We start from the raw sequence: 49110 nt of genomic DNA, 5'->3' as shown, positions 1-49110 counted from the left end.
CATTTGACTAATTTAGTTTAATGTTCGATATTAATTGAACTACAAACTGATTAATAAAAACTGCTAGATTACTCTAAGTAAAGGCTATTTGATTAGGATTTAGTGTATACTTTTTTTGATGAAAAAGTTGATTGGAATGGAGGGGTGCTCGACTCCTATGGGATTAGCGGGAAGGCTAAAGACCCCGCAGGCTTGCCGAGGAGGCTAAAGAATCCCGCCCCATGGAAAGCGAGCATCCTGTAATGGAAATCAACATCACCTACTCCTTTTACGAAAATTTGGTAATTTAATTGACAAAGTTGTTTTTCAAAGCGTGAAAAAGACGACTTAATAACAGTCGTCTTTTCCATTAGAAAAATTAATTCAACCCTAGCTCTTTCTTAATATCCTCAAGTGATTTTGATTTATATTTTTCTAGAGGTTTTGGAGCGTTTTCCACCGTTGGATTTTGCATTAAGTAATTCTTTTCGATGAATGCAAAGTCTTTTGCGTCTACGATTTTATCAAAATTAATGTCTGCACTGCGACTGTCAGTTCCCCAATTAGTTTGGATTGCTAAGGCGTCCTTCAAATCAATGACATTATCTTTATTAACGTCTCCAGGAATTGCAGCATTAAAATTTATTTCAGGATTCCAATGAGCAGTTAGTACGCCTTCATCATCTAGGAAGCCCACATGGAAAGGTTCATATATTGTGAAATGGCCAGGAATATCGAGTGATACGACCATTTCATCGAGTGTTTTTGGTAATTTATCCACGGATACTTGGCCAAATTGATTAATAACTCCTGGGTAGATGTTACCGTTTTGATCCTTTACTGATAGAACTGCACCAATCTGCGAAGGGGCTACCCTCCATGAACTCTTACCTTCTTTTTGCAATGAGACTGGAATTCCAATACTTCCTGAAATTTTTGAATAAGTTGGTTTGAACCAAATTGGTGGTATTGTTGAATTCATTGCAATTGATTGGTTAGATTCATTTATATAAGATGCAGAAGATGATTTAAAAGGCGAATAAAAATTATAAGTATTATCTTTTACTTTTAACGTTACTTCTGCAAATGGTACATCACCTGTCACTTTTCCGTTAGTCATCTCTATATTGACATTTACATTTGTATTCAATCCTGATGGAGCTGAATTAGATGTGAGTTTCGCTGAACCAAATTTTTCAATTGCTGGATTAAGCTTTACATCTACAAATTCTAATTGATTATTTGAAAATGAAAGGCTACTAGCTATTTTTTTTGCATCAGTAACGTTATATGCTGTTAGGTTCACCTTTACATTTTCACCTGCATTTACAATTTTTTGATCAACACTTCCATAAACAAGTGGAGTGCCTTCTGGAATAAATGTAAAATATTTGTTTCTTGTACCAATCTTAGCTGAATTATATCCTGCAAGTTCAACATTTACGCTTTTAGCAGAAGGGTCAATCGGGATATTATATGCAAAATTTCCTTTTGCATCAACATTGAAACCATTTGAAAAGGTAGTATTATTATTTTTTATCATCACAAAATTACCCGATTGATCAATAGAAATACCTTGCGTACGATAATCATCTTGGGTTTTATCAAAAACTGTACCTTTAATTGGATAAGATGTTGTACCAGGTTTAACCTCGATAACGCCTTCTTCTAAATCTGTTGTAAAAGTAGGACCAGTAATATCAACCATTACATGGTCCGTCATCGAAAATGTTTTACCATCTCTATTAGTACCGATCATTTTTATCTTATAATGTGCTGGCCCATAAGGTACTTTTACACTTGTAGGTGATACTGGGTTTTTCGGGTCATTAGTGAAAGGATTATAGTATCCGGTAAAGACACCAGTGACATAGTAATCAGTATTTTCATCCAATTGCGATGCAGGGATTTGTCCTAAATAACCGATTTCTTCATCTGTTTCACTATCAAGTAAAACGAAATCGATTGTTTCCATACTAGAACTTAAATTAAAGGTTGCACCTGCGTTAAATTCAAGTAATGGGTAATAATTAGTATAATCTGATGTCATCATCTTATTGTATGTAGCCGCTGAATTAAATCCTTCTTTTACATAGTGAACACCGAATGGTATTTGATACTGTTCTGTTTGATCTGCATCATTCGTAAAGACGATATACCCTTCATAAATTCCTTTTTCGGCATTTGCAGGTATTTTCAAATGAAAGTTAATCGGTTTTTGACTACTTCCATCTAGAGTTACTGAGGAAGGACTAGTTAAGGTAACATCATTTAAGTTTGCATCTTTAGAACCTCTTAATCCAGTTTGATATTTAACATCAATACTAAATGTCTTCACTTGTTCACTACTATTTTTTAGTATAATTTGTCGGTTCGCCGCAATTTCTTCGTTTTTGAAACTAAATGACCCAAAACTCATCGCACCTGTTAATTCTTTGATTGATTTTTCTTTTCCATCAATAATTGTTGGCGTACTATCTACCACATTTAATTCTACGTTTGAGTGAATTGCTTCATATGCGTCTACTCTTCCGCTACCAACTTCAAATACACTATAATCCTTCTTTAAAGGATCAGCCGTATTCATCAATATAGATTTTATATCTGCTGGCTGTAGATTTTTATTTGATTGTAGTAATAGTGCTGACACTCCTGCAACATACGGAGTCGCCATTGATGTTCCAGATAGGCGTTCATATGCAATTTTATAATCTTCCGGTTTTGATCCATCTCCTGTTTTATTATTTACATAAAATGGAACAGTCGAAAGAATTGCTGCACCTGGCGCCGTTACTTCTGGCTTTATGTCATAATTTATGCGAGATGGTCCTCTTGAACTAAATGATGTTAGTTCATCCTCAGGTGTTTTAAATTTCGTATAATCACCAAAAGTAAAGTCAGAACTTCCTTGTTTAATCGCATTTGAGATTGCTAGGCCATCTTCATTTGACATCGAAAATGTAGGAATGGCTAATAGAGATTCACCGACATACCCTTGTATGATCCCTTCAGCTTTGTTGACGTCATTATTATAAATTATTACTGCAACAGCACCTTTAGCCTTCGCTAGTTTGATTTTATCAATAAAAGAAGTATCACCTCTTTGAATAAAAGCAATTTTTCCTTTTACATCTTTTCCGTTATAATCAACGCCTTTTCCTAAACCAACATCAACTAGATTAAACGTTTTTCCTTTTAATGCTGTTAGATCGTCTGTATAGTTTCTGGCTAATTCTCTAATAGTATATTTTTTACTATTTTGAAAACCTGAAAACTGGAAAAGATCTATTGCACTAGTTGATGCACCAACTGTTAATGCTAATGCTGATGATCCTGGAGAGCCAAGTGTATACATTCCATTTCCACTATTACCAGCGGCAACTACAGTCGTAACGCCACTTAGAACAGCATTGTTTACAGCTACCGAAGTCGCAAAAAGCGGGTCATTTATTGTTGCACCTAGTGACATATTAATGATATCCATCCCGTCACTTACTGCCTTATCTAGTGCTGCTATAATGTCAGCACCTTTTCCAGATCCATATGGTCCAAGAACCCTGTATGAATAAATATCTGCCTCTGGCGCTGCTCCAACAGTTTTATATTCAGTATCAGCAACACCTCGACTGCCGATTATTCCTGCAACATGTGTACCATGTTCTGTATAAAATGTATTTGATCCCGAGATTTCAGGTTTTCCTGATTTTTTCCAATCAGCATATGTAGCTTCCATCGGGTCATTATCATTATCAACGAAATCATAGCCACCTTTATAGGCATCTTTTAAATCTGGGTGGTTATAATCAATACCTGTATCAAGAATTCCTATCTTAATGCCTTTCCCTGTATAGCCTTCAGCATGTAAACGATCTAATCCATCATAAGGTGAATAGTTTTCGATGTTAAATTCGTCTGCTTTCAATTGTTCACTTTGTTCCTTTAGATTAGGTGGATTAATTGAAAACGTCTCATCACTCCATACATTTTTTACAGCCTTCGATTTTAATAGATTCTTAATTTGGTTTGCTGGTAAGCTAATCGAAACACCGTTAAAAGAATGTTCATAAATACGATTAATCTTATAGTTTACTTTTGAATTATTTTCATCTGTTAATATTTGGTCTACATCTTCTTGAAAGGTATTATGATCTTGATCAACTAATTGTGTAGCCTCAGTTGCAGATAATTGCTGCCCTTCTAAACTAGCTTCAATTTGAGCAACTTTTGCAGGCTTATGTACAAACTCAACTATGACATTAGCTTGCTCTGTAGTATTTAAATCCTTATCAGAAGAAATTTTAAGACCTGTAGATTCATTCGTTGAAAGTTGATTTAAAGCAGCCCTTTGTGTTGGTGTTAACTTAGCGAGCATGTCCTCAACGTTTGTAGAGCTAACAGCTTTTGATACATTCGTTACATTACCAAATGAAGCTAAAAGAAAACTAGACGATAAAGCTAAAACAGTCATGCTTTTTACAATCTTACTTCTTTGTACCGATTTCCCCATTTTCTTCCTCCTAGTAATTAATTATTGCCACTAAAATTAAATGATGGCTACGATCTGTTTAACGATCATTTAATTTCTTTCTATAATTATTCAGAAAATTCACTTTTCGGTCAAATGGGTTATTTTAACCCTTTATTATCGCAAGTACTATAAAAATATTACGATTTTCGACTATATTCCCTAAAAATATTGAGCAACATAGTAGTTTTAATCAAACCTACTAGCGGCCGTTAAAGCGAAAACAAAGACGTAGTTTGACTTATACTTAATTCCTAAAACTTGGCACCACTTGGAATTAAATTTTCTCTCTCCAATTTATACTTTCATAAACAAAAAAAACTATTGAAAGATATCATTCCAATAGGACATTACATTAATCAATTAAAAAATCGATTAATATTACATAAAAAAAAGAGAGCATCCATATAGATGATCTCTTAAAACGATTGTCTCCTCATAAATTAACTACAAATTTCCTATGCTTAAAATACAAAAAACATAGAACGATCCTTCCGATCTCAGAATGGACCATAATTGATAAGATGAGCAATTATAACCGCTATTAAACCGATTGTGTATTCAATTAAAATCAAAGGGAGAATCCACTTTGCCCACCTTGTCCAGGAAATTCCTGCAATTGCCAACCCAGCCATTAGCGTTCCACCTGTCGGAAATATAATATTTCCAATACCATCCGCAAATGAAAAGGATAATACTGTTGTTTGGCGTGTAATATGTAATAAATCTGCAAGCGGTGCCATAATAGGCATTGTCAACATCGCATGACCACTACCTGATGATAATATGAAATGGATAGCCGCTTGGAAGTTGTACATTCCGACAACACTTAAAAATGCAGGAATATGTTTCATTCCTTCCGATACTTGGTGAAGTAGGGGATCTATAATATGACCTTGATTCAATACGACCAGAATGGCGCGCGATACACCAATAATTAAAGCTCCGCTGACTAAAGATGCCGATCCCTGTGTAAAAGATTCTACAGTATCTTCAATAGATATCTTGCCAAGGATTGCAATTACTATCGTTAAGATAATAAATAAGGATGCAATTTCTGTTATATACCATTCATACTTAATAACACCGAAAACAAGAATAACATAATTAATAAAAAATGCTGTTAAAATCCACTTATGTCTTGTTGTTAGCTCTACATTCGCTGTTAATAGATTGTCTGATTTATTTGTATCGAATTTTCCAAAAACTCCAGTTGATGGATTTTTCTTTACTTTCATAGCATGACGATAGACAAATGTAACAGCAATAAGATACATGACTACGAATAATACGAGGCGGAAACCCATCCCAGAATACATAGGAAGACCTGCAATCCCTTGGGCCATCCCCACTGTAAACGGATTCATAATTGCGGTTGTAAATCCGACGGACGCCCCTACCAATACCATCGCAGTTCCTGTTATCGTATCAAAACCAAGTGCAAGAGCCAATGGAATAAACAGAGGTACATAAGCCAAACTTTCTTCAGCCATCCCCATTAAGGATCCTCCAAGTGCAAAGAAAAGCATTATAATAGGAATCATCAGCTTTTCACGGTTAGCGAGATTTTTTGCCATGGTTGAAACAAGAGCCTCAACCGTACCTGATGCCTTTAATACACCAAAAAACCCTCCAATAATAAGCACAAAAAAGATAATATTAGCTGCTTCTACCATCCCTGTAGGAATAGCTTTTACCATATCAAAAAATCCAAGCGGTGCTGATGCAATCCATCTGAATGAATCTGGATTTACCGTTGTATGCCCATTTTTTTCAATATGTGCATATTCTCCAGCTGGCATTATATGTGTAATTATGGTTGAAATGACTAAAAAGACAAGTAACAGTGCAAATACGTTTATTTTCCATTCTCTTTTTTCCTTTTTTTCTCCTGACTCAGCTAAAATTACTTTTCCTGACAGTTGACTCATATTCCGATCCCCTTTTCAATAAATTTTTGGCAACAGATAGTCTGGTTACCTCGTCTGCGAAAGCATACCAGACTCTCATATTACGAATAACTCTTTATATCTTTAAGAGGTAACTGAATGCCATCGATCCTATTTCTCATGGCACTCTAAGATTTAACCACCTTTTTACTAGTTACATTAACAAAGTGATTAAATAAACGCTGCTGTAGAATATCCCTTTCCGACATCATTTCTGGATGCCATTGGACAGCTGTTACATAATGATGAGCTTTGGATTCGATTGCCTCTATTACACCATCAAACGACCAAGCACTCACTTCAAAATCTCTTCCCAACGTTTTGACTGCTTGATGATGAAAAGAATTAACCATTAAGGATTTTTGGCCAATAGCCTCATAAATTTTTTTCCCTTCAAGAACATTAATAGAATGGGAGCCTTGCCATTTACGAAACTGTTCCCGAACATGGAAATATTCAGGGCCCATCTCATGTTCTAAGTCTTGATATAGAGTCCCACCAGATGCAACATTCAACACTTGTAATCCTCGACAGATTCCTAGAATAGGCATATCTTTTTCTAAAGCTTTTCTTGCCAGGTTTAATTCAAAGTTATCTCGTTCTTCCTCTACTGTGCCTAAATACGCTTTGGGTAAATCACCATAATAAAGTGGATTGATATCCGCCCCACCAGCCAATAATAACCCATCTAATTGGTTAAGTGTGGAATCGATTTGATCAGCTTCTTCAATTGGAAGTAGTACAACCGTAGCACCCGCCCGTTGAAGCGAACGGATATAGTCATAAGAAAAGATTGCCATATCTTGACCTGGTAATCCACGTAAGCCTTCCTTTCCTATCTCACTATGGTCAACATAATATCCGGTAACGCCAATTAGTGGTTTCATTTCCTCTCACCTCATCTATTTGTTGTTTTTCACTGAGTGATTTTATCTTCTTACCTTCCTCCTTTTTCTAACAAATGATAAAGAATTGAATAGGTGGATTACTACTCTACAAATTTCATTAATTCTTTACACGCTATTTATATAAGCAAGTGTCGTGCCAACATTAAAATGTAAATAATTATTTACATTTTTTTAAATATTTCGTTGTTTTCCCAGTGCTTGCCATGTTGATTTGGATTATAATTGGTTATTATTTGGTTATTTAATAACCAAATTATTCAACCAACTTTAGACCAATAAAATTCAACTAAAGAGGTGTTCTATGACCGAATTTGAAAACAATCACATTGTATTGATTACCGTTTTAAAAGAAACACGAAAAGCACTGCATCAACAACTAGCAGAGATGTTAAGTGACCTCATAGAGATTGAAAGTTTTTCTGTAGAAGAAAGTATTCCAAAAGTATTTCATTCTACATTAATCGTTTTACCTAATAAATTTACGATAGAAACGGTCAAAGACTATATTGGGAAGAATTGCGAGGTAATCATTGCAAAACGGACATTAAATTATGAAAACGTAGATCAACTTTTATTTTTGCCAGAAGGAACACAAGCCCTGTATGTGAATGATAATCCTGAAACAGTATATGAATCGATTGAAACCATGCGTCAATTAGGACTAAACCATATTGAATATATCCCTTACTATCCAGGAAAAACTAACATACAAATGATTAAGCTTGCAATCACACCTGGCGAACTTAAAATTATCCCCAACTTTGTAGAAAAAGTGATTAATATAGGTCATAGATTAATAGATATTACAACGATTATGTCCATTTTGGAGCGATTCCATTTAATGGAGGAATACGGTAACCATGTTTCTGAAAGGTATTATCGAAAAATAGTAGATTTGACGAAGAATCTAGCGAAAGCTCATCGACAACTTCATCAAGTAATTGATAGTGTTGGTGACGGAATACTAGCTATTGATAATAAAGGAAAGATTGTTGTTTTTAATGAATTCTTGGAAAATATGCTAAAAATAGAAAACAAACATGCTATTGGTCATCCTATTCATTCCATTATTGATAATATTGATTTGTTAACTTTTATCCTTTCAAATAGTCAACAAGAAAGCGGTATATTTGTTGTAAACGGATTAGATGTGATCGTAGAACGTCTGCATATAAATGATCAATCAATTATTGTAACTTTTAGAAATGCCCTCAAGACCATTGGATATGAACGTAAATTAAGAAAAGAATTTGTTAAAAAAGGATACATAGCAAAATACAACTTTCCTGATATCGTCGGAATTAGCTCTTCCATCCAAGAAACGAAACAGATTGCCAAAAGGTTAGCTAAGAATGATTTAACGGTTTTAATTGAAGGTGAAAGTGGTACAGGAAAAGAGTTGTTTGCAAGTGCCATTCATAATGCTTCTTTTCGAAATAGCGGCCCTTTTCTTGCCGTTAACTTTAGTGCTTTATCGGATGATTTAGTTGAGAGTGAACTATTCGGTTATGCGGACGGAGCTTTTACAGGAGCAAAAAAGGGCGGAAAAATAGGATTGTTTGAGCAAGCAAATGGTGGCACTATTTTTTTGGATGAGATTGGAGATATTAGTCTCAAACTTCAAGCACGACTACTTCGAGTATTGCAGGAAAAAGAAATCATGCGTGTTGGTGGAAGTCAAATCATCCCCATTGACGTTCGGATTATTGCAGCAACCAATAAGAATCTATTGAAAATGATTCAAGAAAATGTTTTCAGAGAAGACTTATACCATAGGCTTAAGGTACTCTTTATACACCTTCCCGAATTAAGGGTTCGTCAAAATGACGTTGAATTATTGGCTAAACATTTTGTTGCGCTATCGGACCGTAAAGTCAAAATTGAACATGAATTAATTGAAGAACTTCAAGCTTATCCATGGTATGGAAATGTAAGAGAACTTAAAAATACCATAGATTACATGCTTGCAGTCCGTACTGGAAACCAAATAACGAAAAATGATTTGCCTAATCAACATTTTTTTCAAAAATCTCCTCATAGGAATACAAATAGCTACACAATCAAGAGTATACCGTCCTTTTATTCAGGTTCAACCACTCTTGATGAAGAATCACTTTTCATCCTTAACCTCATCATGAATTATGAGGAAAATGGAAAGATCATCGGAAGAAGGATTATTTCTGAGAAGAGTCAAGAAGTCGAAATGAACTTATCTGAAGCACAGGTTAGACACCGGTTGAATTCCCTAAAAATTAGAGGATATTTGCAAACAAATAGAGGTAGGGCAGGAATTAATCTAACAAGCAAGGCTAAGGAGATTCTAAACACAAACAGAGAACGAAATCTTTGATTACTGATCATCGGTGTAATACAATCTAAGGTTTTTGCCTAGCTTAGGGTTTTCATTTACACAAAATAACGGGGAGCTAATCATCAGCTCCCAAGTTTTATGTAACATATGCATGCGTTAGCCATCCATGAATCCTCAGATTCACAACAGTGAATGAAAGTTTATATCGTACTCCCATTTTAAATATCTAAGATAAAACTCAAGGAAATCGTAAATTGACTAAACGCTCTTCCAAAATCACCCGCAGCTCATTAGGAATCCTCTCAAACTCGACCCCTTTCCCCAAAAACAAAAGCCAATCCGCATAATACTCTAGCGCCTCAACATCGGTTACATCCAACTGTACATTGAAAATCCCACTCGACTGAAACATCCCAGTTAATGACAAAACAATTCCCGGCGGGTGCATACGTTTAAAGCGCTGAATACCGGTCGTATCAAGTTTTACTACAAGATTAGACTCACGTGCAAAAAGCCGTTTTTTGTTTAAAATCTCTTGCTCAGACCATTTCATCTCCTTCTCAGAAATTGCCGAATCCCGCAGCATATCAACAGGTAAATAATGAAACTCATCCGAATCAAAATCATAAACCTCAACCAGCCACTGAGCGTTCGAGTTAAAAATGTGTAGTAAAAAAACGTCCATCAACTGCGGCCAGCCAGGAGTCATCTCATAAGTCACGCGTAAATGTTTATCCCGTACTGCAAGAGAAATCAATTGGTTCAGCTCTTCAGGCGCAGCATCATCGAGCTCCAAAAGATTCGGATTGGCAGGATTTGTATTTTCAAAAAGCAAAATATTATTCAGCTCGATCAACTCGTCTTGCTGGGTTTGGGACGCGATGCCGATGAGTTTTTCAGTGATTGAGCGGCGATTTTGCAGATAAGGCAGCTGCGAATTTTTCGAGGCGATAAAGCTGATAAACATCGCCTTCAGCTCTTCTGCCGTGAAGCGGGTTGCGGGCAGATACTGATTTTGTATGACAAAGTAGCCACCACCACGACCAATCTCGGACGTCAGTGGAAATCCCATAGACTGAATCTCGTTAATGTCGCGGATCGCCGTTGCGCGGGATATCTTGAACTCTCGCTGAATTTCAGCAATCGTAAAATGTGCGCGATTATTTATGTAACGCATGATCAGGTTTACTCGTTCTATTTTCTTCATATTTTTATTGTATCAAAAATGTATCAAATAAATAACAGTAATAACAGATTTACATTAATTATTGAAAATGTAAAATGAACAAAAATCAAAAATACTTAATAGTTCAATCAGCAAAGCAGCTTGTGCTGATCAGCTCTCTAAAAAAATATGTAAAGGGAAAAGTTAGTAAAACTTTATTTATTTGATCTTCGAAAAACAGTATCATTTTTTGATACATTTGGCTATTAGAATCAATCTTGTAAAAAATAAATCCACAAAGGAGAGAATATAATGTCTAAATACTCAATCAAAACAATCACAGAAAACTACAAAATGACTGCTTTCGGTGTTTCGCTTGAAGACTACAATGACTGGGCAGGTAATGCTGCAAAAACTGCAGCGAAAAAAGCCGAAATTACTGAAAATGGCAAGCTAGCTGAACTTCTCGCGCTTGCTGACGGGCAAGAATATCAAATCAACTATGCTATCGAACACAAGGCTTGGCGCGGATTTGGCGTGATGGGTGAGTTCGACGTGGAAGGCGCGGTCGTCCTCGACTTCCTTGCTGGAGACTATCTCGTCGTGCCTGGCACAAGCACTGACAAAAATCGCCTTGCTGACGAAATCACAGGCAAGGTTTTCAGCGGCATGTTGCAAGAAATCACAGACTACAAATACGTTGGACCTGGTAACTCAACATTCGTCAAATCCGCTGAAAACGGTGAATTCTACGGCGAAATGTGGCTTCGTGTAAAAAAAGTAGAAGGCTAAACTCTGCTAACTTTGTCAAAATTAAAAAAACAAGATCTGAAAAAAAAGGAGTACTCACATGGAAAATTACACACTTGAACATAAAAAATCGTTCACATTGACCGCTTATGGTTTTTCAATCCAGTCGAATTTCCAAGACATGCAAGCTATGCAAAAGGAAAAAGCTGAGTTTTGGAGTGTTCTTAAGGCTGACGGACGTTTTGATAAGCTCAAAGACGCAGCAAAAGACGATCGCGAATGGTCAGTCAACGAAGTTTATCAAGGAAAACCTTGGAATTATTTTGCAGTAGAAGCTGGTAAATCAGTGTCTGACGCAACACGCATCATCGAATTTCCAGAGAGCGAGTACATCGTGGTCGCAGGAAATGGCGATAAGGAAACTTTGTTTGATCAGCTAACATACCGTGCTTTTGGCGAAGTCTTGACACAAGTCACTGACTATGCGTACGTTGGTGGTCCAAACGCGACTTATCGCAAAGATAACGGCGACGGCACTTTCTACGGCGAATTTTGGGTACCTGTGGTTAAAAAATAATAAGAAAAATCATGTAAAAAAGGATTTATTCAATTTGTTATCAAAGCCTCGATTTTTCGGGGCTCTTTATTAGTTAATTTCGATTCTTCTATCTGAGTACTGTGGCTGTGAATGTACCATCTGGATTTACTGGGACAGGACCTTTTTTGGGATTATCATGTATGTAATAGAAGAAAAATTCCATATGTTTATGTATTTGGCTAGTACGAAAAATAGAAACAAAAAGAGATTGTCCGAAAAGTAGGCTTGTTCATGGCTAAGACAACTCTCTTGTAAAATTATTGTTAATCTGTAAAATGGTAGCGTTGGTTTAAGCACCCACGCTACCATTTTCTATTTAATCTATTTGCTATTACTTAAGTAAATTATAAATAAGCGATTACAACCACTGGCTTCTACACTTAATTCCGGTATAAACACTTACAGAAAGTTTTTTATTAAGTACTCGTTAATTTGGTTATATTCATGCTGGTAAACTGGTCTTCCGATGGTTCCATATATAACCTTTACATTAAGGATTCCTAAATCCTTTAAGAAGTTCATATACTTTCTCGCTGATACCCTTGAAATGCCTACAACATTTGCCACTTCTTCGGTGGAAAACGGCACCTCCTTCAATTCCTGAACTGCTTCCCATATTTGCTTTAAAGTATCCTTAGTTAACCCTTTTGGCAGCTCTTCAATTATTGTAGTTTCATCCCTGTGTAAAAGATAATTATCGAGCTCTTGTTGGCTGACTGTTTCCAGTTTATCGGTAAACCGGGTCTTTTGCTGATAGCTAACAAGAGCAGCATTGAACCTTTCAAATTCAAAAGGCTTTATTAAATAATCGACAACCCCATACCTTAATGCCGTTTTGATTCGCTCTAGATCAGAAGCTGCTGAAATAATAATTACATCAACTTCAAGTTCATTTTTCCGGAGGTACGTCAATAACTCTAACCCATGTTTGCCCGGCATAAAAATATCCAGAAGTATAAGGTGTATATCTTGCTTTCTAAGCACAAGGATCGCATCATCGACTGAATTGGCTATTTTAGTTAAACGGAAACCATCAATCTTAGAAAGGTATTGTTTATTGATTTCCGCCACCATAGGGTCGTCTTCTACAATCATTACATTGATCATGCCTTTTCATCCTCTGCTTTATAAGGTATATAAACCGCAAAATTCGTTCCCTTTCCCGGCTTAGAAGAAATGATTAGGTCCCCTTCAAGTCTTTCAATACCCTGAGCTAAAAGATATAGTCCGACCCCACGGTTATCTCCTTTCGTGGAGAAGCCTTTATCGAATATTTTATTTTGTATTGCTTTTGTCATTCCCATACCTGTATCCTTAACCTCGATTGTTAAAATATCCTCTGCGTAGTCAAGCTTTAAATCAACTTTTTTGACAGGACTGTTCGCGATCGCTTCCATTGCATTATCGACAAGGTTTCCAATAATCGTTATGAGTTCTTGAGTGATTTCCGGATTCACAGGCTGGGGGATCTTGTTTGTGCAATCAAATGATAGTGATGCACCTGATTCTCTTGCAAAGCTTAGCTTGCCAATCAAAAATCCAGCTAGAACCGGATCCAGGACATTCTTTGTTACAAAACCCATTTCCATTTCCCGATGGTTAACCGTTTCACTCACATAGTTCGCAAGTGTGTCGTATTGTTCGGTACGGACTAGGCCAAGAATAACATGCATCTTATTCATGAATTCATGGGCATGGGCACGAAGGGCATCCGCATAATTACGCACCCCTGTGAGCTGTTCGGCCAATAACTGAACTTCCGTTTTATCACGGAATGTAGCGATTGCTCCAACCGGTTGATTATCCACCACTACTGGCACCCTGTTTACCAAAATAGTAACCCCATGCAGATCCTGTTCCTGATCAACCTCGGTTTCTCCAGACTGCAAAATACGGGTTAAGCGGGTCTCAGGTAAATAATCTTCTATTTTGAGTCCTTTTGGATTCCCTTTTAGGCCGGCTTTTTTAAAAAGCTTTTGTGCAGCCCTGTTTACAAGGGTAATTTTTCCTTCTTGGTCAATGGCTATAATTCCCTCACGCACCGACTGGAGCATGGAACTCCGCTCTTCAAGTAGCTTAGCTATAGCGAACGGCTCGAGGCCCAATAAGATTTTTTTGATAAACCTGGCTAAGCCCACCGCACCGGTTACCCCGATTAATATTCCGATTATTGTCCCAATCATCATCCCCATCCGACCTTTATGTACAGCCTTCGTTACGTTTTCCAAAGAAATCCCAACCGCAACAGCGCCGATTTGTTTTCCATTTGAATTCATTATTGGTGTAAATGCCCGCATGGAGGGCCCGAGAATCCCCTTTGAGATAGATACATACTCTTTCCCTCGAAGGACTGGTCCTTCATCTCCTCCCCTAAATCTCTTTCCAACTTCACTGGGATCCGGATGGGAAAGCCGGATTCCTTTCATATCCATGACAACAACAAAGTTAACATGCGTTAAATCTTTTATTTGATTAGCAAAAGCTTCTATTTCTGTCGAATTTGTTTTCCCCTCAAGAGACCCAATTACTTGCGGGTTAAGAGACACGATTTTTGCAATATTGAGTACCTTTTCTTTCTGTGTCTCTTCCACACTGGAAGTAATTCTCTTACTGATTAGCAAATCGGTTATACCTAGTGACAAAGCGACAACAAGGCATACAAAAATAATGATGATGGCTTGTAAACTATATCTGCCCTTTTTCATAATCTCCTCCAGGTTATCTGCTTAATGATAGTATGAATAAGGTTTATCCATTACATACTAAGAGACCGCAACGCTCTCTTGAAGAGCTTTGCAGTCTCTATATTAAATCAACTTATTAGTAAAATTTCACCCGCCACGATTTGGTTAAGCAAGGTGGTAAAGAAATAAAGATGGAGTCAACGTAAAACAATTGCTCCATCTTTATTTTTTTCAGTATTTAGGCTCTGTTTTATTAATAAGGACTAACTTTATTTTGCTATCCCTTGACTTCTATACTTCTAAAGGAATACTCTTAATTTCTTTATACTCAGCTTTCCACATAGCATCTTCAATCGCATTTTCAACATCTTGAATATCTGCTCTTGCAATTCCTTCGTGTATAGCTGCATAGGCTACTTCAACGGCTACGTATTTTGAGACTTCATGTAGCTTTTCAATGGATGGCAGCAGGGATGCTCCAGGTTTACTAGTGTCAGACATACTTGCAACCGCATAAGCAGCAGCTGCAAACATTCCTTTTGAGATCACTTCAGCTTTTGCAATAATCGCCCCCAAACCTAGGCCAGGAAATACAAATGCATTATTTGACTGTCCAATTTCATAGGAAACACCTTTGTATTCTACATTGGCAAACGGGCTACCTGTTGCAATTAGAGCCTTACCATCGGTCCACTTAATCAGGTTTTCCGGCACTGCTTCAGTCAATGCAGTCGGATTAGACATTGGCAAGATGATAGGTCGGTCAACGTGCTTGGCCATTTCTTTAATAATTTCTTCAGTGAATGCGTCGGCTTGTCCTGAAGTACCAATCAGGATTGTTGGCTTCACCCTTTGAACTACTTCCATTAATGAAATGATCCCTTCCTCATTCTTATCCCAATCCTTAACTTCATCCACCTTTCTTGCATAAGGCTTCTGGAAGTGCAGAACATCTGGTGTTTCATCTGTTAATAGACCCCGATAGTCTACAGCCCAGAAACGATCAAAGGCTTCTTCTCTGGTCGATCCTTCTAGAACCATGACATCTGCCATTTGGTCTGCGTTACCGATGCCAGCAGCTCCTGGTCCAAAGACAACAATGCGCTGGTCCTTCAAGGATTCTCCTGTTACTTTCAAAGCAGACATAATAGCAGCAAGGGTAACGGCACCTGTCCCCTGAATGTCATCGTTGAAGGTTAGAATTTTGTCACCATATTTGTCCAAGATATTTCGCGCATTAACGTTGCCAAGGTCCTCCCAGTGAATGAGAACTTCTGGAAAGAAATCCCTAGCAGTCTGAACGAATAAATCAATGAATTGATCATAACGATTACCTCGGACACGTGCGAATTTGTTGCCGATATACATAGGATCTGCAATCAAAGCCTGATTGTTCGTGCCAACATCCAACACGATTGGTAGAACACGGTTTGGATCAATACCAGCTGCAGCCGTGTACACGGCAAGTTTACCAATCGCTATATTAATACCGCCTATCCCTTGGTCCCCAATACCAAGAATGCTTTCAGAATCGGTCACGACAATTAAATCAACACCATTTTTTGATTTCCCAAGATTATAAAATGCCTTTTCTATTCCCTCAGGATTATCGATCGAAAGATATAAGCCATCTGAACGTCGGTATCTATGGGAGTATGACTGGATTGCATCGCCGACAGTTGGAGTGTAGATGATTGGGAGCATTTCTGCCAGGTGTTCTTTCAAAAGGCGGTAAAACAAGACAACATTACGATTATATAAATCATAAAGCAGCCCGTTTTTGAATAGATTGGTCGTCCGCATCGAATATTGTTCATAAACCCTATTAACTTGTTCATCAAGGGTTATTACTTGTGGAGGTAACAGACCTTCAAGCCCAAGTTCTTCCCTTTCCTCTTTCGTAAAAGCTGTTCCTTTATTCAAAAAAGGATTGGAGAGAACTTCTTTTCCTTTTATTGTAGTTATAATAACATTCTCAGGTACACGCTCAAGTACATTCATGGTGTTTCCTTCCTTCTATCTTAAATTAGCAATTTTAGACAATATCGAAACCATGTTAATAAAATTTTCCTTATCATACTATTTCTTTAACTAAAAACCCTTTTTTGTAACTAAAAAAAGCAGAAAGTGAAACCGCTAACTGCTTTTTCTTTGTTTCTTTTTCAAATTGGCTTAAAGCTTCGGAAGCATGGTTGCCAGGATTACAGTAAATTTTTATTTTATTGTCATGATGCTCTTGCAATTGATTTATTAGCTTTTTTCTTTTCGGACATTTTAAATACATAATTAACAATAATAGGGCAAACTATTGCTGATATTACACATGCTGCTGCAACTTGCGCAGTAGCTCCTGGTGCTATGGCAGCTAAGGTTGGATCTGCTGCTGCAACAACAGCTGGTGTAGCTACAGCATTCCCTGCAGTTGACCCTGTTGCTAAACCAACGATCGGATTTTCTTTAAATAACTTTAATAGTACATAAGCTCCAATTCCAGTGAATGCAGCTATTAATCCTAGTAATATGCCAGGACCTCCTGCTTTTATAATAGTTGAAAGATTCATTCCCGCACCTAATGGGAATGAGAAGAATGGGATTAATAATAATTTACTGCTTCCAAGGAACTTTCTCATATCAGAATCAATATTTCCTAAAATCATTCCTATTACGATTGGAATTAATACTCCTATAAGAGTTTGAAAAGGAATTGTGGCTAGGCCAGATGCACCTAATGCAACTAATGTAAAAAATGGGCCATCTTTTAAAGAAAATAAAGCATATGCACCTACATCGGTTTCGTCACCATATGATGAAGCAAGAGATGCATATAATCCACCATTAGCATTTAATAATGCTGCAAGGATAGCTAATGGTGATAATCCTAAAATTCCGGCTGGCCCAAAAAGCATCGCTACAGTTAAACCTATACCTGCACCCACTATAAATTTTCCTGTTAATAATATTGCACCTTTTTTTAATGCCTTTGGTGCTAATTTGAAATTAATTTGTGAACCAATTAAAAACATAAAACATGCCAAAATTGTAGATGATGCCTCTTTACTAAATAATGCCGTTGTAAAACTTCCAATTTGTAAAAATTGCGGGAAAAAGGTATTCGTTAATACTCCTAGAAAAAGTGGAACAACCATTAGACCACCTGGAATTTTATCAAGCGTTTTCTTAATTGGAATTTGCATTTTTAACCCTCCTAAAATAGTTTTATAATCTAGAATGAATCCATTATTTTATCAATTGTTCAAATACTAGTAGAAAGCGGTTCCATTTTTCTTGCATGATGTTCTATGTTTTAATCTCCCTATGTTTAGTTACCTGTCTATCATATTTCGATAAAAACTATTTTCATAGTTTATGAAAGTTTAATAATCCTTTTTGTAAATAAAAAAAGTAAGCAGTTTCAATAACTGCTTACAAAAAGTTTTTTATTAGGTGTTTATTGACCACATGAATAATTCCCCACCCGGTAAATCATAATGATCGAAATTCACATTCTAATTCAATAGCTTTCTTATATTGTTTATTAGCAATTAAATGCTTATATAATTTTTTTCCATATTGATTATAGTATGAAATATTATTTGTTAATTTAAATTGTGGAATTGCTATATCATTTAAGTATTGATAATATTGAATTTGGTTATTTTCACAACACAGTTTTAAAAGTTTAAATAAAGTAATATGAATTGAACTATTATTTTTTTCTGCTAATTTTATTCCTTCATTAGTAAGCTCTAAAAGTTCATCTTTAGGTAATAACCTACCCTCCAAACAAGTCTCAGTATAATTATAATATCTCCTTAAATAATAAACTGATGTCTTATCTGTTAATTGAAGTGATCGTTCAATGTAATGCGCAGCATTTTCAAAATCTCCTCTTTTAAAATAACTTATACCTAAATTATTTAATAATATCGCTTTTTGATTACTTGCCCCAACACTGTCACAATTCCAGATTAAGTCCTTATATTTTTCAACAATCTTTACAAAACTCATTTCTTGTTCCTTTTCATATTGAATTAAAATAAGGATTTGTGCATTTATAGACTGTACATAATTATGAGTAGCATTAAAATAATGTAGTGCTTTTTTCGCATTTATATAGACTAATAGATTCTCTCCTGCATAATGATAGGCTAGTGCAAAATGATAGTAAACTTCCTTATTTTTATATTCTTTAAGATTTATTTGATTTAAAATCCCTACCGCAGCTCGTAAATCTACACTCGTCGTTGACCTATATATGCTTAAATAATAGATTGCTTTAATATGTAACAGAAAGTTTTTTTCATATTCAGACAGATTTTCACTATACTTTCTCTCAACAGAATTTATTATTTTTAGTGATTGCTTTAAATTATTTTTCCAAAGATAATATCTAGCTAATATTAAAAGATTTCTTACTACGTATTGAGATGATGAGATAAATGGGATCTGTTCTAATTTTTGTATAATCTCGTCGACTTTATTTGAGTTGTGCATAATTAATGCATTCTTTAACTCTTCTAAGTAATTTTCAATCATATGATACGAATTAAGCTTTTCGTTTATATCAATCCCTAATCGTTCTGATAATAAGGCTAAAATCTTAGAAGATAAACTAACTCTCCCACTTTCAATTCTACTTAAATGAGATTTTGAGCAAATCCCTTCGCAAAGCTCATCCTGGCTAAATCCTTTTTCCTTCCTATAATATTTAATGATTTCTCTTTCAAACATTACTTCTCCCCCAAGTTATCTTTTAGAAATAATAAAATCAGCTTTAACCATGATGTTCAATCTCTAAATCTTGCCATACTATCTAATTAGAATAAAAGCACGCTTATGTTAAAAGCGTGCTTTATGCCTTGAAGTAAAATTTATAAATTATTGAATTCCTAACTCAATTTTGATATCTGCTAATGTTTTCCCCTTATATTTTTTAGCTGGTTTTGGAGCGTTATCAACAGCTGTATTTTGCAATAAATAGTTCTTTTCTACATAAGCAAAATCTTTCGCATCAACTGTTCCATCAAAATTGATGTCTGCTGAGCGTTTGTTCGTTCCCCAGTACGTTTCAATAGCTAGAGCATCATTAATATCGATCACATTATCTTTATTTATATCTCCAGCTGTTGCAGTATCTACTGTTTCAGTTCCTAGTCTCAATTTATAACCATAGATGAATCCATCGATTGTGTTATATGCAGTATCAAATTTTCCATAAGTTGTAAAGTGTCCAGGAATATCCGTAACAACTGTAAATGCATCCTTCGTTACTGGTAAACCACCGATCGTAAACTGACCTCTTGAATCCATTGTACCAGTGTATTTTTTTCCTTTACTATCTACCACTGTTACATTTGCACCAAGTTTCGTATAATCGATATATTTTAATGTTCCGTCTGCATTATTGAAACTCTCAGGATGAATATAACCAATGACACTTGAGGTATTTGATAAAATATTGATTGGTACAATAGCTGTAAGTGGTTTTGTCACTACATTATCTACACTTGTAAATGTTGAATTAACACTATAAAAACTAGAATAATTATACACATCATTTAATTCTGGTATTTTAATCGTTACATCAACCATTGGAATATCGCCAGATACATCTTGTGTACCATCAAATGTCACATCTACATTTGATTTAACTGTTGTACTTGAAAGATTTGTTGTCGTTACATTTAATTGCCCACCAAGTTTTTTTGCTTCAGGGTTTAAAGCAATATTGACAATATTTGTATCTAACGTACTCGTCGTAAAATTATAATTAGCTTTCTGTAATTTCGCTAGATTATTTGCCGTTAAAGTTACTGTAATTTTGTCCCCAACTTGAGCATTTACTTGATTTAATCTTGTCGCGACATTTGCTTGTCCGTAAACATAAGGTGTACCTTCTTTAACAAATAGATATTGCTTCATTCCGTTGAAATTTGTTGCTTGATCTACTCCAGCAAAACGAACATTTAAAACTGATAAATTTGGTTGCATCGCAATTTCATCTTTTGCTTTTCCATTTTCATCAAGTGAAAGCTTACCTGTAAGATAAAAACTATTGTAATAATAACCAATATAGTTTTGAGATTGATCAGCCTTTAAACCAATTGCTTTCATTTGATCGACAATTTTATCATTAATTGAAGCTGTAATAGGAATTGTTTTTTGTTCTGGCTTATATTCAATAAATGGATTACCAGGTTTTTCACCTTGTACTTGGACATCAAATTGATTTGGCATTGTATTATCAACGAATAAATCTTGTGCAATCGTAAAAGCTTTATCATTATCATCATAACCAATCAATTTCATTTTGTAGTGACCTTCTTTTGCTTTAACTGGTTTATTGTCAAAAGGACTACTTGAATCGGTTGTAAATGGATAATAGTATCCCATAAACGGTTGAATATTATATTGAACACCTTCATTATAGGCTACTCCATCGAATGCATTTGAAATTCCTAAGTCCTCACCAGTTGTCGCATCAGTTAGTACCGCGTAAATATATCTCATGTGCGATTTTAACGTAAAATTAGCCGTTAAGTAAGGCGAATATAATGGTGCAGATAGATTATTGCGATCAGTTGAAATTGATTGACGACTAAGGTTCAAGCTTTGGAATCCTTGTTCAACATAATGCACACCAAATGGAATTCGATAAGTTTCTATTGGATTATCTTTATTTGTAAAGACAACATAACCTTCGTAAATTCCTTTATCTGCCGTTTTAGGTATATTTAACGCTATATTTAGTTTCTTTTGGCTAACCCCTTTTAATGTAACAGATGTAGGCGCTTGAACGGTAACTCCATTTGCTACGGCAACTTTCGAACCTCGTATATTTGATTGATAATTTACTTGAATATTAAACGTTTTTGTTTTTTCTCCTCTATTCAGCAGTGTTACTGTACGAGTATCTGAAAGATCAAATCCATTGTAAGCCTTATTCCCGAAGCTAAGTGCACCAGTATCAATATTAATTTGTTCCACTTCTCCATTAATAATTGTAGGTGTACTTTCTTTTACTTTTATTTCAATTGTAGAATGAATTGCGTTATAAGGATTAATGCGACCTGCGCCTTCTTCAAATACGGAGTAAGGCTGACTTAACGAATCTGCTGTATTCATTAAAATCGATTTAATATCTTCAGGTTGTAAATCTGGATTTGCTTGTTTTAATAAGGTAGCAACGCCTGTCGTGAAAGGTGTTGCCATCGACGTACCTGACATACGTTCATATGCATATTGGTAGTTGGTTGGATCGTTTGGACTATGAATAAAGCCAGGTACCGTTGATAAAACACTTACACCCGGAGCTGTAATTTCAGGTTTTATTTCATAATTTACTCGAGTAGGTCCTCTAGAGCTAAAATCAGCTAAGTTATCACCTTTTGTTGATAACTGTCCTAAATCACTAAATGAAAACTTTGTATTACCTGATGTAATTTTTTGCTGTAGTGCAAGCCCATCAGCATTTGTTAAATTAAAAGATGGGATAAAATCAGTACCCTCACCTAAGTAGTAAGGCAAATATCCTTCATCTGGATTGTTATTGTAAATAAGAATTGCTGCAGCACCTTTTAATTTAGCTTGTAATATTTTATCGTTAATTGTACTTGTTCCACGCGCAACGAGTACCACTTTACCGGTTACATTTAGATTATTATAATTGCTTGCTTGTCCAATTCCAGGAATATTGACAATGTCGTAAGTATTGCTTAATAAAGTTGAAATATCATCACTAAAGTTTTTTGCTAATAAACGTATGTCGGAATTGGCTGTATCAAGATGACCCTTCATAGTTGGAATTTGTGAAGGTACATCACTTGCTCCTACTGTTAAAGCTAATGCTGCTCCACCAGGCGATCCGACCGTATACATTCCATTGCCGGAATTTCCTGCAGCTACCACAGCTGTCACTCCGCTTAATACTGCATTATTAATTGCAATTGCTTCTGGGAATAACGGGTCATTATAGTTCGCACCTAGTGAAAGATTCATTACATCCATTCCATCAGCTACAGCTTGATCAATCGCAGCAATAATGTTCTCAGTAGTACCACTTCCACCTGGGCCAAGAACTCGATACACATATAAATCTGCATCTGGTGCTATTCCAGTTGTTGCATAGTTACTATTATTTTTCCCTTGTCCTACAATTGTTCCAGAAACGTGAGTACCATGTTCCGTTACATATGAAGCAGCCCCAGTACTTCCGCCCGGCTTACCTGCTTTAATCCAATCAGCATATGTTGTTTCCATTGGATCATTATCGTTATCAACGAAATCGTATCCACCTTTGAATGCATCTTTAATATCTGGATGATTATAATCAACACCCGTATCAAGTACTGCTACTTTAACTCCTTTACCTGTATATCCTTCATCATGTAGCTTGTCGATCTTTAAATAAGATCGTTCTGCGGCCATTCCTTGTCCTTGACCTTCTTTTGAAGGCTGTGCTTCACTTGTTGGCTCTTCTACTTTAACAGTTGAATCACTGTATATCGCTTGAACTGCATCTGATTTTAATAAATCCTTTACTTTATTTGCAGGTACTTCTAGTGCTACACCATTAAATGCATTTTTATATTGACGTTTGATTTTAAAGCTTCCATCTGACTTTGTTTTAAAATTAGCTTCTAAATCGTTTTTAAATGTTGAATGATCTAACTCAACATTCGCTTTTGCTTGCTCATTAGATAAGGTCTCGCCCTTTACTGCAGCTTCTAATATAGCTGCTTTTTGAGGTTTATTTTTAAATTGAACAATTACAGACACTTTACTAGAACTTTCTAGGTTCACATTTTCATCTAAAAATAAACCAGATTGATCATTTGTCGAAAGTTTTTCTAGTGCTTGTCTTTGTGCCGGACTTAAATTAGCTAAAATCGATTCGGCTTTTGAAAGGCTTTCAGCTTTTGTAACGTTTGTTACATGTCCGAGTGGAGCTAAAACAACACTTGATGATAAGGCAATTGCAGCAAAGCTTTTTGACATCTTACTTTTTGGTGCAAGTTTTCCCATAATCTTTCCTTTACCCCCATTTTTATCTCTAGTAATAACGAATAAATCACTAACACTAGTAGTCTATTAATCAGTACTAGAAACTACTAAATTTGACAAAATATTTTGTCTATAATTAGTTTAAATTTTCTGCATAGTTATTTGTTAAACGAAAAATTTAACAGGTATTTAAAATTCGTGAAATTCTAGATAAAGTAATGATTTATTTAGAAAAATATTTTTGTGACGGGAGGGACTAGCAACTTTATTTAAATGTCAGCAAAAATACAGAATTCAACAATGCATCACAATTTCTGCAAATTTAAAGCATCCTCTGAAATTGAGGATGCTTTTTTTAAAATATTAAACTCTTTACTCCAAACCTAATTGACTTAAAATACTATCTAAAGTAGCTCCTTTATATGTCGTTTTTGGTTTCGGTGCATTTTCTACACTTGGATTTTGTAATCCAAAGTTTTTAATAATGTAGGCCATATCCTTTTGATCTACTACTTTATCAAAATTAAAGTCTGCAGTTGCTTTATTTGTACCCCAAAACGTTTGTACAGCTAATGCATCTAAAATATCAATGACATTATCTTTATTTACATCACCTGCAGCAGCTGTTGATAAATTGTAGTTTATTCTCTTTCCTACCATTTCGCCACGGACTTCGTCATATAAAGTAAATTGTTTATTCATTGTAAAGTGACCTGGAATATCTACTTTTAATGTATAAGGTTTTTCGTCAACTTTCAGTGTATTTGCAATATACTGACCATCCTTATTTAATGTAGGCTCCACAACTGTTTTACCGTCATACGAAGTAACGGTTACTTTAGCTCCTATTTTACTTTTATCAAGTGCATAGTTTTCACTACCAGTTACTGGATTTAAGAATCCCTCAGCTTTGATTGCACCATCTAATCTAGAATATGTTGGTTTAAACGTAAAGCTTTCCATGAAAGCATATACTCCATTTGTTGTGACATTCGATTGATCAATTGTAGATGCACTCATTGTAAACCAATCATAAGGCACAGCTTTCGTATAGATATTGGCAGTTTTTACATCAAAGTTAAAGAGTTGTAAATCTTCCGGTAATGTTTTATTACCTAAATAATTGAACGTTATTGTATATAAGGTTTTTGATCCAGAAGGGGTAGTAGTATATGAAACGTTTGCATCACCATACTGTTTCACCGCATCATTTACAACTACATTATCAATTGAACCTTCACCGTTAATTACAGGAATCGTAATTTTAGTTGTTTTTAAGTTTTTCACATTATTTGAACGAACAGTGAAATTTACTGTGTCTCCATTTGTAATACTCTGTTTATTTGCCTTTAAATAATAGTAAGGTAATGACTTGTCAACAAAAGCAACTCTGTACCTATTTGAAGCATTTAAATTAAAGTTTCTTGCTGCATCAAAACCATAAAATGATACTTCTAAAGGTTTATCTTGTTTCTTCACAAGGATCTTATCATGGTAATCGCCATTTATATCAGTATGAATTGGATTTGCAGGACGCGGACCGTTGTAAAACGAAACAACTGAATTACTTGACTGATCTACTGGGATACCTAAGCGATTCGCTTCATCCGTTTCTGGATCATATAAATGAATGTTAAAATCATATAAAAATTGTCCATTTGCATCAAACTGACTATCGTCATATTCAATTACTTTTTGATCTAATGAATCAAAGCTAGTCGTCATTTTTGGAGCTCCAGCTTCAAAAATGAAGTCTGATGCAGCAGAGAATGTTTTCCCTTTTTCGTCACTTCCTACAAGTCTTAATTTATAATGTCCGGTTTTTGCAATTACTGGTTCATTACTAACCGGATTTTTTTGGTCACCAGTAAATGGATAGTAGTAAGAATTAAAGCCATTGAAATTAGTGTAAACTTGGTCTTCATTTAAAGTAATTGGTTGATAGGAACCAACTAGCCCAAGGTCTTCACCAGTTTTTGCATCTTGTAAGATAACATCTAACGTTTTCATATGTGTTTTTAATGAAAACTCGAACGCTAGGTTGGGATTTGCATTTGCTGGCCAAATCGTATCAACACCAAATAATGGATTATCTATTTTAAATGATTTAATTCCTTCTTCTACAACTCGTCCTCCAAATGGGATCTGGTATTGCTCTGTTGGATCAGCAGTATTCGTAAACGTTACATAACCTTCATATGTTCCTTTTTCAGCCGTTTTAGGAAAATTCAAGTCGAACTTAACTGATTTTTGACTAATTCCATTTAACTTAACGGATGTAGGACCAGACAATGTTACTCCATTTGCTGCAGCATCTTTAGATCCCCTTAATCCAGTTTGAAATTTTACATTTACGTTAAATGTTTTTGTTTTTTCACTACGATTCTTCAAAATAACGCTACGAGAGTCTGTAATATCTTGATTTTCAAACCCAATTGAGCCAAAGCTCATTCCACCTGTTATTTCTTTGATCGATTTTTGCTTCCCATTAATAATTGTTGGTGTTTGATCAATTACTTCTAATTCGACATTTGAGTGGATTGCTTCATATGCATCAACTCGTCCACTACCTATTTCAAATACACTATAATCTTTTGATAATGGATCAGCAGTATTCATCAAAATAGATTTTACATCTTCTGGTTGTAAGTCCTTATTAGATTGTAATAATAAAGCTGAAACACCTGCTACATAAGGTGATGCCATTGAAGTACCAGATAAGCGCTCATAAGCATATTTATAATCTTCTGGTTTTGATCCATCCGCTACTTTATTATTTACAAAGAATGGAACTGTTGAAAGAATCGATACACCAGGTGCAGTTACTTCAGGCTTAATATCATAATTTACACGAGATGGTCCTCTTGAACTAAAAGTAGCTAACTCATCACCATTTGTTTTTAACTTTGTATAGTCACCAAAAGTGAAATCAGATTTACCTGATTTTAATGCGGCTGAGATTGCTAAACCATCTGCATTCGAAACGGAAAATGCTGGAATTGCATCTACAGATTCTCCAAGGAATGATTGGATTGGGCCTTCCGCTTTATTTGTTTCATCATTATACATTAATACAGCAATAGCACCTTTTGCTTTTGCGTTCTTAATCTTATCCATTAATCCAATTGAGCCACGCTTAATGAATGCAATTTTCCCGTTAACATCTTTCCCATTAAAGTCGGATGTATTACCTAGTCCAACATCAACAAGTTGATAGCTTTTCCCTTTTAATGTTGTTAAATCGTCTGCATAATTCCTTGCTAACTGTCTTAAAGAATAATTCGCTCCATTTTGTACGCCAGCATATTGGAAAATATCTAAAGCAATTGATGATGCTCCTACTGTTATAGGTAAAGCTGCAGCGGCTGGCGATCCTACTGTATACATTTTATCGCCTGTATTCCCTGCTGCAACAACAGTTGTTATACCGCTTAATACTGCATTATTAACAGCTACCGATGTCGCATAAAGTGGGTCATTTAATGTATTCCCTAATGACATGTTGATAACATCCATACCATCTTTTACTGCTCGATCTATTCCAGCAATAATTGCTTCAGCTGTACCACTACCACCCGGACCAAGAACTCGGTAAGAATAAAGATCCGCCTCAGGAGCAGCGCCTACCGTTTTGTATTCGCTATCCGATATACCTCGTCCACCAATAATTCCTGCTACATGGGTACCATGTTCTGTATAGTAGTCTGCTCCATTTGCAGTACCAGGTTTTCCTGCTTTTACCCAATCAGCATAGGTGGTTTCCATTGGATCATTATCATTATCAACAAAGTCATATCCACCTTTATATGCATCTTTCAAGTCTGGATGATGATAGTCAATCCCTGTATCTAATATCCCTACTTTAATTCCTTTTCCGGTATACCCTTCCTTATGTAAGCGATCTAATGCGTCATAAGGAGTATAATTGGAAACATTTGCTTCATCTGCTTTTAATTGTTCAGACTTTGATTCAGCTGGTGGATCAATCGTAAATTTCTCATTACTCCATACCGATTTTACTGCATCTGACTTTAACAAGTTTTTAATTTGGTTTGCTGGTAAACTCATTGACACACCGTTAAATGCATTTTTGTATGAATGATTTATCTTGTAATCTACTTTTTTATTATTATCATTAACTAATACTTTCCCAACGTCTTGGCTAAATGTTTCGTGGTCTTTATCCACTAAGTCCTCTGCTTCAGATTTTGAAAGTTCTTTCCCCGCTACACTTGCTTCAATTTGTGCAACTTTAGCTGGTTTGTTTGAAAATTCAACAATGACAGATGTTTGATTTGTTGATGTTAAATCAATTTGGGAAGAAATATTAAGTACCGTTTGTTCATTTGTAGAAAGTTGGTTGATTGCTGCTCTTTGAGCTGGTATTAAATTAGCAAGCATATTATCAGCATTCGTGATACTACTTGCTTTTGTAACATTTGATACATGACCAAATGCCCCAATCATTACACTTGAAGTTAATGCAAAAACTGCAACACTTTTAGAAATTTTACTTTTCCGTGCTTTTCTCATACCTTTCTCTTACCCCCATTTTTTTAGTTTTATACCCTGAAAACATATTTCTAGTAATCTATCAGAAATAGTTCCTTATTTAGACAATTTATTTGCCTATAATAATTTTAAATTTTCTGCTTATTCAAGCATAATAGGGATTATTTAATTGGTATTTAAATTTCACGAAATTCCATGTGGGACATGAATCGTAAAAAAAAAATTATTGAATTGATAAGTTTATGAAGAGAATTTTGTTTTGCAGAATAATAATTTTTAATAAAAATTACCAATTCAAATTTTGTGAAATTCAACAAATATTCTGCCTTCTCATGTATAATAAAAAATTAAATGCTGTATGGAATTCCCAAACTACCCGGAGGATCAAGATGTACTTAGAAAAAATTAACTATCTTATAGAGGTTGCGAAAGAAAAATCAATCATAAAAACTGCAGAGAAACTTCATACTTCTCCTTCTGTAATCAGTCAGTTCATTACTCAAATGGAAAAAGAATGGGGATTAAAGATTTTTACACGGACTAAAACTGGGACAATTCCGACTGAGGAAGGACAGGTTGTTATTAGAAAAGCAGCTGAAATTTTATCTAAATACGAAGAAATGAAAGAAGAGATAAATATTCAAGCTAACTTATCGAAAACTATATTAAAAATAGCTTACGTACCGAGCGTGACGAATATAATATTTGATTCAATATTAGAACTTAAAAGAGAATCTCCCGAAATTGATGTCTATATGTATGAAATGGGTCCGATGGAAGTATTGGCCAATATTAAGTCAGGTAAATCTGATTTAGGATTACTTCCGATCAATGAATTTCAGCTAAAGAGTGAAGTAGATATTAATTATAAAAAAATTTATGAAGGTAACCTATGTATATGTGTCGGTAAGGATTCTCTGTTAAGAAGTTATGAATCACTTACCCCGGAAAATTTAATTAATGAGAAATTTGCTTTATATGACGGTACGCACGTAAAGCGAATATTTGACTTATTTTTTGATGAGGTTAACATTCTCTTTTCTGCTACTAACACAGAAATAATAAAAAAAGCTGTGATCGAAGGTTTGGCAATCACATTAACATATGATAAGACTTTAGATTCAGATATAAATGTATTGACCGGTAAGATGTTCACAATTCCAATTGAATTACCTAATTTTAATCCAAATCCTATATGGTATATTCAGGCTAACAATAAACCCGTTTCAAGTATCACAAAGAGATTTCTTCAATTACTAAAAAAAGAAATAGAATAAACTAAAACAACCCCCTCATAAAAAGTTGGGGGCTGTTTTTTTTTTCTAAAATGTTGTTTTATAAACTGTGCAATGCTTGATTACTAGTATTCAAAGCTTTATCAATTAACTAAAAATCTGGGAACATCCCTCTCCATATTTTAAGTTTACGTATTGTGAAAATGTCGGTACTGAGTTTATTAATCTATTTTTTGGACAGAAGGCATTTTATAACTTCCGTTTAACACATTAAAACTAGGTTGATAAAATCTCATAATTAATTTAAAGTCACCTTCTGGAGCTGGTAACCAATTGGCTTCTTTTCCTTTCGGTGAATCGTGTTGGATATAAATGTCTAGTGACCCATCAGGATTGTATTTTATTTCATTAGAAAAATTACCAATTTTATAGCGGTTAATTGGATTTTTTACTAGAAAAAAGTCTGTACCATACATAGTTAGCGACCAAAATGCTTGTACATCTGGTAATCTACCTTTATCAAAATGAAGTACGTACTTATTTTTTCCATTTAATTGAGTATTTGTGCTATCAACTAAAGTACTGGAATAAAGCGCTTCTTCAGGTATATTTGCAACTGTACCATTATATGCAATAACCGATCTTAATAAATAGTTATGACCGTACACACCACCATCAAAACTAAAACGCCAATCTTTTGTATACGCACGCTGTTGAGTTTTATATTTAATGATGTCCATGCTATCTTTAATCGCTCTGTCCACTCCATTTAATGTATCTTGACTAATGTTTTTTAATGAATCTTTTACAGTTGAATCAATACCAATTTCTTTAAATTGATCTAATAAAGTATTCTCTTCTTGAGATGGCATGTTCTTAAGAATATTTTCATTCATTAATCTTAGGAATTCTTTTGCTGACAACGCTTCCACTTTTGAACTCGTTAATAAATCATTCCTACGTTCTTTAAATATTGGATCCTTCCCGTTTAATTTCGTAATTGTAAACTTTTTCTCTAAGTTAACTGCTTCTGCTAAGTCATCATCATTCTTTACGAATATTCGTCCTAAAGCCCAAACGTGATCAGTAGGTGCTTGAATCTTTGTAACCCCTTCTGGCAATGCACCTTTCCAATTAGGCGATACAATTGCAAAGTGACCAACTTTTGTCCCTGTCGTACGTCGACCAATATAGTTAAATGTGTTGTCCCAAGCATCAACTAGTTGAATACTATAGTAACGGTCATTTGTATCCGGTACATTTATCATAACGGGATACTTAGAAAGATTTAACCATGCATCATAATATAAAGTATCATTGTTTGGAGCCATTGCACTTTTCTCATCTGCTGTCGCTAATGTTTCGCTATATCGAAATTTATTTAATAATAACCAATCTTTTGATTGAGTAGTGGCTCTTAGTTGTTTCGTACGTTCCAACGTGAGTAAAGGATACCCATAAATAAAGGCTTGAGTTCCTAGACTATATCCAAGATTTTCCTCAGGCGACGTAATATCAGTATTCGCTTTCACTGATAATTTAGTTGAGATAACTGTGTTTTTGGTTTCTCTTTTAATTGAATCATTTGTTTTTGCAGATGCAAAAGACATAACAGACCCGAATGAAAGAAATAAAGCAAGAACCGTTGATGCATGAATCAATTTGCGTTTTGACATACAAAAATCCTCCTTGATTTACTTTTGAACAAGCGTTCATATTTTTATTTTAAATTTTCTGATAATTAATTTGTATTGTTTAATTTTTAACTAGTGTTCTGATTTTATGAAATCTATTGCTATAATCGGTTAATATAAAAAAAACACGCCATCTTTAAGTAGATAGCGTTTTAGACTAATTTTCAAATTTAGGAGTTTTGATTGCTTGCTCATTGTAAAATAATCATCACGATTTAAAATCATAATTTACTTCTTAATAGCTAGTGAATGATCTGGGTAATTGTTGGGTTCTATAATGGCACCATAATCGCTCGACCTTCCTCCCCAGCTAGAGTAAATCACTTACAAAAGTTGTTTCAATTCGAAAAAGCGACTTTTCCAACCAATTTAATTATTTCGCAATGCTAGAATCTCGAAATTTCTCTACCCTTGACGAATGTAACGACTTTTTAGTCGAACGTTTTGACTCAAAAGTAAAATTTCTAGAAAGTGAGTGCCTTAAGCAACCTGAAACGGAAGCGATTGTTTAAAACAATCAATACCATTAGGTAGTCCTTTTTTTGTTCAATTGTTTTTCATCACATAAATTCTAAAAGAGTCACTCGGCTTTCGAGTGACTCTTTTCATTTAGTTTTTATACGTCAGAATCGGCGAAAGATTACTATTAACAGTCGTACTCCCTACTGTTCGATACGCCATTACTTTATAGTAATACGTCGTTTTTGTTTTCAACGATTTGTTCGTGAAACTAACCGTAATCCCACTTGTGATCTTCCCGACAACACTGTAGGTTCCAGTTGCACTCGTTGAGCGGTACACTTTGTAGCCACTTGCCCCGTCAACTTTTTTCCAGGACAGTGTCATTGAAGACGAACTCACTTTCTTCGAAGTCAATCCAGATGGTGTAGCTGGAATCGCTTTTCCACTCGCCACACGGCTATAAGATTTGTACACTTTTGCATTATTTACAACATTGTAAGGTCGTACTTTATAGTAATACGTTGAACCAGTTGTGACACCTGTGTTGATCGCACTCATTGTTGAACCACTTGTAACCGTTGCTACTTTCGTGTAACTTCCTGTACTTGATGTAGAACGGTATACTTCATAGCCACTTGCTAATGGCATTTGGTTCCAACTCACTTTGATACTATTGTAAGAACTCGATCCTGCTTTGATTGTTGCATTCACAACAGTCGTTGTTTTCGTTGTACTTTTATTCCCTATACCATCGATTGCGTATACTCCAATAACGGTACCTGCTTTTTGTACAGGAATCGTCATGCTGTACTTTCCATCTTTTGCGGTTGTTTCAGCTAGTTTTGTACTTCCAACTACAGCAATTACTTTTGTACCCGATACAGCTGAACCTTTTACAGTATTGTCGAGATCGTATAACGCATCAATGCTTGGCGTTTTATCATTAAACGTTGCTTTAATGCGGTAAGAACCTGATGTGATCCCGCTGAAATCATTAGGTTGAATTGCTACATAATACGTCCCTTTTTGTAAGTTATATTCCAGGTTTAAGTTCTCTCCAGAATAGTCTGTGTACTCTGAATCAATCCGATTTTTGTTTTGATCAAGCAGCTCTACCCAGTACGAACCGATGGTTTTATCTAAAGATAATAATACGATACCGTCCTTATTACTCGTTAGCTGATACATATCTCGGTCATCTATCGAATAAGCAGTCGAAGAATAGCTCACATTTGATGTAATCGGCAGACTTGTTTCGACCGTGTCATTCGGTTCGAAACTTGTTGCATTACGTGTGAAAGACGACGCGTAAGTCGTTTTTAATCGGTAAGTACCAGCCGTTAGTCCGCTCAAATCACTTGGTTCAACTGTGACATAATATTTCCCTTTTGGGACGTTTAATTGAATCACCCCTGAATCACCAGAACCATCTGTGTATTCATCATCTAACTCTTCTTTATTCACATCGCTAAGTGTTATACGATAACTTCCTTTTGTTTGATCCAGCGCAAGATAGACTTCACCGTCTTTTGTACTAATGAATTGGTACACGTCTTTATCTAGCTCTGTTTCAGCAGTTGACGAGACAAACTCCCCATTTGGAACAGTCATGCTCGTTTCGGGAGTGTCATTACTTTCAAAACTTTTTGCATTTCTAGTGAAACTTGCCGCGTATGTCGCTTTTAAACGATAACTTGGCGCAGAAACATTTGTATATCCTTCTTCTTCAACTTGAATCGTGTAGGTTCCAATTGGTACTTCCACCGAAATATAGGCATCATCACCTGATCCGCCTGTCCAGTTTCTTTCCAATTCATTCTCATTTTCATCGAGTAACGATACCTTATAGGATCCTACTGTTTTGTCTAAAACAATGTACACTTCTCCGTCTTTTGTTGTTGAGAACTCAAAACGTTGTGTTGCTCCTTTTGCAATTTGGTTTGTGATCGGCACGCCATTTTCAATTGTATTTTCCTCCGCAAAGGTCACCCCGCGAAACGAAAACATCAACATCAAAATAACCACAAACGCACTCACAACTTTCTTCAAAACCAACCACTCCTTCTCCTCTATGTGTAATTTGGATAAAATTTCCTTATCCGTAGCATTCTCATTTTACACTACGAAAGTTTTGTATGGTGTAAAATTCTCATTTTTCCGTTTTTTTTCTATATATAATGTTTGGTTTCGAGAGTCTCGGGAACCCTTGGAGTCATGGTGAAATTTAATGATTTTAGTTTAAATTACCTATACATCCCACTCGCGAATTCTTGTGGGGGTTTCTTTCCTTTTCGAATTAATCCCCACTCTTCTCTAACCTATTAATGGAAGTTGGAAGTTTATTTAGTACTCCCATGGTAGTTGCATAAAGGATAGTTTATAAAAAAGTAAAAAAAGTTGTTTCTTCCTCAATCAATTATACTTTTTCGATGAAAATCAATTAAATCTGGATCAATTTCCTTTAATAAATCTTCAAAACTTGATCATCCATTTTTTAAAACAAATTCATCTTCTAGTTCGTAATGGATACCATCCAAACTTGAACAATTTGAACATCTCCATCACCTACCTCAATTTCATGAAATGACTCTGTAAAATAAACCGGCTTCTAATTTTAGTTCTAAAGTATATTTGACCATAAAAAAACTGCACCTCCCAATGTTAGTGGTGTCTAACAATTGGGGTGCAGTTCAAATATGTAATGTCCTTTTATTTATCTATCATTTTTAAAATTAGATCTAGACAATTTTTTTCTTGCCCTGTTCTTTCATATTAAGCATTTCTAGTTGCTCGAATATGATCTAAAATAGACTGTTCAACAGTCTCATTGAAATTGTTTATTCTTGAATTCAAGAAGAATGCATCTACCCAGCTCCACAATAAGGAGCATGCTGTAAAACATAGAAAAATATAAAATAATATATTAATTGTACCTGTATATAATAAAAAAATAATTGCAATTAAAGGTAAAATCATGGAAATAAACATTGCACCACCATATTTATAGTCTTCAGTATAAAAACGATGTGCTCCAAAAAAATGAAGACCAGCCCATAAACCCCAGGCAGCATCTTTACTTTTCATTTTTTTCAACATTTCTGTTTCTAAAAAACCAAGTTCTTCTAAAGTAAGATCTTTTTTATTAAGATTACTTTTGAAATGACTCATGAAAATTATTCCTTTGTAGAAGCGATTTCTGAATTTTTCTTAGCGTTTTTAATTAAACGAATTTCTGAAATGATTTCATTTTCAATTTTTTCATTTGTGTTCTTGATCATACCATTGATTAAGAATAAATCAATTAATGACCAAATTCCTAATCCACCTAATGTTAATAACATAGCAACAGCAGAACCTGTTTTACCTAAATAAAAACGGTGCCCTCCTAAACTAGCTAAAAATAACCATAATAACCAAGTTGTTCCAGATGATTTCTTCTTCTTAGTCATTTCTGAACTTAAAAGCTGTAAATCCTCAGATGATAGATCTTGTTTTTGTAAGATAGACATAAAAATCCCCCTTTAACCAAATTTTAATACAATTGTAAATTATACACTAAAAATGTAACATTTTGTCTTGTTTTAAAAAAATAAATAAATATTTTTCATTAAACCCATTTTTATGTCAAAAAAGAGAAGGCCATTTATTAAATATAAATATAGTCTACAAATTTACCAAAAAGATAAAGCCTGTATCTATGATTACCGAGTAATTATAGATACAGGCTCTTATTTTTCTAATTCAACTAGTCGAGTAGAATGGAGTCTTTTTACCTTCTACTTACTAAATCCTCTAGATTTTCTTCGAGATTGCCACTGTATTGCTCTTTCGTTGTGCCATTTATCCCAGTTGCTTTCTTATTTGGTAATTCAATGTGGCATTGAACTAATGATTGCTTATCTAGTAAATGTGTAAGCGATGTAAATTGCATTTTAGGATCAGATTTTGCTAATTCTGCTATCCTTAGTAGTTTTGTTTCCATTTGTTATATCTACCTCTGTGTGTAGTAAATGTATCCCTATTAAGGATGATAAAATAAAGTTTTTCTGCCCCAAAAAGCTGTTTCCTTATAAATCGGATACTGTTATAAAACAAAAAACCTCTTGATATACAAGAGGTTTGAGTATGATACCAACTGGACTTGAACCAGCGACCTCTACCCTGTCAATTACAGAGTACGAGTCTTATCCAGTAATTATGAATATTTTAGTTCAATTAAGTCCAGTAAATCAATGGGTGATGAAATTTTATTCATTGTAATTCGTTTATTTCTATTGAATCTAATATGTCCGTGCAATTTCTGTGCAATTGAAAAGTAATTGTTTATTTTGAGGTAGGGTGCATATTGTAATTAGTTATTGATTACTCAACTAAAAAAGACGATTGGAAAACAATACATGCAGATACCAATTCTTCTAAAAATTATTGAAGAAAGTCAAATTGAAAAAATTTTTTAATAACTTCATCGGTTACATCTGTAATTTGTTTATATTCATAGTTTGGTGGAGTTCATCGAAAAATCTCCTTTCCTTAGTGTCATAAGACAGGCAGTAATGTTGTCCATAAACTTGAGATTTTCCAAATACAAAATGGAATTCCGAAAAATAATATTACCAAATACTCAAATCTTCGAAAGAACACAAGAAGATATATACATGTTCCAAAAACAAGGCAAGGAATAAAAAATCAGTGATATGAGTTGGGAAAATGTCTGTGATTAGCTTATATTAATCAGCTATGGAGACGACCAATACATTTTGGAATTAATTTGAAGGGAAAACAGTTTTATTTTGTTATGACGGAAAGAACTTGCATAGGAAGTATGTGCAATCCACTTAGTAATAGGTGATTTTTTGTATTTAAAAGGGCTTCCCAAAAGTCAGTTCTCTTAACTTAAGGGGTAGCCCAATTTTTATTTATGCAGCTTTATTTGTGGTTCTTCTATACTATCACTCTGATTTAACTTACTGTTTTTATAACCGTAAGTAGCGTAAATTACTAAACCTATTACTAACCAAACTACAAATCCCTTCCAAGTAAATGCTGAAAGTTGGAACATTAAATATCCACAGAATAAAATTGCTAATACTGGAACAACAGGAACCCAAGGAGTTTTAAATCCACGTTTTAAGTTGGGATGAGTTTTTCTTAAGACTAAAATGCCAAGTGATACAGCTGAGAAGGCAAATAATGTACCAATATTTGTTAATTCAGCTAGTTTATTTAATGGAATTAAACCAGCAAATGCAGCAACTAATCCACCAGTTACCCATGTACTTACAACCGGTACTTGAGTTTTACCATTAACTTTTGATAATTTTTTCGGAAGTAAACCATCTCTACTGATTGAGTAGAATAAACGTGTTTGTCCAAACATCATTACGATTAAAACTGTAGTAATACCAATTATTGCACCTAGTGAAATGAAACCAGCTGCCCAATCTTGGTGGATAAATGATAAAGCAAAAGCAACAGGATCTTTAACACCAAGTTGATCAAACGGCACGATACCCGTAAGAATTAAGGAAACAACGATATATAAGATTGTACAAATTGTTAATGCAGAAATAATACCGATTGGTAAGTTACGTTGAGGATTTTTTACTTCCTCAGCAGCAGTAGCTACTGCATCAAAACCAAAGTAAGCAAAAACAACAACTGCAGCTCCAGCTGTTACACCAGAGAATCCCATTGGCATAAACGGTGTCCAGTTTCCTGGCTCAACATACCAAACACCTATAGCGATGAAAAGAATTACTACTGCTAATTTAACAATTACCATTACAGTGTTTAGTTTTGCAGATTCTTTTACACCTCTAGTAAGAACGAATGTAACTAATAATACGATAAGAACTGCTGGTAAATCTATAAAAGTTCCTTTAGAAGGATCAAATGCACTTGTTAATGCTGTTGGGAAATGAATTCCAAAACCTGATAATAAACTTTGGAAGTAACCAGACCATCCACTAGCTACAGCTGATGAAGCCAGTCCATATTCAAGTACCATATCCCAACCTAAAATCCATGCCACAATTTCACCGAATGCGACATAACTATACGTATATGCGCTGCCTGCCTCAGGAATCATTGATGCAAATTCAGAGTAACATAATGCAGCAAATGTACAGGCTAAACCTGCAATTATAAATGAAAGTATAAGTGCTGGACCAGCATAATCTGCTGCTGCTACACCAGTTAGAACGAAAATCCCGGTACCAATAATTGCACCTATTCCTAGCATTGTTAGGTCAAATGCACCTAAAACTTTATTAAGTGAACTGTTAGATAATCCACTCGATACTGATTTTTTTCGAAATAAATTCATAAAAACCTCCTCTAAATTCTTGTGCTACTTTTCCAATTTTAATTATTTAGTACTTTCATAGTTGTTTGCGAAAAAAGAAAATTCAGACAACTAAAACCATAAAAATTTAATTGTTTGAATTGAACGCGATTTTTATCTTATCATACGATTTGTAACTACACAAAGCATTTTTCAACAAAGAAAAATATTCAGAAAATGTGTAGAAAGACTATATTCATATCCTTTTCTAATATTGAATAAACAAAGACAGCATTAGCTTAATATCCGTACCCTTGTTACAACCTGACTACAATACTTTTACACTACCTGCAATTTGAAGAAACAAATTTATTGGCTAATCCACCAACTGCTTTGATTCTAAATAGAGCGATTGAATGAATTTTTTCATGTTGATTCGGCTTTGATTATTGCTTTTTTCACTTTTACCTTCAAGCTCTAACATTTTCTTTCGGACTTCCGAGAAATCGAAAAATGTGGATGAATACGCTTCGAATTTTGGATTCGTGTAATCTGTTAATCCTAATGAGGCAATATGGATGAGCACATGGTAAATAGCTCTGCGAACCCGTTGTTCGGAGGCTTTCGATTCTTTTTGTATTTCCGCCTCGGTAGCCTGTTCTCCAAGCGTTTTTTTTGCATATCCATAAAATATGTCTTTTAGAGACGGTAAGATGTAGAAGGATCCAAACTTTTGTTTTTGGTCCTGCAGGAATTCTAAAATATTCATCAAGTCTTCACTACCGCTTTCTCCGATAATCCCTAAATCCGAAATCAATGAACGGCCGGCTTCGATTATGTTTTTTGTATGAGACGAGCCGAATGGTGGCGACTGATGACCTTTTAATAAAGTTAACGATTCTTGTATGCCTCGAATTGATTTTTCCAGAATCACCCGTTCGTTAACCTTTTTTAACACTCCTGATATTTCAATGCGGTTTAACGGCTTAGTGATGTAGTATTCTGCTCCTAAACTATATACTTCCCCTATGAGCTCCTTTGCCTCTACTTGCGAAATCATCACGAATTTCCCCTTGAATTCAGAAGAAAGAACACGAATTGTTTCAATTCCATCCCTCTTTGGCATCAGTAAATCAATAAGTACTACGTCTACTTTTTTGAGCGCAAGCAAGTCATTATCTACCAATGATCCGTCTTCTGCTTCACCCATCACTTTGCCTAAATCCTCATCCTCAATCATGTCTATCAGCATCGCTCTAATAGCTGGATCATCGTCTATTATAAAATAATTCATTTGATTTATCCTTTCTGTATCATCGCATTAATTGGAAGCTCGATGACAAATACTGTTTCATTATGACTTTCTTTTAGCTTAATATGTCCGCCAAGCTTGTCCACGGTTAGTTTCACATATGAAAGTCCAATTCCTGTAGAAGGATTGCCGGAAGCATCATACTTAGATGTAAACCCCTCTTTAAAAATGACTTCTTTAAACTTCGGTGCAATACCTGGTCCATTATCACTAACATGAAATTCTACAATCCAGTCTCTTCGAATGACATACAACGATACATGTCCCTCTTGCTCAATAGCTTCCACCGCATTTGCGATCAAGTTATTGATCAAAGATAATACCCTATAGACATGATATGGCGGATGTTCCCCTTCGAGGTGCATAGAAAACGAAATGTGTTTATTCAATAACTCTGCATACCGTCTATTGGAAACAAGAATAATGTTACTCAATAACTCAATTCCCATGTAGTCCTCTTGCTTTTCAGTAGAAATCAACTGTGATAGTCCAGCATAAATTCGCTGATTATCTTTTTTTACTTCATGCACGAGACTTGCAATTTGCAGTGCGGTTTGGGAAAAATGGACATGAGAAACTTCCGATTTCAACCTACGATAAAAATCATAACTTATGCGGGTGATTTCTTCCGCATTTTGCATTGTTTTCTTAAGCTGTACCGATTCCTCATACAAATTCGAAATGAACAACAGCATTTGCTCGTTTTGTCTACGCTGCTCTTCCACTGCCAATTTTGATTCTCTCAGTTTAAAAATGTTAAAAAAGCCAAGTACGAAAAAACTTCGAATAAACGCGATAAAGATAATCTGTTCGATTGAGTGAAATGCAATCATTTTATCAGCTATAGAGTATCGAATCACCATTTCAACTAAACTTGCACCAATTTCTATGACCATTCCTAGTAACCCTATCATAAATGGCTTGTTATGCTGCTCATTCATCTTAGTAAAATGAAAGATGAAAGCGAACACCACGTAATAAAAGAGTACCGGAAAATGACTGTAAAATGCCTCATCAACTGGTATACCACTGATTAGGACCGCCAAAAAAAAACGAAATACAAACACACTTGTCCCAGTCAAAATTCCTGCAATATTCGGGTGAATGACCCTTCCCAATAACAAAAATAAGAAAAATGCCGGAGTCCCCAGGCTGACACGGAAAGCATCATTGAACGGATAGAATTTAAACTCTCCAGCGAGCGGAACGGTTATCATCAAAAATACAACTGCTAAAATTCGTTCCTTCAGTTCGACACCTCCAAACATTAAACATTTTACTCAAACCTTTGGAAAATTGAAATAGTTGTGAGAAAATTATTTATTTTTTATTTTTTATTTGTAGGTTTTTGTATGATTCGGTATGATTTCGAGTGGAATCGCTTACATTTATATTCTTAATAACCTTGAAGGGGTGTATGGGATGAAAAAACTAAAACTCGGGTTAGCTTGGCAGATTGTAATTGGTCTCATTTTAGGTATCGCAGTTGGAGCTGCCTTTTATGGAAATCCAAATATTGAAGGATACCTTAGACCGATTGGAGATATTTTTATTCGTTTAATCAAAATGATTGTTATTCCTATTGTTGTCTCAAGCTTAATTGTCGGTGTTGCCGGCGTTGGGAATATGAAAAAGCTTGGTAAACTCGGTGGTAAAACGATTCTATATTTTGAAATCATCACAACTATTGCCATTCTTGTTGGATTGCTAGCGGCAAATATCTTTCATCCCGGTAGCGGCGTTGATATGTCATCATTACAGAAAACAGATATCGGAAGCTATATACAAACAACCGAAATGACGAAAAGCCACGGTTTTGCTGAAACTTTCGTCAATATCGTTCCACCAAATATCATTTCAGCAATGACAGAAGGAAACATGTTAGCCATTATTTTCTTCTCTGTTTTATTCGGACTAGGTTTGGCAGCGATCGGTGAAAAAGGAAAACCGGTCATAAAGTTTTTCGAGGGAACAGCTGAAGCAATGTTCTATGTGACAAATCTAATCATGAAGTTTGCTCCATTTGGTGTATTTGCATTAATTGGTGTAACGGTATCAAAATTCGGTGTCCAATCACTGATCCCATTAAGTAAGTTAACGATTCTTGTTTATTCAACGATGATTTTCTTTGTGTTAGTTGTTTTAGGACTTGTTGCAAGATGGGCAGGCATTAACATTATTCATTTTATTAAGTTATTAAAAGATGAACTGATCCTTGCTTATTCAACGGCTAGTTCTGAGACTGTTTTACCTCGTATTATGAATAAAATGGAGAAATTTGGATGCCCTAAAGGAATCACATCGTTCGTTATCCCAACAGGATATTCTTTCAACTTAGATGGTTCTACGTTATATCAAGCATTAGCGGCCATTTTTATTGCACAAATGTATGGTATTGATTTATCGATTAGCGACCAAATCTCATTAGTACTTGTATTGATAGTAACATCTAAAGGAATTGCAGGGGTTCCGGGAGTGTCGTTTGTTGTATTGTTGGCAACGCTCGGTACAGTTGGAATTCCGGTAGAAGGATTAGCGTTTATCGCAGGTATTGACCGTCTTTTAGATATGGCGAGAACAGCAGTTAACGTCGTAGGTAACTCGCTTGCGGCAGTTGTTATTTCTAAATCAGAAGGTCAATTCGATAAACAAAAAGCGCAAGCTTATATTAAATCACTTGATTCCGGTAAGCAAACAAATGTAGCATAATCTTTCTTAACAAGATAATTGAGTAGACCTAGTTTCACTGACTACTAAATTGCAGGCATTGACTACATTTCTTATGCCTTCTCTTTTTTAAAATGAGATCAAGCTCTACTTCTTGTAATCAACTAATATATATAACTATTAATCGTTGAAATTAAAAGCCTGTATCTTCAAATACCAAGTAATTTTCGATACAGGCTCTTTTTATCTATTAAAATTGTTATGTTTAGACTGACAAAAAAGAGAAACTCGTAGGATAAAGAGTTTCCCTAAAAAATAGGTGATATTGGTAAAAAAGAAAAATGTAACTGTACTTTATTATATAAAAATTATTATGTATTGTATTAATTATTCACCTTACTTGTTGGAAGTCTTTTCCACCGTTATATAACTAAAGCAATACATTAGTTACACAAGAAAAGCCTTAGTTAACCCTGTATAGGCAATTTCATATTCTGATTTCTCGTTCCAAAACCTAATGCAATCGCGGCGCCAATACAGCAAAATAAGCAACCAGCAATCAAATACACTGATGGATCAGACTCACCGATTAAAACAGAGGCTACTCCACCAATTGCGGGGAAAAGGGCGACCATATAGCCACTTTGAGCTCCTCCAATTTTTTCTACTAGCTTCAAATAGAATAACCATGCAGCAAAAGAAGCGACCAGCGTTAAATATAGCAACGCAGATAAGTACGTAAAAGAAGTTGAAATAATAATTTCTTTCCCTTGAAACAGTATTATTGCTCCCATCAATAAACTGCCCACCGTAAATCCAATTGCATTTGCATAAATGGGATCAACCTTGCGATTTGCATTTCTTGCCGAGCAGGCGTCACCAACCGCTGTTAGGAGAGTACCTAGGAAAGCGAAAATAATTCCTTTTATGTCATGGAACCCTTGAAAATTTTCCAGTGAAGGATAAATTAGAATACACACTCCCACTACACCAAGAATACCTCCAATTAGAACTCGCGAATGTAATTTTTCTTTTAAAAAAATCCGGAGAGCAATCGGAGTTAAAATCACTTTTAAAGAAAATACCAGTGTTACGATTGCTGCAGAACTCAAAATTGTAGCGTAATAAAGACACAGATAGCTTAATGCAAAGTTACATATACCAAATGCCATTACAAAGGGGAGATCCTTTATTGTTGGTCTACCCTTTGGGCGAATGAACAAAACAAGAACTAAAAATAAAAAGGCTGTCATAACTAGTCGAAAAGTTAAGGATAATTCCAAGCTTATTGGAGTTCCTTGAATTTTTACAGCAATAAAATTAAGTCCCCATACAATCAAGCAAAACATATACATAAATTTTATCATTAATATTACCTCTTCCTACTGTTCCTCCAGTAATTGTAACAAATCAAACTAAAGTAGTTCAAAAGATTCTCGATTCATTTCTTTCAATAATTTGCTTTTTAGTACAATTAAAAAGCAACCTTCTATTGAAGTATCGCATTGCTTTAGTTGAACAAGAACTCACATTTCCGTTAATTTATTTGCCTTCGTGCCAAGCTATTAAGACATAATACAAAAAAATCTACTATTATAGAGTTGTCATTCACAGACTTAGAAAATCTAATTTTTAAATTCTAGGTTGGTAGTCTTAATCTAAGTCTGTCTAAAAAATGAAAAATCTCTAAATTAAAACCTTTTTGGTTTGGTGGTTTGACAGTTTCGTTCATATCAGTTGCATAAGAACGTTTAAGCATTAACTAATAACTGTTCCCCTCCTTTCAGGAAATTAAAAAGACCGTGCAAGACGGAATCCAAGGTCGTCTATGCAAAATGACGGATGGCTACGACGACGACATGAAGCGCCACAACCTCTTGCTACCTCTGCCCAGCTACCACCTCGAAAAATTCGATATGATCCATAGACCTGTTCATCATATAAATCCCAACACCACTCCCAAACATTTCCTAACATATCATACAGACCCCATGCATTCGCTTCCTTTTTTCCTACTTCATGTATTTTATCTCCAGAATTTTCATTATACCAGGCAATTTTATCAAGTTCACCGTATCTATAACCCGTCGTCCCTGCTTTACACGCATATTGCCACTCTGCTTCTGTAGGAAGTCTATAGCCATCTGATTCCCAATCACAATATATGTTTTCACCATCATTACTTATTGAATAACACTCTTTCAGTCCTGCTTTATGTGAAAGTAGATTACAAAAAGAAATTGCATCATTCCAAGAAATATTCACAACTGGTTTTAGATCGCTGACAAAAGTATTAAGTGATGTATTTGTTATAGTATTGTATATCCCCATAGTTACAGGATACTGGGCAAGAAGAAATGGTCTTATTTCAGTTTTCCATTTACTTTTTATTCTATCGTCTCTTAATTCTATATTTCCCCCTGGAATTTTTACCATTTGATAGTCAATATAACTCTTAATTTCATTTGACACTCTGTCTTCCTCCTAATGATCATGATTTAATAAAAATCACCTCGTTAAGAACTATAAGATTAATTCAAAAATTACGTTGGTTTTTTATAGATAAAAATCCGTTAGTAAAATAAGAAAGTCTGCAAATCAGCATATTCGTTATACAACAAGCGCATACGCAAGTTCAATATGATATTTATTATCTATGTGTTATAAAGTTAATAATGCTTACCAAGTTTGGGGCCCTAATCGTTTATTACATCATGCACCAACATAAAGGATCAGTTCCACCACAATGAGGACAACACCCTCCTGTATAAGTAATTCTAATTTGATCTGAATGAAGTACATAATAATCAGTAATAGGTTCAACACCAGGGATCACTATCCCACCTGGAATCTCCGGTAATTTGACCTCCCGCACTGTCATGTCAGACCACTTGCCGATCCAGGAACAAATACTGCACTTTAATATCTCTTCCGATAAGTTCGGAGCATTTTGGATGACAAAAATACATTCTCTACTATTTGTATTACAATTAGGACAATCGTGTACTTTCACGAATCTCCACCTCTCATCAAATTTAAAACTTTTCAAGTACCTTCTTCTTATTATTCTTTTTAACAGTCAATTAGTCCTTTTTAATAAAATAGAGGATAATCAAATGATTACCCTCTAAATGTTGTAAAACTAGTCGAGTAGAATGGAGTCTTTTTACCTTGCGGTAAATTGAACTCCCCCCCTCTCAGAACCGTGCTTGCACTATTAATGCACACGGCTCCTCCAAGTTATCATTCACAGAATGTAGCAATCTTAAAATTGCTAATTCTACTATCCTTAATAGTTTTGTTTCCATTTATTCTACCTCTGTGTGTAGTAAATGTGTCCCTATTAAGGGTGATACTTTGGTAGCAGCCTTTCCTCCATTGGCATTTCCCAACTTCATAGGTACTACGCTGCTATCCGACTCCCTACATCGGCATTTGGTTTCCTTACTTGTTATCGTTTGTACACCATACTCTTCTTCTAAATGAAAAGACCGGTAGGGTCTCCTTGTTTGAATTATATAGTTTACTCACATTCCAATGAAGAAATGCAGAAGAATTCAGCTGATCGATTCGAAGAGAAATTTGGTTTAGATTAAAGTACTCGTGAAGTTTCTGTGCAGTCTTTGTGCAATGAATATTATTCATAACAAAAAATAGAAGTAATTGAAAACAAAGAAAAAGCCCAAACCCTTAAAACATTTAGGTTTGAGCCTTTTATTCTTTATGATCCCAACTGGACTTGAACCAGGGACCCCTACACTGTCAATTACAGAGTACAAGTATTACAATTAAATTATCATGCCCGGTATTCATTGAACACCGGAGTTTAAACCTTATATTCTATTGCAATAGCTTATTACTTGTTTATTTTTTAAAGATGCTGTTCACATCTCTATTCGTATTTAGCAGGTCTTCAACTGATGGCAGACCAGAAATATAGCCTACGCCACCTGTACGATCAATACCGATTTCAGTTTCCATTGCTTTTATTAATTCAGCTTTATTGACAGCTGTAATGTTTTTACCCTCTAATTCATCACCTGGATGCTGGAAGTTACTCATAATATAGGAGAATCCATTACGATTATCGATGGCAGACAAACCTGTTGATTCTGCTCCTGCAGGATTCGATAAAATCCTTGATAATTCTTTAGTGTCAACATTATAAGCCCATACGAAGTTATTTGTATGCATGCTGCTGTCCTCACCAATGAATAATGTTCTTAGTGCTTCTGAGTAGCTTAAGTTGTCAGGATTCGCTATTTTCCCCACATTAGCTGTGTTCCCATATGCATCTGGACCAGGTAGATCCTCACCTTTAATTAATCCAAGCATATTGGTTGCCACATATTGACTGTAAATCTTTTGTCCGCTTCTGTCTTTTTGATCACCTGTCAAATTCAATTGATAGGTAACACCAGATTTAATTTTTGGCAGTTTTATATCATCGGAAGGATCACTAGCATTTTCAAGCATACCATTGCTTTGGTCAGAAATGGCAATATACACTTTGTTATCTTTTTCGTTGAAAGTAACACCTTCCATTTTATTAAATTCGGAGGTAGCACCAAGCATCGCTGCATAACGACGGGATTCTAAAAATGCTGCGGCCTTTTCCATTCCAGGCTTTACTTTTAGGTATTCTGTTTTTCCATATGTGTATTGCTTAATCGCTTTGAATCCTTCTTTAGGTCCTTCAGATATTTCGAAAATATCACTGAACTTCACGCCTCTATCAATTATTGCTTTTATTTCTTCGTCGGAAGCATGTCCTAAATTAATCCATTCCAGGTTTCCGGAACCGCCATTTTCCGTCCCGGTTTGATGGAATTTCGCGGCATAAAGTGTACCAGCAGAAAGATCCTTCTCTTTATCGGCTACATACATAAACATCGTTGTGTAGGAACCGTCATCACCAAAGAAAGCAGTGCGGTTATCAGGCATCATTTTCATTAATTCATGAGAAAAACGGCCGATACTGTAGTGTTTTGAAACGGAAGCTGCTCCATGATTATCTACCTTAATTTCTGGAATAAATCCATAGAAATAAGGATTTGCTTTTAATTTATCCCCAAAATAGAGCTGGGCAAAGCTTTCAACGGAAGTCCTTGCAGATGAGGTTGGATTTAGTTCAAAACTACGTGCATCCGGTTCATACTCTTCAGAACCTAAGTGGGTATTCCAAGGCGATAGAGAACCATTACAAGGGATCCAAAGACCGTTTACGCTAGAGAAATCAATTTTTTTTACACTTTTAGGAGTGAGTTTGCCTGAATTCTTATCCTGCTCGATAGTTGATAATGACATCGAAGCAGGAACGATTCCATAAGCAGAATTACCAGCGGCATCAAATGTTTGATATTCATAATGGGTGACCATATAAATCTTCCCACCAATAGGGTCTAACAGACTATTGGAATCGGGAGCATCAGATACAAAATATGTAGAGTTTCCTGGTACACTGTTATCAACAATCGGCTTCCCGTTCACATCAATTGGTGTACCAGCTGGAATTAACTCTCCATTGTTCATTGCGATTTTATCTTCAGATTTGAAAAGCCTGTTATATGAAAGCGGGAAATTCTTTACTTCACCATTACTATATTTTACTTCCAGAGATGCGTTCGAATAGGTTTGAACCATCTTATCAATAGTTTTTGGTGCATCCATCCCATTAAATTTTACAGAATCAATCGTTACATGTCCTTTATTTTCCATGGCCGAAACAGGCATTACAGCGGGAATCGTTAATGCTAGTGCTAATACTATCGTTGCTCTTTTTTTAGTCAAACGTCCTTTTTTCATAATTCTCCTCCTTGGATCTTTTCTAAAATTTATTTAACAAGATTAGAATAGTAGGAGTGTTTCATTTTAATTTAGTAATATTGTAAATATTTCTTTTAGTTTTTGTAAATTACGGTGAAGTGAATCTGACAATCGTCCATGTGACAAACAGAAGTTTTTTATCTTTCATAAATTAAAAGTGGACCATTAATGAAGTTTTAGAGAAAAACATTCCAACTGGAATTAAGGCATTCAATTTTAATTTATATGAGGGTTCAGAAGATACATATGATATAGAGCTAATTGGCTCTGATGAATTTGATGAAGAAGATCCAAATTGGGCGTGTACTGACTTTTTTACAACATGTGAAAATCTTTGTTTCATTAAAAGAACAAGTGAAATTCAAGATTGGGAAGAAGGAAAAAGTTACATTACATTACTAATAAACGCTACCTTGAAGAAGGAACGTATAGACATATACTTAAGAGTGTAGAGGCAATAGGCATAGGCTTTGTCGATGGAGATATTGAAATTATTTACCAAGTAAATTAAATATTCTTATGTAACTATCGCATGCTTTAGTTGAATAAGAACTTTTAAAATCTAAGTTATGTTACTGAAAGTTTTTCTTTAAATTTTTTTCGATAAAGAAAATAGGAATAAATAAAAAAATTATACTTAACCCCATATTAATAAACGTAACTACATCCACTGAAAAAGGTAAAAGATACAAAAGTAATATCACAATCGCAATATTACAGATGCCAAATCTAACGGAATAATAACCTAACAATTTTTGAGCATGATCCCAAGCTTTTTGTGATGCCATAGAACGAAAAGTGCGATAACCATAAAAATGATTGATTTTTTTGGGAGCCCTTACTTTATTTACAACTCCAATAATAACCATAAGAAAAGGAATTAATAAACTGATAAAATATGAAGATATATTATCCACTTTCTCACCCCTATTTAGTAAAATTATGAACCCCTACCGATATACAACTAAGGCACTGCGTTAATTGCATAAACTATTTAGTTATTAAAGTTATTATCCCTATTCTTTTTTCCGAGAGAATAAACTGAAGCAAAAAGAAATATCATAGCTAATCCAACTCCTATAATCATTGAATAATCTAAATAATCTTTAAGTGCCATACCCCCAGCAATAGATGCAACAAACAATAACAAAAAGAAAACTGTATAATTCTTTTTCATAATTTCCCATCACCTCTTTGGTATATTTTACCATAATTATGTGATTTTTTATTGAACTAACCTGCCATTT

General features: G+C 35.0%; 31 protein-coding genes. 6 read left to right on the top strand and 25 right to left on the bottom strand.

Going from position 1 to position 49110, the window contains the following annotated elements; all coding sequences use genetic code 11:
* Window positions 1–358 precede the first annotated feature (358 nt).
* The 3 genes from BM319_RS23240 to BM319_RS23230 form a co-directional block, all read right to left on the bottom strand.
* Complete coding sequence (locus BM319_RS23240; RefSeq protein WP_091024908.1) at window positions 359–4486, bottom strand: S8 family serine peptidase; 4128 nt, start codon at window positions 4484–4486, stop codon at window positions 359–361.
* Between the two features lie 518 nt (window positions 4487–5004).
* Window positions 5005–6435, bottom strand: coding sequence for a YfcC family protein (locus tag BM319_RS23235; RefSeq protein ID WP_069033041.1), 1431 nt, complete (start codon window positions 6433–6435; stop codon window positions 5005–5007).
* A gap of 146 nt (window positions 6436–6581) precedes the next feature.
* Window positions 6582–7340, bottom strand: coding sequence for a gamma-glutamyl-gamma-aminobutyrate hydrolase family protein (locus BM319_RS23230; protein WP_069033040.1), 759 nt, complete (start codon window positions 7338–7340; stop codon window positions 6582–6584).
* 322 nt (window positions 7341–7662) lie between these two features.
* Here BM319_RS23230 and BM319_RS23225 point away from each other — a divergent pair, with 322 nt between their 5' ends.
* Window positions 7663–9711, top strand: coding sequence for a sigma 54-interacting transcriptional regulator (locus tag BM319_RS23225; protein ID WP_069033039.1), 2049 nt, complete (start codon window positions 7663–7665; stop codon window positions 9709–9711).
* Window positions 9712–9910: 199 nt separating this feature from the next.
* On the opposite strand, the gene BM319_RS23220 is transcribed toward BM319_RS23225, so the two are convergent.
* Window positions 9911–10879, bottom strand: coding sequence for a helix-turn-helix transcriptional regulator (locus BM319_RS23220; protein WP_069033038.1), 969 nt, complete (start codon window positions 10877–10879; stop codon window positions 9911–9913).
* 270 nt (window positions 10880–11149) lie between these two features.
* On the opposite strand from BM319_RS23220, the gene BM319_RS23215 reads away from it, so the two are divergent.
* Together BM319_RS23215 and BM319_RS23210 are read left to right on the top strand one after the other, a co-directional pair.
* Window positions 11150–11629, top strand: coding sequence for a hypothetical protein (locus tag BM319_RS23215; protein WP_091024906.1), 480 nt, complete (start codon window positions 11150–11152; stop codon window positions 11627–11629).
* Window positions 11630–11687: 58 nt separating this feature from the next.
* Window positions 11688–12164, top strand: a complete 477-nt coding sequence (locus tag BM319_RS23210; protein WP_091024904.1) for a GyrI-like domain-containing protein — start codon at window positions 11688–11690, stop codon at window positions 12162–12164.
* Between the two features lie 420 nt (window positions 12165–12584).
* Here the strand turns inward: BM319_RS23210 and BM319_RS23205 are convergent, their stop codons facing one another.
* The 7 genes from BM319_RS23205 to BM319_RS23175 all read right to left on the bottom strand — a co-directional run bounded on the left by BM319_RS23205 (window position 12585) and on the right by BM319_RS23175 (window position 28405).
* On the bottom strand, window positions 12585–13292 hold the full coding sequence (locus BM319_RS23205) for a response regulator (RefSeq protein WP_069033035.1): 708 nt from the start codon (window positions 13290–13292) through the stop codon (window positions 12585–12587).
* On the bottom strand, window positions 13289–14890 hold the full coding sequence (gene dcuS / locus BM319_RS23200; protein ID WP_069033034.1) for a DcuS/MalK family sensor histidine kinase: 1602 nt from the start codon (window positions 14888–14890) through the stop codon (window positions 13289–13291). Before dcuS ends, BM319_RS23205 begins: the two co-directional genes overlap by 4 nt.
* A 270-nt stretch (window positions 14891–15160) precedes the next feature.
* Window positions 15161–16870: an NAD-dependent malic enzyme gene (locus tag BM319_RS23195; RefSeq protein ID WP_091024902.1), complete on the bottom strand. Its 1710-nt coding sequence runs from the start codon at window positions 16868–16870 to the stop codon at window positions 15161–15163.
* Between the two features lie 224 nt (window positions 16871–17094).
* A complete protein-coding gene (locus BM319_RS23190) occupies window positions 17095–18063 on the bottom strand; it encodes a 2-keto-3-deoxygluconate permease (protein WP_091024900.1) in 969 nt (322 codons plus the stop codon).
* Between the two features lie 289 nt (window positions 18064–18352).
* The gene (locus BM319_RS23185; protein ID WP_091024897.1) at window positions 18353–19600 is read right to left on the bottom strand and encodes a helix-turn-helix domain-containing protein; all 1248 of its coding nucleotides are present in this window, start codon (window positions 19598–19600) and stop codon (window positions 18353–18355) included.
* A gap of 147 nt (window positions 19601–19747) precedes the next feature.
* The gene (locus BM319_RS23180) at window positions 19748–23893 is read right to left on the bottom strand and encodes a S8 family serine peptidase (RefSeq protein ID WP_091024895.1); all 4146 of its coding nucleotides are present in this window, start codon (window positions 23891–23893) and stop codon (window positions 19748–19750) included.
* A 351-nt stretch (window positions 23894–24244) separates the two neighbouring features.
* On the bottom strand, window positions 24245–28405 hold the full coding sequence (locus BM319_RS23175) for a S8 family serine peptidase (RefSeq protein ID WP_091024893.1): 4161 nt from the start codon (window positions 28403–28405) through the stop codon (window positions 24245–24247).
* Between the two features lie 368 nt (window positions 28406–28773).
* On the opposite strand from BM319_RS23175, the gene BM319_RS23170 reads away from it, so the two are divergent.
* Window positions 28774–29661, top strand: coding sequence for a LysR family transcriptional regulator (locus tag BM319_RS23170; RefSeq protein WP_175495672.1), 888 nt, complete (start codon window positions 28774–28776; stop codon window positions 29659–29661).
* Between the two features lie 179 nt (window positions 29662–29840).
* Here the strand turns inward: BM319_RS23170 and BM319_RS23165 are convergent, their stop codons facing one another.
* The 5 genes from BM319_RS23165 to BM319_RS23145 all read right to left on the bottom strand — a co-directional run bounded on the left by BM319_RS23165 (window position 29841) and on the right by BM319_RS23145 (window position 35757).
* On the bottom strand, window positions 29841–31295 hold the full coding sequence (locus tag BM319_RS23165; RefSeq protein ID WP_091024889.1) for a DUF1254 domain-containing protein: 1455 nt from the start codon (window positions 31293–31295) through the stop codon (window positions 29841–29843).
* Window positions 31296–31922: 627 nt separating this feature from the next.
* A complete protein-coding gene (locus BM319_RS23160; RefSeq protein ID WP_139226565.1) occupies window positions 31923–33824 on the bottom strand; it encodes a fibronectin type III domain-containing protein in 1902 nt (633 codons plus the stop codon).
* 723 nt (window positions 33825–34547) lie between these two features.
* A complete protein-coding gene (locus tag BM319_RS23155; protein ID WP_091024885.1) occupies window positions 34548–34943 on the bottom strand; it encodes an NINE protein in 396 nt (131 codons plus the stop codon).
* Between the two features lie 5 nt (window positions 34944–34948).
* Window positions 34949–35284 (bottom strand): TM2 domain-containing protein, encoded by a 336-nt coding sequence (locus BM319_RS23150; RefSeq protein WP_091024883.1) that lies wholly within the window; start codon window positions 35282–35284, stop codon window positions 34949–34951.
* A 260-nt stretch (window positions 35285–35544) separates the two neighbouring features.
* Complete coding sequence (locus tag BM319_RS23145) at window positions 35545–35757, bottom strand: hypothetical protein (protein WP_286143892.1); 213 nt, start codon at window positions 35755–35757, stop codon at window positions 35545–35547.
* A 143-nt stretch (window positions 35758–35900) separates the two neighbouring features.
* On the opposite strand from BM319_RS23145, the gene BM319_RS25175 reads away from it, so the two are divergent.
* Window positions 35901–36035 carry a hypothetical protein gene (locus BM319_RS25175; RefSeq protein WP_286143891.1) on the top strand — a complete coding sequence of 45 codons (135 nt, stop codon included), beginning with the start codon at window positions 35901–35903 and terminating at the stop codon, window positions 36033–36035.
* Between the two features lie 652 nt (window positions 36036–36687).
* Here BM319_RS25175 and bcaP read toward each other — a convergent pair.
* From bcaP to BM319_RS23130, 3 genes are all read right to left on the bottom strand, one after another.
* Window positions 36688–38100, bottom strand: coding sequence for a branched-chain amino acid transporter BcaP (gene bcaP, locus BM319_RS23140; protein WP_069033026.1), 1413 nt, complete (start codon window positions 38098–38100; stop codon window positions 36688–36690).
* A gap of 334 nt (window positions 38101–38434) precedes the next feature.
* A complete protein-coding gene (locus tag BM319_RS23135; protein ID WP_069033025.1) occupies window positions 38435–39352 on the bottom strand; it encodes a response regulator in 918 nt (305 codons plus the stop codon).
* 5 nt (window positions 39353–39357) lie between these two features.
* Window positions 39358–40638: a sensor histidine kinase gene (locus BM319_RS23130; protein ID WP_286143890.1), complete on the bottom strand. Its 1281-nt coding sequence runs from the start codon at window positions 40636–40638 to the stop codon at window positions 39358–39360.
* 154 nt (window positions 40639–40792) lie between these two features.
* On the opposite strand from BM319_RS23130, the gene gltP reads away from it, so the two are divergent.
* Window positions 40793–42079 carry a glutamate/aspartate:proton symporter GltP gene (gene gltP / locus BM319_RS23125; RefSeq protein WP_091024881.1) on the top strand — a complete coding sequence of 429 codons (1287 nt, stop codon included), beginning with the start codon at window positions 40793–40795 and terminating at the stop codon, window positions 42077–42079.
* Between the two features lie 425 nt (window positions 42080–42504).
* Here the strand turns inward: gltP and BM319_RS23120 are convergent, their stop codons facing one another.
* The 6 genes from BM319_RS23120 to BM319_RS23095 form a co-directional block, all read right to left on the bottom strand.
* A complete protein-coding gene (locus tag BM319_RS23120; protein WP_091024879.1) occupies window positions 42505–43404 on the bottom strand; it encodes a DMT family transporter in 900 nt (299 codons plus the stop codon).
* A 424-nt stretch (window positions 43405–43828) separates the two neighbouring features.
* A complete protein-coding gene (locus BM319_RS23115; RefSeq protein WP_175403462.1) occupies window positions 43829–44473 on the bottom strand; it encodes a formylglycine-generating enzyme family protein in 645 nt (214 codons plus the stop codon).
* 271 nt (window positions 44474–44744) lie between these two features.
* On the bottom strand, window positions 44745–45050 hold the full coding sequence (locus tag BM319_RS23110) for a hypothetical protein (RefSeq protein WP_069033020.1): 306 nt from the start codon (window positions 45048–45050) through the stop codon (window positions 44745–44747).
* A gap of 851 nt (window positions 45051–45901) precedes the next feature.
* Window positions 45902–47842, bottom strand: a complete 1941-nt coding sequence (locus tag BM319_RS23105; protein WP_091024877.1) for a PhoX family protein — start codon at window positions 47840–47842, stop codon at window positions 45902–45904.
* 593 nt (window positions 47843–48435) lie between these two features.
* Complete coding sequence (locus BM319_RS23100) at window positions 48436–48780, bottom strand: SdpI family protein (RefSeq protein ID WP_091023754.1); 345 nt, start codon at window positions 48778–48780, stop codon at window positions 48436–48438.
* 77 nt (window positions 48781–48857) lie between these two features.
* Complete coding sequence (locus tag BM319_RS23095) at window positions 48858–49040, bottom strand: hypothetical protein (RefSeq protein WP_069033017.1); 183 nt, start codon at window positions 49038–49040, stop codon at window positions 48858–48860.
* Window positions 49041–49110 lie beyond the last annotated feature (70 nt).

This window comes from Bacillus sp. UNCCL81, from assembly GCF_900112535.1.
Lineage (GTDB): Bacteria > Bacillota > Bacilli > Bacillales > Bacillaceae_G > Gottfriedia > Gottfriedia luciferensis_B.
The sequence above is the reverse complement of the archived record's forward strand: the minus strand, read 5'-3'. Positions and strand labels throughout refer to the sequence as shown.

Excerpts from the sequence above, each read along its gene's own strand:
- BM319_RS23115 (WP_175403462.1), bottom strand. The coding sequence starts at position 44,473 with ATGGTAAAAATTCCAGGGGGAAATATAGAATTAAGAGACGATAGAATA.
- BM319_RS23180 (WP_091024895.1), bottom strand. The coding sequence starts at position 23,893 with ATGGGAAAACTTGCACCAAAAAGTAAGATGTCAAAAAGCTTTGCTGCA.
- BM319_RS23230 (WP_069033040.1), bottom strand. The coding sequence starts at position 7,340 with ATGAAACCACTAATTGGCGTTACCGGATATTATGTTGACCATAGTGAG.
- BM319_RS23130 (WP_286143890.1), bottom strand. The coding sequence starts at position 40,638 with ATGTTTGGAGGTGTCGAACTGAAGGAACGAATTTTAGCAGTTGTATTT.
- BM319_RS23120 (WP_091024879.1), bottom strand. The coding sequence starts at position 43,404 with ATGATAAAATTTATGTATATGTTTTGCTTGATTGTATGGGGACTTAAT.
- BM319_RS23220 (WP_069033038.1), bottom strand. The coding sequence starts at position 10,879 with ATGAAGAAAATAGAACGAGTAAACCTGATCATGCGTTACATAAATAAT.
- BM319_RS23165 (WP_091024889.1), bottom strand. The coding sequence starts at position 31,295 with ATGTCAAAACGCAAATTGATTCATGCATCAACGGTTCTTGCTTTATTT.
- BM319_RS23215 (WP_091024906.1), top strand. The coding sequence starts at position 11,150 with ATGTCTAAATACTCAATCAAAACAATCACAGAAAACTACAAAATGACT.
- BM319_RS23225 (WP_069033039.1), top strand. The coding sequence starts at position 7,663 with ATGACCGAATTTGAAAACAATCACATTGTATTGATTACCGTTTTAAAA.
- BM319_RS25175 (WP_286143891.1), top strand. The coding sequence starts at position 35,901 with ATGATACCAACTGGACTTGAACCAGCGACCTCTACCCTGTCAATTACA.
- BM319_RS23185 (WP_091024897.1), bottom strand. The coding sequence starts at position 19,600 with ATGTTTGAAAGAGAAATCATTAAATATTATAGGAAGGAAAAAGGATTT.
- BM319_RS23105 (WP_091024877.1), bottom strand. The coding sequence starts at position 47,842 with ATGAAAAAAGGACGTTTGACTAAAAAAAGAGCAACGATAGTATTAGCA.
- BM319_RS23205 (WP_069033035.1), bottom strand. The coding sequence starts at position 13,292 with ATGATCAATGTAATGATTGTAGAAGACGACCCTATGGTGGCGGAAATC.
- BM319_RS23170 (WP_175495672.1), top strand. The coding sequence starts at position 28,774 with ATGTACTTAGAAAAAATTAACTATCTTATAGAGGTTGCGAAAGAAAAA.
- BM319_RS23135 (WP_069033025.1), bottom strand. The coding sequence starts at position 39,352 with ATGAATTATTTTATAATAGACGATGATCCAGCTATTAGAGCGATGCTG.
- BM319_RS23240 (WP_091024908.1), bottom strand. The coding sequence starts at position 4,486 with ATGGGGAAATCGGTACAAAGAAGTAAGATTGTAAAAAGCATGACTGTT.
- BM319_RS23150 (WP_091024883.1), bottom strand. The coding sequence starts at position 35,284 with ATGTCTATCTTACAAAAACAAGATCTATCATCTGAGGATTTACAGCTT.
- BM319_RS23235 (WP_069033041.1), bottom strand. The coding sequence starts at position 6,435 with ATGAGTCAACTGTCAGGAAAAGTAATTTTAGCTGAGTCAGGAGAAAAA.
- BM319_RS23190 (WP_091024900.1), bottom strand. The coding sequence starts at position 18,063 with ATGCAAATTCCAATTAAGAAAACGCTTGATAAAATTCCAGGTGGTCTA.
- BM319_RS23145 (WP_286143892.1), bottom strand. The coding sequence starts at position 35,757 with ATGGAAACAAAACTACTAAGGATAGCAGAATTAGCAAAATCTGATCCT.
- dcuS (WP_069033034.1), bottom strand. The coding sequence starts at position 14,890 with ATGAAAAAGGGCAGATATAGTTTACAAGCCATCATCATTATTTTTGTA.
- BM319_RS23175 (WP_091024893.1), bottom strand. The coding sequence starts at position 28,405 with ATGAGAAAAGCACGGAAAAGTAAAATTTCTAAAAGTGTTGCAGTTTTT.
- BM319_RS23155 (WP_091024885.1), bottom strand. The coding sequence starts at position 34,943 with ATGAGTCATTTCAAAAGTAATCTTAATAAAAAAGATCTTACTTTAGAA.
- bcaP (WP_069033026.1), bottom strand. The coding sequence starts at position 38,100 with ATGAATTTATTTCGAAAAAAATCAGTATCGAGTGGATTATCTAACAGT.
- BM319_RS23095 (WP_069033017.1), bottom strand. The coding sequence starts at position 49,040 with ATGAAAAAGAATTATACAGTTTTCTTTTTGTTATTGTTTGTTGCATCT.
- BM319_RS23195 (WP_091024902.1), bottom strand. The coding sequence starts at position 16,870 with ATGAATGTACTTGAGCGTGTACCTGAGAATGTTATTATAACTACAATA.
- gltP (WP_091024881.1), top strand. The coding sequence starts at position 40,793 with ATGAAAAAACTAAAACTCGGGTTAGCTTGGCAGATTGTAATTGGTCTC.
- BM319_RS23210 (WP_091024904.1), top strand. The coding sequence starts at position 11,688 with ATGGAAAATTACACACTTGAACATAAAAAATCGTTCACATTGACCGCT.